47 protein-coding genes, 1 tRNA gene and 1 pseudogene (2 of these 49 cut by a window edge) are annotated in these 57,671 nt (G+C 35.1%); 24 read left to right on the top strand and 25 right to left on the bottom strand.

Annotated elements, in window-relative coordinates; translation table 11 throughout:
- From recQ to BN2628_RS06120, 12 genes and pseudogenes are all read left to right on the top strand, one after another.
- Window positions 1-1,186: pseudogene (gene recQ / locus BN2628_RS06175) on the top strand (DNA helicase RecQ) (it extends 954 nt beyond the left edge of the window).
- Window positions 1,187-1,438: 252 nt separating this feature from the next.
- A complete protein-coding gene (gene guaB / locus BN2628_RS06170; protein ID WP_021931343.1) occupies window positions 1,439-2,914 on the top strand; it encodes an IMP dehydrogenase in 1,476 nt (491 codons plus the stop codon).
- Window positions 2,915-3,129: 215 nt separating this feature from the next.
- Window positions 3,130-5,085 (top strand): peptidylprolyl isomerase, encoded by a 1,956-nt coding sequence (locus tag BN2628_RS06165; protein WP_055096531.1) that lies wholly within the window; start codon window positions 3,130-3,132, stop codon window positions 5,083-5,085.
- A gap of 62 nt (window positions 5,086-5,147) precedes the next feature.
- On the top strand, window positions 5,148-6,026 hold the full coding sequence (locus tag BN2628_RS06160; RefSeq protein WP_055096529.1) for a peptidylprolyl isomerase: 879 nt from the start codon (window positions 5,148-5,150) through the stop codon (window positions 6,024-6,026).
- A 41-nt stretch (window positions 6,027-6,067) separates the two neighbouring features.
- The gene (locus tag BN2628_RS06155) at window positions 6,068-7,429 is read left to right on the top strand and encodes a peptidylprolyl isomerase (RefSeq protein WP_055096527.1); all 1,362 of its coding nucleotides are present in this window, start codon (window positions 6,068-6,070) and stop codon (window positions 7,427-7,429) included.
- A gap of 27 nt (window positions 7,430-7,456) precedes the next feature.
- On the top strand, window positions 7,457-9,094 hold the full coding sequence (locus tag BN2628_RS06150; protein ID WP_055096525.1) for an OstA-like protein: 1,638 nt from the start codon (window positions 7,457-7,459) through the stop codon (window positions 9,092-9,094).
- Window positions 9,095-9,124: 30 nt separating this feature from the next.
- Window positions 9,125-10,996, top strand: a complete 1,872-nt coding sequence (mutL, locus tag BN2628_RS06145) for a DNA mismatch repair endonuclease MutL (protein WP_044230209.1) — start codon at window positions 9,125-9,127, stop codon at window positions 10,994-10,996.
- A gap of 5 nt (window positions 10,997-11,001) precedes the next feature.
- Window positions 11,002-11,787 (top strand): C40 family peptidase, encoded by a 786-nt coding sequence (locus tag BN2628_RS06140; RefSeq protein ID WP_044230210.1) that lies wholly within the window; start codon window positions 11,002-11,004, stop codon window positions 11,785-11,787.
- 93 nt (window positions 11,788-11,880) lie between these two features.
- Window positions 11,881-12,219 carry a carboxypeptidase-like regulatory domain-containing protein gene (locus BN2628_RS06135; protein WP_044230212.1) on the top strand — a complete coding sequence of 113 codons (339 nt, stop codon included), beginning with the start codon at window positions 11,881-11,883 and terminating at the stop codon, window positions 12,217-12,219.
- A gap of 245 nt (window positions 12,220-12,464) precedes the next feature.
- Entirely contained in the window at window positions 12,465-13,670 is a 1,206-nt protein-coding gene (locus tag BN2628_RS06130; protein ID WP_044230214.1) for a DUF418 domain-containing protein, read from the top strand.
- Between the two features lie 202 nt (window positions 13,671-13,872).
- Complete coding sequence (locus BN2628_RS06125; RefSeq protein WP_044230216.1) at window positions 13,873-14,694, top strand: Cof-type HAD-IIB family hydrolase; 822 nt, start codon at window positions 13,873-13,875, stop codon at window positions 14,692-14,694.
- A 23-nt stretch (window positions 14,695-14,717) separates the two neighbouring features.
- Window positions 14,718-15,095: a RidA family protein gene (locus BN2628_RS06120; protein ID WP_044230219.1), complete on the top strand. Its 378-nt coding sequence runs from the start codon at window positions 14,718-14,720 to the stop codon at window positions 15,093-15,095.
- Window positions 15,096-15,172: 77 nt separating this feature from the next.
- Here BN2628_RS06120 and BN2628_RS06115 read toward each other — a convergent pair whose 3' ends face one another.
- The 5 genes from BN2628_RS06115 to trxA form a co-directional block, all read right to left on the bottom strand.
- Window positions 15,173-16,468, bottom strand: a complete 1,296-nt coding sequence (locus tag BN2628_RS06115; protein ID WP_044230221.1) for a bifunctional folylpolyglutamate synthase/dihydrofolate synthase — start codon at window positions 16,466-16,468, stop codon at window positions 15,173-15,175.
- Window positions 16,469-16,482: 14 nt separating this feature from the next.
- Window positions 16,483-17,031 carry a chromate transporter gene (locus BN2628_RS06110; protein WP_044230222.1) on the bottom strand — a complete coding sequence of 183 codons (549 nt, stop codon included), beginning with the start codon at window positions 17,029-17,031 and terminating at the stop codon, window positions 16,483-16,485.
- 2 nt (window positions 17,032-17,033) lie between these two features.
- Entirely contained in the window at window positions 17,034-17,603 is a 570-nt protein-coding gene (locus BN2628_RS06105; protein ID WP_044230224.1) for a chromate transporter, read from the bottom strand.
- A gap of 143 nt (window positions 17,604-17,746) precedes the next feature.
- Window positions 17,747-18,193, bottom strand: a complete 447-nt coding sequence (locus BN2628_RS06100) for a thioredoxin family protein (protein ID WP_044230225.1) — start codon at window positions 18,191-18,193, stop codon at window positions 17,747-17,749.
- A 28-nt stretch (window positions 18,194-18,221) separates the two neighbouring features.
- Window positions 18,222-18,518 (bottom strand): thioredoxin, encoded by a 297-nt coding sequence (gene trxA, locus BN2628_RS06095; protein WP_044230227.1) that lies wholly within the window; start codon window positions 18,516-18,518, stop codon window positions 18,222-18,224.
- A gap of 295 nt (window positions 18,519-18,813) precedes the next feature.
- Here trxA and BN2628_RS06090 point away from each other — a divergent pair.
- Window positions 18,814-18,898, top strand: a tRNA-Ser gene (locus BN2628_RS06090).
- An 80-nt stretch (window positions 18,899-18,978) separates the two neighbouring features.
- Here the strand turns inward: BN2628_RS06090 and BN2628_RS06085 are convergent.
- On the bottom strand, window positions 18,979-20,274 hold the full coding sequence (locus BN2628_RS06085; protein ID WP_044230228.1) for an MATE family efflux transporter: 1,296 nt from the start codon (window positions 20,272-20,274) through the stop codon (window positions 18,979-18,981).
- 429 nt (window positions 20,275-20,703) lie between these two features.
- Entirely contained in the window at window positions 20,704-21,144 is a 441-nt protein-coding gene (locus tag BN2628_RS06080; RefSeq protein WP_055096522.1) for a PH domain-containing protein, read from the bottom strand.
- Window positions 21,145-21,416: 272 nt separating this feature from the next.
- Here BN2628_RS06080 and BN2628_RS06075 point away from each other — a divergent pair, with 272 nt between their 5' ends.
- Window positions 21,417-24,077, top strand: coding sequence for an alpha-L-rhamnosidase (locus BN2628_RS06075; RefSeq protein WP_044230233.1), 2,661 nt, complete (start codon window positions 21,417-21,419; stop codon window positions 24,075-24,077).
- A gap of 339 nt (window positions 24,078-24,416) precedes the next feature.
- Here BN2628_RS06075 and BN2628_RS06070 read toward each other — a convergent pair whose 3' ends face one another.
- The gene (locus BN2628_RS06070) at window positions 24,417-24,941 is read right to left on the bottom strand and encodes a GNAT family N-acetyltransferase (RefSeq protein ID WP_257606452.1); all 525 of its coding nucleotides are present in this window, start codon (window positions 24,939-24,941) and stop codon (window positions 24,417-24,419) included.
- An 84-nt stretch (window positions 24,942-25,025) separates the two neighbouring features.
- On the opposite strand from BN2628_RS06070, the gene BN2628_RS06065 reads away from it, so the two are divergent.
- The gene (locus BN2628_RS06065; protein WP_044230236.1) at window positions 25,026-25,625 is read left to right on the top strand and encodes a nitroreductase family protein; all 600 of its coding nucleotides are present in this window, start codon (window positions 25,026-25,028) and stop codon (window positions 25,623-25,625) included.
- 392 nt (window positions 25,626-26,017) lie between these two features.
- Window positions 26,018-27,001: an EVE domain-containing protein gene (locus tag BN2628_RS06060; protein ID WP_044230237.1), complete on the top strand. Its 984-nt coding sequence runs from the start codon at window positions 26,018-26,020 to the stop codon at window positions 26,999-27,001.
- Window positions 27,002-27,141: 140 nt separating this feature from the next.
- Here the strand turns inward: BN2628_RS06060 and BN2628_RS06055 are convergent, their stop codons facing one another.
- Both BN2628_RS06055 and BN2628_RS06050 read right to left on the bottom strand, forming a co-directional pair.
- A complete protein-coding gene (locus BN2628_RS06055) occupies window positions 27,142-28,185 on the bottom strand; it encodes a winged helix DNA-binding domain-containing protein (RefSeq protein ID WP_044230238.1) in 1,044 nt (347 codons plus the stop codon).
- A 122-nt stretch (window positions 28,186-28,307) separates the two neighbouring features.
- The gene (locus tag BN2628_RS06050) at window positions 28,308-28,751 is read right to left on the bottom strand and encodes a hypothetical protein (protein WP_044230240.1); all 444 of its coding nucleotides are present in this window, start codon (window positions 28,749-28,751) and stop codon (window positions 28,308-28,310) included.
- 283 nt (window positions 28,752-29,034) lie between these two features.
- Between BN2628_RS06050 and BN2628_RS06045 the strand changes: the two genes are divergently transcribed.
- Complete coding sequence (locus BN2628_RS06045; RefSeq protein WP_257606451.1) at window positions 29,035-29,862, top strand: DUF3078 domain-containing protein; 828 nt, start codon at window positions 29,035-29,037, stop codon at window positions 29,860-29,862.
- 99 nt (window positions 29,863-29,961) lie between these two features.
- Entirely contained in the window at window positions 29,962-30,732 is a 771-nt protein-coding gene (locus tag BN2628_RS06040) for a glycerophosphodiester phosphodiesterase family protein (protein ID WP_044230243.1), read from the top strand.
- 56 nt (window positions 30,733-30,788) lie between these two features.
- Here BN2628_RS06040 and BN2628_RS06035 read toward each other — a convergent pair whose 3' ends face one another.
- Genes BN2628_RS06035 through BN2628_RS06025 form a run of 3 tightly spaced genes read right to left on the bottom strand, consistent with a single transcriptional unit; the run spans window position 30,789 to window position 36,208 of the window.
- Window positions 30,789-32,090: a TolC family protein gene (locus tag BN2628_RS06035; RefSeq protein WP_044230244.1), complete on the bottom strand. Its 1,302-nt coding sequence runs from the start codon at window positions 32,088-32,090 to the stop codon at window positions 30,789-30,791.
- Between the two features lie 3 nt (window positions 32,091-32,093).
- Complete coding sequence (locus tag BN2628_RS06030) at window positions 32,094-35,183, bottom strand: efflux RND transporter permease subunit (protein ID WP_044230245.1); 3,090 nt, start codon at window positions 35,181-35,183, stop codon at window positions 32,094-32,096.
- Window positions 35,180-36,208 carry an efflux RND transporter periplasmic adaptor subunit gene (locus tag BN2628_RS06025; RefSeq protein ID WP_044230247.1) on the bottom strand — a complete coding sequence of 343 codons (1,029 nt, stop codon included), beginning with the start codon at window positions 36,206-36,208 and terminating at the stop codon, window positions 35,180-35,182. The genes BN2628_RS06030 and BN2628_RS06025 overlap by 4 nt, the downstream gene beginning before the upstream one ends.
- 173 nt (window positions 36,209-36,381) lie before the next feature.
- On the opposite strand from BN2628_RS06025, the gene BN2628_RS06020 reads away from it, so the two are divergent.
- Window positions 36,382-37,254 carry a helix-turn-helix domain-containing protein gene (locus BN2628_RS06020; RefSeq protein WP_044230249.1) on the top strand — a complete coding sequence of 291 codons (873 nt, stop codon included), beginning with the start codon at window positions 36,382-36,384 and terminating at the stop codon, window positions 37,252-37,254.
- Between the two features lie 81 nt (window positions 37,255-37,335).
- Here BN2628_RS06020 and ppdK read toward each other — a convergent pair whose 3' ends face one another.
- Window positions 37,336-40,053 (bottom strand): pyruvate, phosphate dikinase, encoded by a 2,718-nt coding sequence (gene ppdK, locus BN2628_RS06015; protein ID WP_044230250.1) that lies wholly within the window; start codon window positions 40,051-40,053, stop codon window positions 37,336-37,338.
- Between the two features lie 214 nt (window positions 40,054-40,267).
- Here ppdK and rlmD point away from each other — a divergent pair, with 214 nt between their 5' ends.
- Together rlmD and BN2628_RS06005 are read left to right on the top strand one after the other, a co-directional pair.
- Window positions 40,268-41,677 (top strand): 23S rRNA (uracil(1939)-C(5))-methyltransferase RlmD, encoded by a 1,410-nt coding sequence (gene rlmD / locus BN2628_RS06010; RefSeq protein ID WP_044230252.1) that lies wholly within the window; start codon window positions 40,268-40,270, stop codon window positions 41,675-41,677.
- Window positions 41,678-41,813: 136 nt separating this feature from the next.
- Window positions 41,814-43,202, top strand: a complete 1,389-nt coding sequence (locus tag BN2628_RS06005; protein ID WP_044230300.1) for an MFS transporter — start codon at window positions 41,814-41,816, stop codon at window positions 43,200-43,202.
- 81 nt (window positions 43,203-43,283) lie between these two features.
- Here BN2628_RS06005 and BN2628_RS06000 read toward each other — a convergent pair whose 3' ends face one another.
- Window positions 43,284-44,804 (bottom strand): DUF4301 family protein, encoded by a 1,521-nt coding sequence (locus BN2628_RS06000; protein ID WP_044230302.1) that lies wholly within the window; start codon window positions 44,802-44,804, stop codon window positions 43,284-43,286.
- Window positions 44,805-44,932: 128 nt separating this feature from the next.
- Between BN2628_RS06000 and BN2628_RS05995 the strand changes: the two genes are divergently transcribed.
- Window positions 44,933-47,140: a RelA/SpoT family protein gene (locus BN2628_RS05995; protein WP_044230254.1), complete on the top strand. Its 2,208-nt coding sequence runs from the start codon at window positions 44,933-44,935 to the stop codon at window positions 47,138-47,140.
- Window positions 47,141-47,362: 222 nt separating this feature from the next.
- On the opposite strand, the gene BN2628_RS05990 is transcribed toward BN2628_RS05995, so the two are convergent.
- The 8 genes from BN2628_RS05990 to BN2628_RS05955 all read right to left on the bottom strand — a co-directional run bounded on the left by BN2628_RS05990 (window position 47,363) and on the right by BN2628_RS05955 (window position 53,784).
- Complete coding sequence (locus tag BN2628_RS05990) at window positions 47,363-47,905, bottom strand: 2-oxoacid:acceptor oxidoreductase family protein (RefSeq protein ID WP_044230255.1); 543 nt, start codon at window positions 47,903-47,905, stop codon at window positions 47,363-47,365.
- Between the two features lie 20 nt (window positions 47,906-47,925).
- On the bottom strand, window positions 47,926-48,687 hold the full coding sequence (locus BN2628_RS05985) for a thiamine pyrophosphate-dependent enzyme (RefSeq protein WP_021931304.1): 762 nt from the start codon (window positions 48,685-48,687) through the stop codon (window positions 47,926-47,928).
- 11 nt (window positions 48,688-48,698) lie between these two features.
- A complete protein-coding gene (locus BN2628_RS05980; RefSeq protein WP_021931303.1) occupies window positions 48,699-49,778 on the bottom strand; it encodes a 3-methyl-2-oxobutanoate dehydrogenase subunit VorB in 1,080 nt (359 codons plus the stop codon).
- Between the two features lie 38 nt (window positions 49,779-49,816).
- Window positions 49,817-50,044, bottom strand: a complete 228-nt coding sequence (locus BN2628_RS05975) for a 4Fe-4S dicluster domain-containing protein (RefSeq protein ID WP_021931302.1) — start codon at window positions 50,042-50,044, stop codon at window positions 49,817-49,819.
- A 296-nt stretch (window positions 50,045-50,340) separates the two neighbouring features.
- The gene (locus tag BN2628_RS05970) at window positions 50,341-51,231 is read right to left on the bottom strand and encodes a carbon-nitrogen hydrolase (protein WP_021931301.1); all 891 of its coding nucleotides are present in this window, start codon (window positions 51,229-51,231) and stop codon (window positions 50,341-50,343) included.
- Window positions 51,228-52,277, bottom strand: a complete 1,050-nt coding sequence (locus BN2628_RS05965) for an agmatine deiminase family protein (protein ID WP_021931300.1) — start codon at window positions 52,275-52,277, stop codon at window positions 51,228-51,230. The genes BN2628_RS05970 and BN2628_RS05965 overlap by 4 nt, the downstream gene beginning before the upstream one ends.
- Window positions 52,274-52,816, bottom strand: a complete 543-nt coding sequence (locus tag BN2628_RS05960; RefSeq protein ID WP_021931299.1) for a ferredoxin domain-containing protein — start codon at window positions 52,814-52,816, stop codon at window positions 52,274-52,276. Before BN2628_RS05960 ends, BN2628_RS05965 begins: the two co-directional genes overlap by 4 nt.
- A gap of 401 nt (window positions 52,817-53,217) precedes the next feature.
- A complete protein-coding gene (locus tag BN2628_RS05955) occupies window positions 53,218-53,784 on the bottom strand; it encodes a DUF4136 domain-containing protein (RefSeq protein WP_257606412.1) in 567 nt (188 codons plus the stop codon).
- Between the two features lie 282 nt (window positions 53,785-54,066).
- Here BN2628_RS05955 and BN2628_RS05950 point away from each other — a divergent pair, with 282 nt between their 5' ends.
- On the top strand, window positions 54,067-54,330 hold the full coding sequence (locus tag BN2628_RS05950) for a hypothetical protein (protein WP_021931297.1): 264 nt from the start codon (window positions 54,067-54,069) through the stop codon (window positions 54,328-54,330).
- Window positions 54,331-54,458: 128 nt separating this feature from the next.
- Here BN2628_RS05950 and BN2628_RS17225 read toward each other — a convergent pair whose 3' ends face one another.
- The gene (locus BN2628_RS17225) at window positions 54,459-54,812 is read right to left on the bottom strand and encodes a hypothetical protein (protein ID WP_021931296.1); all 354 of its coding nucleotides are present in this window, start codon (window positions 54,810-54,812) and stop codon (window positions 54,459-54,461) included.
- 298 nt (window positions 54,813-55,110) lie between these two features.
- Here BN2628_RS17225 and BN2628_RS05940 point away from each other — a divergent pair, with 298 nt between their 5' ends.
- On the top strand, window positions 55,111-55,560 hold the full coding sequence (locus tag BN2628_RS05940; protein WP_055096516.1) for a hypothetical protein: 450 nt from the start codon (window positions 55,111-55,113) through the stop codon (window positions 55,558-55,560).
- Window positions 55,561-55,629: 69 nt separating this feature from the next.
- Here BN2628_RS05940 and BN2628_RS05935 read toward each other — a convergent pair whose 3' ends face one another.
- Window positions 55,630-57,671: the 3' portion of a response regulator gene (locus BN2628_RS05935; protein WP_257606411.1), read on the bottom strand. It continues 706 nt past the right edge of the window; 2,042 of the gene's 2,748 nt are visible here — the last part of the coding sequence; its start codon lies off the right edge, out of view; the stop codon is at window positions 55,630-55,632.

The following is a 57,671-nucleotide window of genomic DNA, read 5'->3' as shown; positions in this document are numbered from 1 at the left end:
TATCAGGAGACTGGGAGAGCCGGACGTGATGGAGGTGAAGGGCAGTGTATAACATTCTATATGAATAAGGACCTGCAAAAGCTTGAAAAGTTTATGCAGGGGAAACCCATAGCCGAGCAAGAAATCGGGAAACAGCTATTGCTTGAAACGGCAGCATATGCTGAGTCGTCAGTATGTCGTAGAAAATTGTTGTTGCATTATTTCGGTGAGGAATATAATGAGGAAAATTGTGGAAATTGTGACAATTGTTTAAACCCAAAGAAACAAGTGGAAGCTCAAGATTTACTTTGTGCAGTTATTGAAACTGTCGTAGCATTAAAGGAAAAGTTTAAAGCCGATCATGTGATCGATGTTTTGTTAGGAAAAGAAACAACAGAAGTGTTATCATATCATCAGGATGAACTCGAAGTATTCGGGTGCGGACAGGGTGAAGAAGAGAAAACGTGGAATGCCGTAATACGGCAAGCTCTTATTGCAGGTTATCTCGATAAAGATATTGAGAATTATGGTTTATTGAAAGTGACTAAAGCGGGATTGGCTTTCCTTAAAAAGCCTGTTTCATTTAAGATAGTGGAAGACAATGATTTTGAAGAGATAGAGGAAGAGGTTCCGATGAAAGGAGGGGCCTCATGTGCTGTCGATCCCACATTATATTCGATATTGAAGGATTTACGGAAAAAGATTGCAAAGAAACTAGAACTTCCTCCCTATGTCATATTTCAGGATCCTTCATTGGAAGCGATGGCAACGACTTATCCGGTAACGATAGAAGAGTTGCAGAATATTCCCGGAGTAGGGGCCGGTAAGGCAAAACGTTACGGAGAGGAATTTATTAAAGTAATCAAAATTCATTGTGATGAGAATGAAATAGAACGTCCTGAAGATTTGCGAGTTAGGACGGTTGCTAATAAATCTAAATTGAAAGTTTCTATAATACAAGGTATAGATCGTAAAATTGCTTTAGATGAATTGGCCGAATCGAAAGGATTAGAATTTTCTGATTTATTAGATGAGGTAGAAGCTATAGTATATTCNGGATGAGGACCATATTGAAGATATATTTGAGTATTTTAAAGAAGCTGATTCCGATAGTCTTGAAGATGCCATTAATGAATTAGGTAGAGATTATACAGAAGAAGAGATACGTTTGGTTCGTATCAAGTTTCTTTCGGAAATGGGTAATTAATAAAACTATAATAATTGAATGTGGGGGAGAAGGCACTGTTTTATAAGTGCCTTTTCTATTTGTACAATACTTTATTGTGAAGAATGAGCAATTTGAAAATAGATATTCTATTTTTGTAACTGTCGATTTTACTTTTTGAGGGTAATGTATGGGTGAAATCTTAAAAAAATGAGAAAAATTTTCCGGTCGTATAAATATTCATTAAAAAAATAATTATCTTTGTACGCAATAAATTTTTAACACCTACCTCATATGTCATTTATTGCAGATAAAGTTGTTATGGATGGGTTAACGTTTGATGATGTATTGTTAATCCCCGCTTATTCCGAAGTCTTACCGCGTGAAGTTAAACTTACTACCAAGTTTTCACGAAATATTCAGTTAAATATTCCGTTAGTTTCTGCTGCTATGGATACGGTTACAGAAGCTCAATTGGCTATAGCAATTGCCCGTGAAGGAGGAATTGGAGTTATACATAAAAATATGTCGATAGAAGCCCAAGCCAAGCAAGTACATTCTGTGAAACGTGCAGAAAACGGTATGATTTATGACCCGGTAACGATTAAAAGAGGTTCTACAGTAAAGGATGCCCTTGATCTGATGAGCGAATATCATATAGGAGGTATTCCTGTAGTTGATGACGAGCGACGATTAGTAGGTATTGTGACCAATAGAGATCTCCGTTTTGAGAAGAACTTGCGTCGTACTATAGATGAAGTGATGACTTCTAAAAATTTAGTTACAACGAATCAGTCGACTGATTTACAACAGGCCGCTGATATATTGCAAAATCATAAAATAGAAAAGTTGCCGGTTGTAGATAAGAATGGAAAATTGATAGGGTTGGTTACTTATAAAGATATAACAAAAGCAAAAGACAAGCCTTTTGCTTGTAAAGATAAGTTGGGACGTTTGCGTGTTGCTGCTGGAGTAGGAGTGACTGCTGATTCGATGGAGCGTGTTGCAGCCTTGGTAGATGCGGGAGTTGATGCAATAGTTATTGATACAGCACATGGCCATTCTAAAGGTGTAGTATCTGTTTTGAAACAAGTAAAGGTTGCCTATCCTCAGATTGATGTAGTTGTCGGTAATATTGCAACAGGTGAGGCTGCCCGTTATTTGGTGGATGCCGGAGCCGATGGTGTAAAAGTCGGTATTGGACCGGGTTCTATTTGTACGACACGTGTAATTGCAGGAGTGGGGGTTCCCCAATTATCTGCGGTTTATGATGTAGCAAAAGCCTTAGAGGGTACGGGTATACCGTTGATTGCTGATGGGGGTATCCGTTATTCAGGAGATATTGTTAAGGCTTTAGCCGCTGGAGGATATTCTGTTATGTTAGGTGGTCTGTTGGCCGGAGTAGAAGAGTCTCCTGGTGAAACGATTATTTATAACGGACGAAAATTTAAATCATATCGTGGAATGGGGTCGTTAGAAGCTATGGAAAAGGGCTCGAAGGACCGTTATTTCCAAGCAGGTGAAACTGATGTAAAGAAATTGGTTCCTGAGGGAATTGCTGCACGAGTTCCATATAAGGGTTCTTTATATGAAGTGATTTATCAGATGGTGGGAGGATTACGTGCAGGTATGGGTTATTGTGGTGCTGCTGATATAGAAGCTTTGCATCAGGCTAAATTTACCCGTATAACGAATGCCGGAGTAGCAGAGAGTCATCCTCATGATGTTACAATTACGAGTGAGTCTCCTAATTATAGTAGTAGGGCCTAATAACATAAGATGAGATTTTTGTGCGTATATAAAAAACACCAAAGTCTATACTATTAAAATAAGGACAGATAAATACACTAATTTATCAGAATAAATATAATTTTCTTATATTTGATTCGTTAAATTAGTGTATTCTTTTTGTAGAATACAAGATTGTATGAAACAAAATGAAATTGAAATATATCATTTATAATTGTAGAAAACGATAAAAAACGATGAAAAACAATTGGTTATTAGTATCGCTTTATGTTGGTTGTTCGTTGGCTTGGCCCGGTTATAGCCAGAACGATGATCCTGAATTAATGAAAATAAATGGAAAAAGTATTAAACGATCTGAGTTTGAGTATATTTATAACAAGAATAATCAACAGCAGATAGATAATAAGTCGTTAGACGAATATGTAACATTGTTTAAAAATTATAAGCTCAAAGTTGCTGAAGCTGAGGCTAATGGCATTGATACAACAAAAGCTTTTATAAATGAATTGGCGGGATATCGAACTCAGTTAGCTCAACCTTATTTGGTGGATAGTCGAGTTGACGACCGTTTAGCTCATGAGGCATATGACCGTTTGAAAGAAAATGTAGAAGTAAGCCATATTTTGTTTAAAGTAAGTCCGGGAGCTTCTTCTGAGGAGAGGGAAAAGGTCTATCAGAAAGCCTTTTCTGTATTAGAGCGTATTCGTAAAGGTGAGGATTTTACGAAATTAGCCAAGCAATATTCTGAAGACCCGTCGGTAGTAAATAATGGTGGGTATTTAGGTTATATTACCGGTTTTATGACTGTATATCCGTTTGAAACGGCTGCTTATAATACACCTGTAGGTTCTGTTTCAGAACCGGTTCTTACGTCCTTTGGATATCATTTGATTAAAGTTTCTAATCGTAGGCCAGATCGTGGGGAAGTGCTTACTTCTCATATTATGATTATGGTTCCGGCGAATTCTTCGAATGAGACGAAGAAAGAAAAAGAGTTAAAGGCGAAAGAGATATATCAGGAAGTAATACAAGGTGGCGACTTTGCTAAAATTGCTAAAGAAAAATCAGAAGATAAAGCTTCTGGGCAAAGAGGAGGAGAGTTACCTTGGTTTGGAACAGGGCGTATTGTAAAAGAATATGAAGACGCAGCTTTTGCATTAAAGAATAAGGGGGATATATCGGAACCCGTATTGTCACCTTACGGATGGCATATTATTAAATTGCTTGATCGTCGCTCTATAAAATCTTTTGAGGAAATGAAACCAAATATTATGCGGCGTATTTCTCAGGATGAGCGAGGAAATCAAGGTCAGAAAGCTCTTATCGAAAAGCTCAAAATTGATTATGGATATACTTTAAATACAGTTGAAAAAGTAAAACTTGAACAATTTGCAAAGACTATGTTTCCGGCTGATTCCCTATTTATAGCAACTGTTAAAAATAATCAAGCTTCTTTGTTTTCATTGGCAGGAAATGATTATCCAGTGTCTGGGTTTGCTGATTATATGAAAAAAATGCGTAGAGGAAATGCTTCTATTGATGCAATAACATATCTGAATGATAAGCTTAATGCTTATATAGATAGCCAGATATTGAAATATGAAGACTCTCAATTGGAAAATAAATATGCCGATTTTCGTAATTTAATGAATGAATATCGGGATGGAATGTTACTTTTTGAGATTAGCAATCGTGAAGTTTGGGATAAAGCAGCTAAAGATGAGGACGGTTTAGCAAAATATTTTAAAGAAAATAAAAAAGCTTATGCATGGGATAAGCCCCATTATAAAGGATATGCTGTTAGTTGTATAGATAAAGATGTGGCAAAGGCTGTAAAGAAAAGAATGAAGTCATTACCTGCTGATTCAGTAGTTTTTTATATTAATAAGGAATTTAATAACGATAGTGTTACTTCTGTTAAAATAGTGAAGGGACTTTATGTTCAAGGAGATAATAATATTGTGGATAAACTGATATTTAAAGATAAAAATGCTGCTATAGATGAGAAGTTGCCGGTTATATTTGTTTCAGGTAAGAAGTTGAAAAAGATGCCGGAGTGTTTTACCGATGTTCGGGGACAAGTTACCGCTGATTATCAAAATTATCTTGAGAAGTTATGGGTAGACAATTTAAATCGAAAATATCCGGTTGAAATACATGAAGATGTTCTAAAAACAGTTAATAAGCATTAGAATCAACAGATTTCGTTGTACATTTATACCCTGATATAAATGTACAAGATAAGACTCATTTTATGTATAGATTATTCTCATTGTCGATGGCTGGTTTGTTAGCAATACATTTCTTTATGGGATGTAGAGGGAAAAACACGGGTAGCGGCAGTGAGAATGATGTTTTAGTAAAGGTAGGAGACCATATTCTTACACGAGCCGAGTTGAATGAGGCTTTGCCGAGGGGATTATCAGTGGTAGATAGTGCAACATTTGCTGATAATTTTGTAAAACAATGGGCGGAAGATATTTTGTTGTATGATGTTGCAGCAGAAAATCTTCCTGATATGGTGCGTATAGAACGGATGATTGAGCAATACAGGAGAGATTTAGTTATTTTTGAGTATCAAAAGCAGCTTATGAATGAAAAGTTATCAAGAAAGATACCTGAATCAGAAATAAAAGCCTATTATGAGGCTAATCCTGGCCGTTTTAAATTGAAGTCGGGGATTATTAAAGGGCTTTTTCTAAAAGTTCCATATAATTCCCCTAGAATAAATCAGTTGAAAAAATGGTATAAATCGGGCAAGTCTGAAGCCGTAGAGAATATTGAGAAATATGGATTACAGAATGCTGTAATTTATGAATATTTTTATGATCGATGGATACCTTTTAAGGAAGTAATGAATAATATTCCTTATGAAATTTCAGATGAAACTGCTTTTTTGCGAACACATCATAATATAGAATATCAGGATAGCTCTTATTTATATTTGTTGAATATTAGCGATGTTCTTACAGAAGGTAGTGAAATGCCTTTTGATTTTGCGCGGAAACAAATAGAAGAGATATTGCTGAATCATCGTAAAAATGAATTTATACGTAATACTCAAAGGGAACTTTACGATGAGGCTTTTAAGAAAGGAGAAATAGAGTTTCCGGGTCTTCAAGGAGAAAAATGAAGATATGAAAGTTAGACAAATGTTATATAAAAAAAGATAAGATGCGAAAGTTAACGAGAGTTATAGGGCTGGTGTTCCTGATGGTAATACCTGTACTGTCGGTTGTTGCTCAGGATAATGTTGTAGATGAAGTCGTCTGGATCGTTGGAGACGATGCTATTTTGAGGTCAGAAGTAGAAGAGCAATATCGAAATTTGCAATACGAAGGACAGAAAATTGATGGTGATCCTTATTGTGTCATTCCGGAACAGATAGCAATACAAAAACTGTTTTTACATCAGGCGAAACTTGATAGTATTAGTATTCCGGAATCTCAGGTTATACAGCAAGTGGAGGCTCGTATGAACTATTTTATTGCGAATATAGGTTCTAAAGAGAAGCTGGAAGAATACTTTAATAAGCCATTGTCTCAGATACGGGAAGAGCTTACTGATATGGTTCGTGAACAGGGTACTGTACAGGAAATGCAGCGCCATTTGGTGAAAGATATAAAGATTACGCCATCTGAAGTTCGTCGATATTTTAGTGGTTTGCCTATAGACAGTATTCCTTATATTCCTACACAGGTAGAAGTGCAGATAATAACAATCAATCCGAAAATACCGCAACAGGAAATAGATAATATAAAAGCTCGATTGAGGGAGTATAGTGACCGGGTAATGAAAGGAGAAGCAGACTTTTCTACATTAGCGATTATGTATTCGCAAGATCCGGGCTCAGCTCGTATGGGAGGTGAGTTGGGTTTTATGGGAAGAGGAAGTCTTGTTCCTGAGTATGCCAATGTCGCTTTTAATTTGAATGACCCGAAGAAAGTTTCTAAGATAGTGGAAACTGAGTTTGGTTACCATATTATACAGCTCATTGAGAAACGAGGGGATCGTATTAATACACGTCATATTTTATTGAAGCCAGAGGTTGCACAGAAAGATATTGATGATGCTGTTTCTCGACTTGATTCTTTAAAGATGGATATTAATGCTAAAAAATTTACATTTGAAGAAGCTGCACAATATATTTCTCAGGATAAGGACACTCGGAATAACAGTGGCTTGATGGTAAATCAGGAGTCAGGTACAACAAAATTTGAAATGCGTAATTTACCGCAAGAAATAGCCAAAGTGGTAGATGGAATGGAAGTAGGGGATATATCCGCTCCATTTACAATGATCAACCAAAAGAGGGGAAAAGAGGTTGTTGCTATAGTTAAGTTGAAATCTCGGACAGAAGGGCATAAAGCTAATATTTCAGATGATTATCAAGCTTTGAAAAGTATTGTAGAGAATGCTAAGCAACATGAGCTTATTCAGGAATGGATCAAAAAGAAACAGAAAGAAACCTATATCCGTATTAAGGAAGGCTGGCGAAATTGTGAATTTAAATATGACGGTTGGGTAAGGCAATAAAGAGTGAAATAAGGTATCATAGATTCGATGCGTAGAAAAAATAGATTTTTATATTTGAACAGGCATAAGATATTGGTAGGTATCTTATGCCTGTTGGTTCTTTGTGTATGGGCACAACATAGACCGAACCCTCCTAAAATCAAACATTTAGCAAAGACATCAGTTAAAGATGATCCGCAGAAAAAAGTTTATTTGGAATTTGCTGAGACACTTGATTTTGATGAAAAATTGAATCCTGATTATCAGATATTGAGAGGAAATGTTCGTTTTCGTAAAGAAGGCATGTATATGTTTTGTGATAGTGCCTATTTTTATGAGGCAAGTAATTCTTTAGATGCTTTCGGTAATGTACGCATGGAGCAAGGAGACACATTGTTTGTTTATAGTGATGTCATGTTCTATGATGGGGTGACGCAAATTGCCCGTCTTCGTGAAAATGTGAGAATGGAAAATCAAGATATGGTACTTTTTACAGATAGCCTTAATTATGATTTGGTTCCTAATATCGGATATTTTTTTGAAGGAGGTAAATTAGTTGATAGTGAAAATGAATTGACCTCTATTTATGGTCAATATAGTCCGGATACTAAACGGGCGGTATTTAATTATGATGTGCAGTTGGTAAATCCAGAATACACATTGTATTCCGATACATTGGAGTATAGCACAGTAACAAAGATTGCAGATATTTTGGGCACGTCCGTAATAGTTTCGGATAGTAATATTATTTATTCGAGAAGGGGATGGTACGATACCCAGAATAACACATCCATGTTGCTTGACCGTTCTATCGTTGTCAGTAAAAGCCAGCAATTGACGGGTGATACTATTTATTATGATAGGGACAGAGGGTTTGGTGAGGTATTCGGAAATATGTTTATGAACGATACGTTACGGAAAGTTATTATGGAGGGTCAGTATGGTTTTTATAATGAAAAAACAGAATATTCGTTTGCAACCGATTCGGCTCGGGTGTTGGAATATTCGGGGATAGATACATTATATTTGCATGCTGATACTTTGAAAGGTTTTACATTACCCGATTCTACTCGTATGTTGCAGGCTTATTACGGAACGCGGTTTTTTCGTAATGATATGCAGGGTGTATGTGATTCGATGAATTATTTTACTCGGGATTCAGCAATATATATGTATAAGGATCCGATTGTATGGAGTGATAATTATCAAATATTTGGAGATACGATAAAGGTATTTATGAATGATAGTACAGTAGATTGGGCTCATATTCCTCATTTTGCATTTGCTGCGCAACAGAAGGATTCTTTGTTCTTTGATCAGTTGGCAGGGAAAGATCTGAAGGCTTATTTTAAAGGGGGACAGTTGGATAAAGTAGATGTTAGTGGAAACGTGCAGACAATATTTTATCCTCAGGAAAGAGATTCTTCATACACAGGTTTGAATCGTGCAGAGAGTAGTTTTCTCACAATGTTTTTGAAGGACCAGAAAATGGATAAACTTATAATGTGGCCTGAAGTGCAGGGAAGCCTGACTCCTGTTCCTATGATAAAGAGGGATCAGCTTTTTTTACCCGATTATCAATGGTTTGAAGACTATAGACCTAAAGACTCGGCAGATATATTTCGGAAAATTGTGAAACAAGTAACTGATATGCCGAAAAAGAAACGCCGTTTCAGCAATCAATAGATAAATGAATTAATACCATTTTGTAGCATCATGAGTGATATTATACAGTTATTACCTGACTCAGTAGCGAATCAGATAGCAGCAGGAGAAGTAATACAGCGTCCGGCTTCAGTTATAAAAGAATTGGTGGAAAATGCTGTCGATGCAAAAGCTAGTTCGATTCAGGTTATTTTGAAAGATGCAGGACGTACTTTGATACAAGTGATAGATAATGGAAAGGGAATGTCTGCTACAGATGCCCGGCTTGCTTTTGAAAGACATGCGACGTCAAAAATTAAAGTGGCAGATGATTTGTTTTCGTTGCATACTATGGGATTTAGAGGTGAGGCTCTTGCATCTATTGCTGCTATAGCTCAGGTAGAGTTGCGAACGAAGCGGAAAGAAGATGAGATGGGGACTTTGATTACGTTGGCTGCCTCTACGGTAGAATCACAGGAATGTGTGTCGTGTCCTACGGGTTCAAATTTTTGTGTTAAAAATATTTTTTACAATGTTCCTGCTCGACGTAAGTTTTTAAAATCCAATCAAGTTGAGTTAAGTAATATTATTAATGAATTTGAACGTATTGCTTTGATAAATCCTGAAGTATCATTTATTCTGAAACATAATGATAATGAATTGTTCAATCTTCAGCCGGGTAATTTCAGGCAACGTATTGTTTCCATTTATGGAAAAGGCATGAATCAACAGTTACTGCCTTTGGAAATAGAAACTTCATTGATAAAGATATCTGGTTATATTGGTAAGCCGGAAGCTGCTCGTAAGCGTAATGCTTTGCAGTATTTTTTTGTAAATGGGAGATATATGAGACATCCTTATTTCCATAAGGCTGTGATGCAGAGCTATGAACAGTTGATTCCTGTAGGTGAGATGCCGAATTATTTTATTAATTTTACAGTAGAGCCTTCTCAAATAGACGTTAACATACATCCGACGAAAACCGAAATAAAATTTGAGAATGAGCAAGCCATATGGCAGATTATTTCAGCGACAGTAAAAGAAGCATTAGGAAAATTCAGTGCTGTGCCTTCTATAGACTTTGATATGACCGATGCTCCTGATATTCCAATCTTTCAAAAAAATAATCCAGTTGCACCTCCTAAGTCTAACTTTAATCCTTCGTATAATCCTTTTAAGATGTCTACAGGAGGAAACAGCCGTCGTCCCGATTTTGATTGGAATAAATTATACGCAGGGTTTACGTCAGGACAAGTTCCTGTGGCGGGCAAAGAGGAAGAATCCGAAATATTTGCTTCTGCAATTGATAGGGAAGATGATGAGCTCTCTGAAGAGAGTTTGATAGTACAATCGGTAATATCTACAGATAATATGGGAGATACTGGTGGAAGTTTTATGCAAATAAGAGGTCGATATATATTGACAAATGTAAAATCGGGTTTGATGATAGTAGACCAATACAGGGCTCATGTCCGTATCTTATTTGACCGTTATATGTCATGTATTCAGGCAAAACAAGGTGTTTCTCAACGAACACTATTTCCTGAAATTATACAATTGACAACAGCACAGGTGGCCATACTACAAAATATAATGGCTGATTTACAATTTTTAGGTTTTGATTTGTCTGACATGGGGAATAATGCTTATTCTGTAAATGGTATTCCTTCAGGTATAGAGGGAGTGAATATTGAGACTTTAATCTGGAATATGCTGGAAACTGCCACAGAAAAGGGGCGAGATGTAAAAGCCGATATTCATGAGCGATTAGCTTTATCATTAGCTGAAGCAGCGGCTATTCCTTATGGACAGGTTCTTTCGAGTCTTGAAATGGAACAATTAGTTGGTGATTTGCTGGCTTCGGTTATGCCCAATTATACTCCGGACGGTAAAACAGTCATATCTATTCTTTCAAATGATGAAATTACAAAACGCTTTAAGTAAGTAATATGCAAAGAGCAATAGCGAAATATCCGGTCATTCCGATGAGGAAAGAGAGGTCCGAAACCAGTGAAATGGTTAATCAACTCATATACGGGGAAGCTTTTACAGTTCTTCAGGATGAAGGTCGTTGGTATTATATAGAATCTTCAATTGATGGATACAAAGGCTGGATAGATTGGAAAATGGCCAGTTTTGTTGATGAAAAGATATGGCAGTCTATACAGGAGTCATACTTTATTGTAAGCTCCCCTTTTGCTGAAATATATGATAATATTACGAGCTCCACAGTAATTCTTTCTTCAGGAAGTCGTTTACCTTTTTATGATGATGCATTGCAAACTTTCTCATTAGGACCACTTTCTGGACGTCTGATAAGTGGATCAGTGATTGACCCACAATGGAGAGGAGCTGGAGCTTTGATAAATGACGCTCGTAAATGGTTGAATGCTCCTTATCTATGGGGTGGTAGGCATATATTAGGAACAGACTGTTCCGGATTTATACAAACGGTATTTGCTATTCAGGGAATTCGGTTGCCTCGTGATGCTCGGGAGCAAGCGTTATGTGGCCGTCGCTTGGAACAACATGAAATATCAGCTCCTGGAGATTTAGCGTTTTTTTCTAATTCTGAAGGAAAGGTAATACATGTAGGAATTATTCTGACACCAAATACAATAATACATGCATCGGGTAGTGTGCGGATAGATACTATTGATAACCAAGGTATTTTTAGGAAAGATATGGATAGGTATACGCATATGCTACATTCTCGTTGCCGTTTGATAGAATGAAATATATTTTTCATTTTTCTGTATACGTTTTGTCATTTTATCGTAATAAGTACATGTTTTATTTGCACTAAATAATAATAAAAAATAGATAAAATGAAAAAAGTATTTTGGATAATGATAATGGTATGTATAACATTGAGTAGTTATGCATCTGATAAGAATACAAATGAAAATGCTACAGCGTCATCTGGAAAAATGGTTGAAGTATATACGGTAAAAGGAATGGTGACTGATGAGGCGGGAGAGTCTTTACCGGGAGTAACAGTAATGGTAAATGGGAAAAAAGTCTTTACTGATTTAGATGGTCAGTTTAAAGTATCGGGAGTGTGTAAGGACTGTAATATCCAGATAAGCATGATATCTTATCAACCTCAAACTATTTCTTTTGATGCTACAAGCCAGAAAGAATTGAAAATCTTGTTGAAACAATAGAGATAAAATTATATTTCTTTTTGTAAAAAAGACAGGCTGATATGAAGCCTGTTTTTTTTATGTACTATCGAATTTTACGGAATAATTTAGGCGTTACATCATGTATCAAGTCATTTGTTTATTGTCATAAATAAAGTTTTTTTTGTATATATTTTTTATACTCTACATACTTTATACTATTTTTGTTCCCGTTCATAAAGATTTCATCCAAATAAGAATATAGAATAATACGTAAATTTGATATCATGGAGTTAGATATGGCTAAGCCAAATGCCAGAGTTGATGTGGCAGACGTACTTAGAGGGTTGGCGGTAATGGGCATTATTATCTTGCATAGTATAGAGCATTTTAATTTTTATCAGTTTCCTGATAGCTCTCCGTTTAAATGGATGCAATTTACCGATAAGGCGATATGGAACGGATTGTTTTTTGCTTTTAGTGGCAAAGCTTATGCAGTTTTTGCATTATTGTTTGGATTTAGCTTTTATATTCAAGATGATAATCAAAGACGTCGTGGAGAGGATTTTCGTTTACGGTTTTTATGGCGGTTATTTATACTTTTTGTAATTGGGCAATTCAATGCGATGTTCTTCACGGGTGAGATATTGACAATGTACGCTATCATAGGCATAGTCCTGGTATTGTTTTGTAGAGTAAGTAATAAGACGCTTCTTGTATTGTCAACGATATTGTTGTTACAGCCTTTAGATTGGGGTAAAATAATATATGCATTATGTAATACAGATTACGAAATAGGGGAGAGCTTGGCGCGTTATTATTTTGGTGTAGCGTATGAAGTACAATCCAATGGCTCTTTGGGTGATACAATAAAAATGAATTTGTGGGAAGGACAATTGGCAAATATGACGTGGGCTCTTGAACATGGCCGTATTCTACAAACTGCCGGGTTATTTTTGTTGGGGTTGTTAGTTGGTCGGAAAAAACTTTTTATACACACACCGGAGAACGAGTGGTTTTGGATAAAGGCTTTAATTTTAGGCCTTATTTGCTTTTTCCCTCTATACGGTATTAATAATATGTTGCCGGATTATATTTCTCGTGGAGCTATTCTTGTTCCATTACAATTAATTATAAGTTCACTGGCAAATCTGAGTTTTATGGTGATATTGGTAACGGGATTATTGTTAGTATTTTATCATGTAAAAGATAAGTCATTTTTTATGCGTTTTGCTCCCTATGGAAAAATGAGTATGACAAATTATATAGGACAATCTATAGTAGGTTCGTTATTCTTTTATCATTGGGGATTTTATTTGGGACAATATATGGGGATAACATATAGTTTTTTGTTTGGTATAGTATTATTCCTTTCTCAGTGGATATTTTGTATTTGGTGGATGAAAGGCCATAAACATGGAATTTTTGAAGGTATTTGGAAAAGGCTTACATGGATAGGCTCATCTCGTGTACCTGAAAGTATTTGGAAGTAGGTTCGTTTTAGAATATATATATCTTTAAATAATTTATCTATAGCGATGTGCATATAAGCCTTATGTTTTAGGTGAAAATTTTTAATATATAATTTATTATTTAAGTTATTTATTTGTAGAATAGATAATCTCTTTTTATTTTAATCTCGGACATATAAATTGTTCTCTTTATTGTACCTTTGTTCCAAATTTATAATGATAGATAATGTATAAGCTAATTGTTTTAGATTTGGACGGAACATTAACAAATGCAAAAAAAGAAATTACTTTACGTACAAAACAAGTTTTACTCAGGGTACAACAAAAAGGAATGAAGATTGTGCTGGCTTCGGGTAGGCCGACATGTGGTATCATACCTTTGGCAGAAGAGTTGGAACTATCAAAATACGGAGGATTTATTTTATCTTACAATGGAGGGAAAATCGTTGATTATAAGACAAAAAAAGTTTTGTTTGAGATGATATTGCCCTCAGATGTGATACCTCATCTTTATCGAGCGTCAAAAGAATATGGCACTGCGATATTATCATATAAAGATAAATCTATTCTTACTGAACATCCAGAGGATAAATATGTTTTGATAGAAGCTAATCTGAATAAGATGAATATTGAGAGAGTCGATTCTTTTACTCATGCTTTAAATTTTCCTGTAACAAAATGTTTAATGGTTGGAGAAAGTGGAAAGATAGCCAAGGCTGAAAAGCAATTACAGGAAAAATTAGGAAATATAATGAGTGTTTATCGCTCGGAACCATTCTTTTTAGAGCTGGTTCCTCAAAGTATTGATAAGGCTAAGTCTTTGGAATATCTTCTTAATTATCTAAAAATCTCACAGGACGAAATAATAGCTTGTGGTGATGGATACAATGATGTATCAATGATTCGTTTTGCAGGTTTAGGAGTCGCGATGGCTAATGCTTGTGATGATGTAAAAGCTTGTGCTGATTATGTAACATGTTCTAATGAAGAAGATGGTGTGGCACATGTTGTTGAAAAATTTGTTTTAAAGGAAATTATAGCTTAGTATTTAAATAAAATTGAAGTCCTATGAAAAAAGTAATTTCAACATCAAATGCTCCGGCAGCTATCGGTCCGTATAGTCAGGCTATAGAAGCTGGAAATTTGGTTTTTCTTTCAGGAATGTTACCAATTGATCCTTTCTCGGGTAATATGGTGACTGGAAATATTGCTATACAAACAGAGCAAATTTTAAAGAATATAGAGGCTCTTCTTAAACAAGCGGGATGTTCTATGGGACAGGTTGTTAAGACGACTGTTTTTTTAACAGACATGGCCCTGTTTTCGGAAATGAATGAGGTATATGCTCGATATTTTACAAATGACTATCCTGCTCGTTCAGCAGTGGCAGTGAAAGAATTACCAAAAAATAGTCAGATTGAAATAGAAGTAATAGCAATGAAATAGTTGCAAAATTTATATTCAAGGTATTTTCTACTTTCTCTTTAAGAGAAAGTAGAAAAATTTATGTATATGTTGTTTTTTTAACTGTTTCTATTCAAGTACTTTAATAAATCAGCTACAATAAAAGTACTGCCTCCTATAAATATAAAATCATTCGGTTGGCTTTCTTCCAAAGCATGTATATAAGCATCTTCGACAGTATTGTAAGTTTTTCCGGATAGGCCGAAATGTAGAGCAGCTGTTTTCATTTCATGAGCGGGTAGAGCCCTGGGAATAGAGGCTTGAGTGAAATAGTAAGTTGCATTTTGGGGTAACAAGGCAAGAACACCGTTGATGTCTTTATCATTTACCATACCGATAACGATTCTTAATGTATCATAAGTTTGAGATGATATTTGTCGAGCGATATATTGCATCCCTCCTGTATTATGGCCTGTATCGCAGATAACTGTAGGATTATTTTGTATTTTTTGCCATCGGCCTTGTAATCCGGTAAGGGTAGTGACATGAGCAAACCCCTCATATATGGCACTTTGGGATAAAGTATAACCTATTTTAGAAAGAACTTTTATGGCAGTTAATACAGTTGCTGCATTTTTTTCTTGACAAAAGCCTCCTAATTCTCCTATAAGGTGAGGATATGATTTTGATTCGAATACCCATTTACCTTCAGGAGTAAAGTGTGCATCCTGTATCGGATGTTCTTCTTCGGCAAATAAAATAGGTGCACCGATTTCTTTTGCTTTATCTATAAATACTTTTCTCACCTCTCCATCAGCCTCCCCAATAATAACAGGAATGCCTTCTTTTATGATACCTGCTTTTTCTCGGGCAATTTCTGGTAATGTGTGTCCTAAAAATTGCATATGGTCATAACTGATATTTGTGATAATAGCCAAGTCCGGAGAAATAATATTTGTGCTATCCAATCGACCTCCTAATCCTGTTTCGATAATTGCAACATCAACTTGACAATAAGCAAAATAGTCGAAAGCCATCATCATAGTAAGTTCAAAAAACGAAGGATGGATATTTTTAGTTTTCGGTATGTGTTTTTCTGTGAAATTGATAATATATGATTGGGAGATCATTTCTCCATTTACCCGGATTCTTTCTCTGAAATCTATTAAGTGAGGTGAAGTATATAGTCCTGTTTTATATCCACTTTTTTGGAGAATTGCAGCCAATAGATGTGATGTAGAACCTTTGCCGTTAGTTCCGGCTATATGAATAGTCTTGAACTTTCGGTGCGGATACCCGAAATATCTGTCTAAAGCTTCGCTGTTTTGTAATCCTGGCTTATATGCTTTTGCTCCGATTTGCTGGAATACAGGTAATTGGTTGTATAGATAATCTAAAGTTTGTTCGTATGTCATATGTTTTATGCATTTTAATAGATAAAAAATCCAGCAGTACCGGCAAGCACAATTACCCAAATCGGGTGAATTTTAGTGTATCGTACGAGAATAAAGGCTCCGATAGCGATCAATATGCTGGAAGTATAATCTGGAAAATTTTCTTTGTTCATCAATATAAGAGCAGCCGAGGCAATCAATCCTACTACAACAGGGCGTAATCCGGAAAAGACACTCTTTATATATGTGTTGTCTTTGTGCCGTAAAAGGATGTGACTGATAAGTAACACTAAAATAAAAGATGGTAAACATACGGCTGTAGTTGCTAATACTGATCCCCAAATATTTCCATTTGTAGCTACATATCCGATGTATGTGGCACTATTAATACCTATGGGTCCAGGTGTCATTTGCGAGATAGCTACAATATCGGTAAATTCTTTGGACGTAAGCCAGGGAGAAGATTCTCCCATATGAATTACTTCGACAGCTTCGTGTTGTATTAAAGACAACATTGCGTATCCGCCACCGAAGCCGAATAACCCTATTTTTAGATAGGCTATTAACAAATTAAGATAAACCATTATTATTCCCCTCTTTTCTTTATATTGCCTTTTCGTTTTCTATCGATATATTTATAATATACTATTCCTCCAAATCCACCAGCCAGTACAAAATATATAGGGGAGATACCAGCTAACCAAATGAGTAAAGCTACAGTTATTGGTATCCATATATTCTTTATATTTATTTTTGCTGATTTGGCAGTAGTAAGTACTGGTGCGATTATCAAAGCAACAACTGCAGGACGAATCCCTTTGAAAATACGTTCTACTATTGGATTATCATATGATTTAGAGAAAAATATAGCAATAAGTAGTATAAGGATAAAAGATGGAAGGACTGTCCCTAAAGTAGAAATAATACAGCCTTTGAGCCCTCTAACTTTGTTCCCTACCATGATTGAAATATTAACAGCTAAAATCCCAGGTAAAGATTGGGAAATAGCGAGTGCATCAAGAAATTCATCTTTATCAAGCCATTTATGATTATCGACCACCTCACGTTCGATAATTGAAATCATGGCCCAACCACCACCGAAAGTAAAAGCTCCAATTTTGAAAAAGGTAAAGAACAATTTTAAATATAAGTTCATAATAAAAAATACTTTTTCAACCAGCACAAAGGTAGATAAAAGCAATACGAACACCAAGATATTTGTTATATTCTCTTGATGTTCGTGATGTTTGTTTACACAATTTTAATTTTAAAAGGATTTATTTGTGTTCTAACAGATTACTATTTTTTAGTATTAAACAGTACGGAATTTATGATTTTTTCGATTTGATCTTTAGGACGTAATCCTTTTACCAAAGTAGGTTTTTCGTCTTTGGGTATGAATACCATTAGAGGGATGCTACTGGCATTGAATAGTTGAGCAAGCTCAGGTTCATTATCTACATTAATTTTGAAAACATCTATTTTTCCTGCATATTCTTGTGCAATTTCAGCCAGAATGGGTGCTAATTTACGACAAGGTGGGCACCAATCTGCATATAAATCTATAATAGCGGGTTTGTTTCCTAAGAATTTCCACTCTTTATTAGAACTGTAATTCCATATTTGAGTTTTAAACTGATTTGTCGTCATCTGTTTTACAAGACTATTTTTTTCCTTTTGGGCTATTGCCGGCATACACATACATACTATGAGTATGAGAACAAATGCAAATTTGCTTTTTTTCATTTGTTGATTTGTTAATAGGTTGATGTAATTATTTGTAGTTTTTAAGTAAGTCTTTTAGAATTGGGGCTTGCATGACACCTGATTGGCGCCAGACTATTTCTCCTTTTTTAAAAATTATAAGAGTTGGAACTGATTGAATTCCATATTTTGAAGCAATAGCCTGATTCTTGTCAACATCAATTTTTAGGATAGTTGCAGAGTCACCAATCATATTTTTTAATTCTTCCAATATGGGTTTCATCATTTTGCAAGGGCCGCACCATTCGGCAAAGAAGTCTACTAACACTGGCTTGTTTCCAGATATAATTTCGTTGAAATTGTTCATAAGTAGTTCTGAATAAAATTGAATAAGGGACTATTCCCATTTTTTACAAATATAACAAGAAGACGGGTAATTATGTTGTAATTGTGAGAAATAAAATGAAAAGTTAAAAAATGATTTTGTATTGGGCCAGGAAGGAAGATAAGTTTGGAAAATAAATATTTTAACTAAAGTCTTAAAAATGAAGATATAAAATAGATAATCAAAAATTTTCTCAAAAAATAATCTTATAAAATTTGGAGGACAAAAAAAACTTACTACCTTTGCATCGCTTTCGAAAAGGAAAGCTCGTTCTTTAGGAGAGGTGGCAGAGTGGTCGATTGCGGCGGTCTTGAAAACCGTTGTACTGCAAGGTACCGGGGGTTCGAATCCCTCTCTCTCCGCAATAAACATTGAAAATCAGTGTGTAGGAAAGTTAACGCCCGATTTTACATTTAATAATGTAAAATCGGGCGTTTTGGTGTTATTTAATTCTGAATTTGTGTTTGAGATAAATAATGGATTGCATACCGAGCAATATTACAAATAAATATTCTACTGACCAATAAGCAGCCAACGGAACAGTCCAACAGCTTAGTTCCCATAAACAGAACAAATAAGCAATAGTGGTTGATACCTGGAATAGGAAGACTGTTCGTGTTGCTCCCGCCCCGGTTACGGCATTCATATAGACATAGCCAGGCAACGCAAAGAAATAATTTAACACCATGACCGTAAACGGTAACTGTGCGGTTTGTACGATTATCAAATTTTCAGTATAGGCTCTGATAATGGGTTGGCGGAAAAGTAAGGCAAGGGCTACCAACGGGATACCTATTATGTACCCTAAGCGAATAATTCGGTGGCAAAGCGGAAAGACATTCTTTCTTTCTCTTGCTCCAATCAAGTTACTCACTAAAGAACTGGTAACACTTGCCAGTGCATTGACAATGACGGCAAATAGGGCTGAAACACTCCGTACAATATTAGATGCGGCAAGTTTCGTTTCTCCCAAACGCTCGATTGCTAAGAAAAACAGAAACCAAATGGCTACACTCATAAAGAATTGCAGCATACTCCATACTGAGATAGAAAAGACCTCTTTCAGTATTGTTATATCTATGCTCCAATGCAGACCGTACAGTCGTCTATTGATATGTCGGAATATATAAGTTGTCAAGACTATTAGCGAACATAGTTCTGCAAAGGCCGATGCAATAGCTGCTCCCGATATGCCCATGCCGAATCCGAATATCAGCAGCCAGTTCATCGGAATATTTACCAATACAGCAGTAAAAGCCGCTACGTTCAAGGCTTTTGTCTGTGTAATGCCTACCAAGAACGAACGTAAGGCAAGGGAGGGAAAAGTGAAAAATAATCCCCAAATGCGACTGTCCAAATAGCGGACAACTGCGTTGTAGACATCATTTGAAATAATCAGATGCTTCAGGAGGATAGGGGAAAGCGTTTTGGATAACAGACAAAGAACAGCCGCTAGTGAAAACAAGAAAGATAAACCTTGAAAGAAAGTTTTTCCCGTTTCCGAATACCGCTGTTCCCCATTGCAGTGTGCAATCATCACTTGTAGTCCCAAACTAAAACCGAAACCAAGCATGTAAATAGCTAAGAACCATATTCCGGCAAGAGTAGATGCTCCCAATTCTATATTGCCCACATGTCCCAAGAACAAGGTATCGGTAATGTTTATCAGCTGTTCGATCAGAATACTCATCATTATAGGAAAAGTGATGAACCATATATTTTTGTAGGTATAAATCATTTGTTCAAACCAATATGATACAATAAGTTATACCGCTTTTGGGCAGCATAACATCTTTGTAAATTTATAATAGGAATTATGGCAAAATAATAACATGCAAACTTAAATTATAAGCCTGTTTATTGCTGAATAGCGTAGATTGGAAATGCTATTCGTTGGATGTGGCTATATGCATAACTGCCATTTCATATTGTCGGACAACTATATATTTTTTCTGTTAGTTCTACAAAAATAGTGTTTTTTTTCTAAAATGAAATGCCCCCCAAAAGTTAGACATAAAACTTTTGGGGGGCATTTCATTTTGAGACAGTTTTTTATATCTTGCAGATGTGAAAGTGTTCAATTTTAATTAATATTTGTTTAATGAAAAATATGGAATATATTTGAGTAAATGGATTTTTCTCTGATAGATTAAACACTTTCCAGAAGTCAAATTTGTCGATTTATTTCGTTTCTGAATTTTATTGGATTAGCAACAAATCTGAAAGTGTTGGTTACACCGCCTGTAGTAACGAGAATTGACCCAAATCCAAAGATACGTCCAATGAAACTTTGATTTATTCGTAAACCCTCACATTTGTTCACCATGAGTTCAAGAGCATCTCTGCTTAATATTCCCGATTTTAATATAACTCTTTTGTTTGTGATAACATATTCTGTACTTATTTTAAAAAGTAGTCGTTTTAGCAATTGGAAACTACTTAGGATTAATATTATTAATCCTGTATAATGTGTGAGACTGGTTTTTGTTGAATAAAATATGTATCCAAATGCCAACCCTATAATCGGCATAACAAAGATGAACCAATGTATATTTGCTTTGTATTCTATGGTTTCATTTGTTTGTAAATTCTTATGTATGTAACTCATCTTATAATTTTGTGTACAGTATTTTATGCGAATTTTTCAACTGTAATCAATTCATAATTTATTGAATAAATTGAATTTTTAATTTTCAAATTTAATGATAAAAAAGAACCTGACAAATATTTGAAAGAGTGTTTTTTAACATATTTTGGTAGGAATTTTTTATGTTTTCTAATGTTTAATTTTATCATGTTTAATATAATGAGAAGAGATTGATGGATGTTGTAAGACTTATAATTTATCATTACTTTTAAAGCGGAAAAATAAATAATACAATGAAAAGCCATTTTTTATATATTGCTTTGTGGTTGATGGGGGCATGTATTCAAGCCCGTCAAAGTGATGTATGTATACCGGTAGATTTGACTTGTGAATATTTGGTCAATCCAATAGGTCTTGATGCATCTAATCCTCGTTTAGCATGGAAATTGCAAGATTCTCGTTCGGGAGCTTTACAAACGGCATGTCGTATTTGCGTAGATACGGACTCGCTGAGTGTAGTGGAAGAAAAAGTTTCTGTGTGGGATACGGGAAAAAGAGAATCGGATAGAACTTTGTGGACTTATGCAGGCTCAGATCTTCAACCGTTTACGAAATATTATTGGAAGGTTACTGTTTGGGATAAAGATGGTAAAAGCACGTCGTCTTTTGTACAGAGTTTTGAAACTGGAATGATGGATATTTCTCAGTGGCAGGGTGCTTGGATCAGTGATAATCATGATATTTATTATAAATCTGCACCATATTTTAGGAGAGTGTTCGAAATAGGAAAATCGGTCAAATCGGCTAGAGCGTATATTACCGTAGCCGGTTTATATGAGCTTTATGTTAATGGGTGCCGGGTGGGTAATCATATTCTTGACCCTATGTATACTCGTTATGACCGACGCAATCTATATGTTACATATGATGTAACTTCTCAGTTACAGAGAGGAAAGAATGTAATGGGGGTGTTATTAGGAAATGGTTGGTATAATCATCAGTCATTGGCTGTATGGAATTTCCATAATGCTCCTTGGCGTAATCGTCCTACGTTTTGTTTAGATTTGAAGATAGTATATGAAGATGGGAGTACAGAAGTTGTGTCTTCTGATAAAGATTGGAAGACTTCTACAGGGCCGTTGATATCCAATAGTATTTATACGGGAGTACATTATGATGCTCGCCAGGAGCAAAAAGGGTGGAGTACAATAGAGTTTAATGATTCTGGGTGGGAGGATGTTATTTATCGATCAGCACCTTCTCAGAAAATTGTTGCACAACAGATGCATCCTATTCGGGTAGTTGATACTGTCAATACTGTAAAATTGAACAGGGTAAATGATACGACTTATGTTTTTGATTTTGGCAGAAATATAGCTGGAATTACTTCATTGAAGGTTAGAGGAGAATCGGGAACGATTATCCGTTTGAAACATGGAGAACGTATTTATCCAAATGGCCTTGTCGATGTATCGAATATTGATGTTTATTGTCAACCGGTGGTCCTTTCAGATCCTTTTCAGACAGATATTATAACATTAAGAGGTGGAGAAGAAGAAAAATTTGTAACTAAGTTCAATTATAAGGGTTTCAGATATGTGGAAGTGACGTCGAATAATCCGGTTGAGTTAGAGAAAGAAAGTCTGACGGCATATTTTATACATAGTGATGTACCGCAAGTGGGATTTATTCATAGTTCAGATTCTTTAATTAATCGTTTGTGGAGGGCGACTAACAATTCTTATCTTTCTAATTTTGTAGGATATCCTACAGATTGTCCGCAGAGAGAAAAAAATGGATGGACGGGTGATGCCCATTTAGCGATTGAGACCGCATTATATAATTTTGACGGTATTACGGTGTATGAAAAATGGTTGGCTGACCATCGAGATGAACAACAACCTAATGGTGTCTTACCGGATATTATTCCGACGGGAGGATGGGGATATGGTTCTAAGAACGGTTTGGATTGGACTAGTACCATAGCAATTATTCCTTGGAATATTTATTTGTTTTATGGAGACAGTAAGCTTTTGTTTGATTGTTATGAGAATATTAAACGTTATGTCGATTATGTTGACCGCAATAGTCCGGGAGGTTTGACTTCATGGGGTAGAGGAGATTGGGTTCCAGTTAAGTCTCATGCTTCAATAGAACTCACATCGTCTGTATATTTTTATGTAGATGCTACAATTCTTGCTCGAGCTGCAAAACTTTTTGGTAAATGTGAAGATTATGCTCGCTATTCTGCATTAGCAAAGAAAATAAAGGATGCTATCAACGAAAAATATTTAAATAAGAAAACGGGTATATATGCAAATGGTGTGCAGACAGAATTAGCAGTACCGTTGATGTGGGGGATTGTACCGGAGGATATGAAGGAGATGGTTGCATATAATTTAGCTCAGGAAGTGGTGAATAGAGGGTATCATCTTGATGTTGGTGTATTGGGGGCGAAAGCTATATTGAATGCTCTAAGTGAGAATGGTCAGAGTGAAGTTGCTTATAAATTGGCATGTCAGGATACCTATCCTTCATGGGGACATTGGATTGTCAATGGAGCAACGACATTATTGGAGAACTGGGATTTACAGGCTACTCGTGATATCTCGGACAATCATATGATGTTTGGCGAAATTGGAGGATGGTTTTTTAAAGGCTTGGGTGGCATTTACCCTGATTGGGAAAATCCGGGTTTTAAACATATTATTTTGCGTCCATATTTCCCTGAAGGTTTAAATAGTTTTGAAGCTAGGCACAATTCTCCTTATGGCGAAATTTGTTCTAAATGGGAATTGAAACGTAACAAAATAATTTATACTGTAGTTGTTCCGGCTAATAGTTGTGCTACACTCTATTTTCCAGACAGAACAGGACAGAATATACCCGTGAAATTGACTGCAGGAGAGCATGTTTTTACTCTAAAAAGGGGAGCTTTTAAATATGGCAAATAGGCGATTTATAGGGTTATAGTGTATAAGCGTCTAATTAAATTAGATTTTATTACGGTGATTGGTAGTAAATCACCAAAAATACAAAGTCAGGGATTGAATATCAATTGGATAAAGATTTTCAGAGAAATATTCTTTTAGAAGTTTTTATTTAATTAAAGATGAATTGAATAAATATCTTGAAAACTTTAATGACTGATAATAAAGTTATTAAGGTTGTATTTGTAACAAGTATCCGGAATAATGTTGTGCGTGATTATTTATCTGAAATATCGTAAAATGGATTTGAAGTTATAATTCATTTTATTTTGATTTAGATAAAATAAAAAGAGTACTATGTAATTATTGTTTATTGTTGACACAGAAAAGGAAATGGAGCATATCAACATTCCGGTAGTGTTTTACGAAAGATGCAATTTTATTCATACCGTTTCGTAGAGCTACTTTCTGAGATGCGATGTTGGTATCTCGGATAATGGAATATATTTCGTTGATTTTCAGATTATTGAAGGCGTAATCACGACAAGCTGTCGCAGCTTCAGTTGCGTAACCCCGATGCCAAAATTCTTTTCTGAATAAATACCCTATTTCTGGTATTTTTTTGTCTTTATAATATTGGTAGGTGATACCACATTGTCCGATAAGTTCATTATTGCATTTTTCAATTACTCCCCATAATCCAACTCCTTCATTCTGGTATCTTTTAAATTGTTTGTCTAACCATTCTTGAACTTCTTTTTTGTTAAAGGGCCCTTCATAGGCATACATTACAATGGGGTCTTGCAGTAATTTGCATGTTTCGTTAAAATCGTTCTGTTCTAGTTCTCTTAAAATTAATCGTTTTGTTTCTAATATTATCATTTTTATATTCTTTATTGCTTACAAAGTTAAATCAAAACTTGTGAAAATTTTCGATTTTTTTATCTTTGTAGAAACAAATAAAGAAGTCGTATGAAAAAGAAATTAGAAGTTGTAGTATTGATGTCGATAATTATTGTGTCAGTATCATGCACTTCAACGTCACAGAAGATAGATAATGATATGGATATACCCCCTGCGATTGAGAATATATTTTCCCGCAAGAGTGTACGTAGTTATGAAGATAAGGATATAGAAAAAGAAAAGATAGCATTATTGTTGCAGGCTGCAATGGCAGCACCTTCAGGACGAGATTTGCGTCCTTGGGAATTTATAGTCCTTAATGATCGTAGGATACTCGATTCTTTGTCTGTGAAACTGCCTTATGCAAAGATGTTGAATCACGCTCGTTGTGCCATTGTCGTTTGTGGAGATTCTGTTCGTTCTTCTTATTGGTATCTCGATTGTTCTTTGGCAGCAGGCAATATTCTTTTGGCAGCAGAGTCATTGGGTTTAGGAGCGGTATGGACAGCAGCATATCCTTATCGTGACCGTATACAGTCTATCCGGACTTTTGTGTCCATGCCGGGAAGAGTGCTGCCACTTTGTATTATACCGGTAGGCTATCCTTCTACAGAAGTAAAACCGAAACAAAAATTTGATGAAAAGAAAATACATTATAATGGTTGGTGAGTAAGTAATTTTGTATAAGGCGATGCAATAAATATGTCTACATTTTTATTGCAGTTTTTACCTTGCTTTATTTCGGATGTTATATTGAAAAATTGAATATTTAAGTTAGTCAGATTTATATCGAGTAAATGTTTATAATGTGAAGTTTGAGCCGAATATAGAAATTTAAGGTGTAAAACAATTCATTTTTGTTGTGACGGGTTTTATTTTTATTATCATAAACAACATGAACATCCAAAAGGAAGGTTGCCTGAAAATAATTTTTCCAGATGAAATTTAACCTGATATTTGGGAAAATATAGTTTTTTGAAAGATTATATCGATAAACAAACAATTGGTTTATCTTTGTATTCTATATCTAATATCTTATGTGAGTGTAAAAAGAGAGATTCATGGCTGTACATATATTTGTTGTAGATGAGAGTAATTATGAGATTTGTATTCGCAGAGGTTTAGCTGCAATTCCGGATAGTGATAACCCTAATACAATGGACGGTTTGATATCTCGGATGACAATGGTCAGAAAAGGAGATTATGTATTGTTCTATATAACTTTGAAAAAGGAATTAAGAGGTATTTTCAGAGTGCTTGATGCTCCTTTTTATGATAAGGCGGAGGTTTGGCCGGTTGTAAATAATCAATATTATCCATTGAGAGTCAGAATAGAAAATTCACGATATGTTTTTCCCAACCCTATACGGTTGAGTGATATATATGATTTAAGAGATCGGGGAAAAGTCTGGACATTTGCATTAAAAAGACCAGGCTTTGGAAGTCGTAATGTAATGTTTTCGATCTCGAGTAATGAATTTGAAGAATTATTTAATCTTTATTTAAAATTGAATCCTATTTATGGTGAACCTCACCAAATTGAAGAGCCTTATCGATATTGTCCTCCCAATTTGTTGAATTATTTATCTATAGATAGGTATACTTACATCCCGAAATATGAATATACATTAATGAGTCTTTTATCGGACGGGTTAGCTAAAGGAAGGTATAAGAACATATTTGGTGATTATAGTGACTATTTATGTTATGTACCTACCAGTTTTGATAAGGAAATTGATGTTTTATTAGCATTTGCACATCCTGAGAATTGTAAACAAATAATAGCGTATAACATAATAGAGCTCAAAAAGGACCGTTTTGATGAAATGGCTTTGGGACAGCTTTTGCAATACGAAGATTGGTTTTTGCGGAAAAAGGTAAATGGCGATTCTTGTACTTTACGTACAACAGCAATAGCTAAGAGATTTGATATAAAGGTCATAACTTATTTGCGGACAAGAAAATTACTGGAAAATAAGTATGTAACGTTGCTTGAATATAGGAATACTCAGGATGGGTTGGAATTTAAACCAATTGAATATTAGAAATTATTTTTTTATGCAAAAGAATACGGTCCTTTTCTACCGTTTATAGTTGCTATTTATAGAAAGTTTGTTTTTGGGTTTAAAGGTAAATTTAGATTATAATCTGTAGAAAATGATTGTTCTTTTGCTATATATTTATTTTATCTGATAAAATTCATTACAGTAAGATATCTTTTTTGGGCAGTTTCTATCAATGTTCTATTAATGGAAATATTAGGATCGAAAAAAGAGGTTTTTATGCTTGTTTTTCCTTTAGGAGGTTTATTCCAGTTTCCTATGATTTTACCATTATATAGTATGACAGGATAGAAGGTTCCGAATGTATTGAATGCTTTTGAATGATGTTGGGTTTCGATAACGCTTGTTCTGTCTTTATAGCTGATCAGATACTCATCGAATGGAGGTAATAGATGTAAAATATTTTTTGATTTTATTGTTGGGGTTATAGTATATGTATTATGTATATATAGTTTTTTGTCTTGTATGAGATTGTGTTCTATATTACTTATTGCTTTTCGAGCCTCTGTGACTGTTAATCCCGACCACCAGACAAAGTCTTGCAGACTTGCTGGTGAGTGACTTCGGAAATAGGCGGTTGCTAATTTACTTAAAGCCTCATCATGATGTAATGCTTTTGTTGGAGGAATACGTTTATTGAGTAAAGCATAAGTAGGTTTCCCATTTTTGTCTATACCGCTACAGATAATTCCCTCTGTCTCTGCTCGAGTTAAATATCTGGATAATAGATGTATGTCTGTAGGAATACCATAATTTTTTAGCACTGTTCCGATTTCTTGTTTTGTCATATTTTGATATTCTTCAAGAGCTTTTTCGATTAGTCTATTACAGCGACTGTATGTTTTTTCTGTAATATTCCATTGCTTACCAAATGATTCGTTTGCAGACCTGATACGTTTTGACGAAAGTTGTAACATCCATCGTACATCTTCTGCAGCAACAAAGTGCCATGTGGGACGCATTATATGCATCCGGATGATTTTACCTTGCAGCAAAGCTTCATCTATTGAATTTAAATTGCAGCTTTTTAACCGTATACCGATGGCCCATTTAGACATTTCATAGTTTTGTGCTTGTAGGGCTCCCATCCATTTTACAAGTTCGGCTGGAGAATTGTATGTCGGGTTGACGAGTTGTTGACTCAATAAACGAATGTCGGTTATCATATCAATATTTTTTGTCAAAAATAATAAAGATATAATTAAACCGGCATTTGTATTGTTTTTTTATTTATATAATTATTTGATGAATAGTAATTCTGAAGAAAAATTAGATTTTATTGTTTATTTTATATTTCTTCGGATTTCCATTTTTTATATTGCTCAGTAGTTAGGATCTTTTTTATTTTTTTCTCTCTTTTGGTTCTCTCTTTTTGAATATTTCTAAAATTATCATTTATTGGTGGTGGGGGAGGAGGAAAATTTGGTTGTATTTTTGGCGGAGGCATCATATTATTTCTATTTTCAAATTCTCTATTAGGTGGAATAGGTGGCCTATTATCTTTTTGGTTTAATTTTTTTTGCTCCTCTTTGAGGAATAATTTATACATTTTTTTGTATTGTTTATCACTTAGTTGTAATGTTTCTTTCATTTCATCGGTTTTCTTTTTAGCGATGATTTCAGGTGAAACAAATTTAGACAAAGGCTTTCTGTCTGGTTCTTGTGCATTTGTTTTAGAGTACATTATCCCTCCAACGAACAAGAGAATGTAGAATAAAGATTTGTATTTCATAATTATTGATTTTGATGATGAAGGTACGTTTATATTTAATTGATTAAAAATAAAATCGACAGGAATGGGAATTTTATCGATTGTTTTTATTCTTTATATGAATTGTTTTAAAATAGTGATGTCCTGCAAAGTTTCTAAAGTATTTGATTTATTGTTTGTTTCTTTTTAAGTCAGTTTACAAACATAATTTACAGTAAATTGTTACTGATATAGATTATATTACATAAATTGACTAAAAATGAATTATCGTAGATTGTTTACAATGCTATTATCGGTGATAACTATGGCTGTATGTGCTGAGACTAAGAAAGATTCTGTGTGGATTACAAATGGTTATGCTGGGCTTAAATTGACACAAGTAAGTTTTACGAACTGGGCGACTGGGGGAGATAATGCCTTTGCATTTGACTTACAGGGTACTTATCAGGCAGATTATAAGCATAATAAGCATATTTGGCAAAATCGTATAGAACTTTCTTATGGTCTGAATAAAACGAAATCTGAAATTTCGAAGAAGACCAGTGATAAAATATATTTAAATTCAAATTATGGATATGAAATATATAAAAACCTGTATCTTAGTGCATTGTTTAATTTTCAATCACAGTTCACAAGAGGATATGATTATGGAGTCAATCCAGACGTTTATGTATCGCAGTTTATGGCTCCGGGGTATCTGATGACAGGGATAGGTTTCACATGGATACCAAATAAATTTTTTACTGCAGTTCTGTCTCCTGCTGCTTGGAGAGGGACATTTGTTTTAAATGATCGTTTGTCTGACGAAGGTGCTTATGGAGTAAAACCAGGGAAAAAATTGTTATCAGAGTTTGGTGCCAATCTAAAACTTGAGGGTAGATATGAGTTTTTAAAGAATATGACATTATATTCTCGATTGGACCTTTATTCTGATTATTTGAGAAAACCTCAAAATGTTGATATAAATTGGGAAGTGCAGATAAATATGGTAATAAATAAGTGGTTCTCTACGACTCTTACAACGAATATGGTATATGATGATGATGTGAAAATTACGTTGAGTGATGGGCGAAAGGTAAAACGTGTCCAGTTTAAGGAATTGTTAGGGGTGGGATTACAGTTTAATTTTTAGAGTATAGATATTTCTATAAAAATTTAAACATTTTGAAAATGAAAGTACAACCTATATTTTATATCTTTATGTCCAGATAATTTAAAGGGATATTTAGGTATGAGAACAAGAAGAGGACTTCTGTATATTGTATCGGTATTTGTATTGTTTGCATCTACATCTTTTGCTGAGACGAAGGTAATTTCACACAGGGGATTTTGGAAAACAGAGAATTCGGCGCAAAATTCGTTAGCAGCTCTTCAAAAGGCTGCGGATATAGGTGCATATGGTTCAGAATTTGACGTTTTGATGACCAAAGATAATGTTATGATTATTAATCATGATGGGCGTATTAAGGATATGGTGATAGAGGAAACTTTTTATGAAGAACTCAGTAGTATTACATTATCAAATGGAGAGAGATTGCCTACTTTAGAGGAATATTTGCTTTTAGGAAAGAACAATAAAAAAATCAAGTTAATACTGGAAATAAAGTCTCTATCTACTCCGGAGAAAGAGACTCAAGCTGTTCTTAATGTCATTAACATGGTAAAAAAGATGGGAATGGAAAAGCAAGTAGAATATATTGCTTTTAGCTTACATGTTGTGAAAGAACTTATACGTTTGTCACCGAAGGCTACTGTTGCTTATCTCAATGGAGACTTGTCACCTCAAGAATTGAAAAATATAGGATGTTCAGGTCTAGACTATCATATTAATGTGTATAAAAAGCATAAAAATTGGATAAAAGAGGCCCATAAGTTAGGGCTGACAACAAATGTATGGACGGTGAATGAACAAAAGGATATGGAATATTTTATAAATGAGGGTATTGATTATATAACTACAGATGAGCCTCTTTTGCTTCAACAAATATTATTTAAAAACTAGAATAGATATTATAATGAGAACTGCCCTATATACAAGGACAGTTCTTATTATAATAATTAGTTAGTTTGTCCCTCTCGTGAGTTTTGTCCTGTAGCTTGTAGGTATTGAGTACGTTTTATTAAATAAAGAGTGTAGTCTTCAGTATATTGGTCTCGGCTTTGTTGTAATAAAGATTGAGCTTCAAGCATATCACTTAATGATATTGTACCAGCTTTATAGTATTCTTTATTAAGTCTAAAGTTTTCATTTGCAACACTTATTGATTCTTTTGATATATTCATTTGTTTGTATGATTCTTCTAACTCATTCCAGCATTTTTGCATTTGTATCAAAAGCATTTCTCGTGTATTCTGACGCGTTAGTTCTGCATTTTTAACTTGTATTTTCTGTTTTTTTATAGCGTGAGTTCCTCCCCACCAATTTGAGATAGGTACGGTGACAGAGGCAAATATCATTCCGAAAGAATGGTCTTGATTTAGTAAATCATGATAGAAATATCCGGCTCCAATACCTAATGTTGGCATATTTTGACCAATCTTCATTTTTTGTTGGAGTTTAGATGCTTCTACATTTTTATTGACTAATTGATATGCATTGAGGCTTGGAAGTGCATCGATATGATTTATTCGATATGTAATGGGAGAAGGAAGAGAGTCCTGTTGAGGAGATATGATGTCGAAATTTGATTCAAAGTCGCCTATATATTGCCCTAATACCATTTTTGACAGTCGTATCCCGTTTTCAAGTTGTAGACGGGAGCTGGCAATATTATTTTTTTTCAATTGTATTTGCAGTAAATCGTTCTGATTTGTTATTCCAGCATCTACGGCATTTTTCACATCATTTTGAATATTGTTTATTAGAGATTCCATAATTTCGATTGTTTTTATTTTTTCTTGTAGAGAGACGAGTTGCCAATAATATTGATTTACTGTTAATATGATTTCGTCTTCAGTTTGTTTCAGTTGGTATTTACTGATTTCTGTACCTATTTCTGTCAATTTGTTTCCCAAATAAATCTGACCTCCGGTGAATATAGGTTGTATGGCTGATATTCCGGCTACAATCCCATCCTTCATCATAGACATTTCCATTCCTAGGACAAGTGGGGCGAGGCTAATTTCGGCCATCCCATTATTCGTTTTATAAGTACCTCCAACTGCAGAGATATTGGGAAAATATTTAGTGAATGCTTCTTTTTTATCTTGCTCTGAACTTTTTATGTTGTTTTGGGCTTTTTTTAGTTTATAATTATTTTCAAGGGCCATTTGGAGACATTGTTCTAACGTGTAACTTTGTCCGAAACTATAATCCTGATATAGTAATAGAATAATGATATATATAATTATTTTTTTCATACTTTATTCAATGTTATTCGATAAGTGATATTTTTTGTCAGACTTTTTGAAAATCATATAATATGCTACAGGTAATACAGTTATAATTAATATCATGGAAATCATTGTCCCAAAACATACGACTGTACCTAATGGAGACCATAGAGCACTCTTTCCTAATATCATAGGAATAACGCCCATAGATGCGGCGGCAGAGGTTAGGAATATAGGTCTCATTCTTCGTCGGGCAGAGTGGTAGGCAGCATCAAATACCGATTCTTTGTTTTTTATTCTTAATTCCTCTGCGTAGTCGAGCATAATGATACCATTTCTGACTAATATACCCATTAGACTGACTATGCCCAATATTGCTGTAATGCTTACCTCTAATCCCATTACCCATATTCCGATAGCAGCTCCTAATATACATAGAGTCATGGATGATAGGATAAGGAGCGCCAAATTGATTTTTTTGAAGTGAAATAGAAGGATAAAGAATATAATAATAACAGCAATAATTAAAGCCCCGGTAATTTGAGGAATGGCCTCTCTGTCAGATTCATCGGCTCCGCCAAAACTTATTGTTATACCTTCAGGGGAGTTAAAGTCAGAGATTTTTTCTTTTATTTGGGAGGTTATTTCTGTAACATTTACATGCCGTTTTACGTCAGCTAAGACTGATATTGTAGGTATACCGTTTCTCCGTACGATTTGTCCTTCGTTCCAGTCTCCCTTTATTGTTGCTATCTGGCGCATGGGAACAGAAAACATTCCACCCCATGCTGGTTGATATTCATTGTTAATATCGTCGAGTTGAGGTTCTTCTGACCTTTCTGTTTTTAGAACAACACCAATTGGATAGTCTTTTTCCCAGAGGGTTGTAACTGGCACTCCTGGTCCAAATCGCATAGCCATATTTAATGAAACTAAGGATTTGCTTATACCTAAACGATTGGCTTCGTCGTTGTCTAAAATAATAGATACTCCAGGCAATTGTTCTTCGAAGTTTGTGCGTACTAGAGTTAGCTCAGGTACCTTTCTTAATATTTGCATCAATGAGTCTGCCGAATTTTTCAAATCGGAAATATTTTCTCCACTTAGTCGTATTTCTATGGGAGAGGAAGCGTCAGAATATTCTAATTGTTTGAAACGTATAAGTGCATTAGGAAAGTAGTTTGTATATTTTCCTGAATATTCATCGAGTATTTCTACAGTAGCTTTATTGCTTTTTGTGTTTACAATAAATTGAGCAAAATTGCTACCAGGCATTTGGGGAGCATAACTTGTGTGGAAACGAGGAGAACTAGCCCCGATAAAAGAGGTGACAGAAACTATTCTGTCATCTTTGCGTAGGATATTTTCCATACTATCGGCAATAGCTGCAGTTTGTTCTATTGCGGTGCCTTTGGGTAAGAAAAACTCTACTGCAAATTGGTTCCTTTCAGCAATAGGCATCAATCTTTGAGGTAAATTTATAAACATAATACAGCCTAAAATTACAGTAGCTAAGCCTATACATAAAGTGATTTTGGGATAAATAAAACATTTGTTTAATAACCATTCATATTTTTCTTGCATAATGTCAAGAAAATTACGTTTTTTTCTTTTTCCATTACTCTTTAATCCCTTGTGTATAAAGAAGTATTGCATATATGGTACTAAGAGTACAGCTACCAATAAAGAAATTCCTAATATAATAGTAATTGCCCACGGGAATGATTGTAGGAAGTCATTGTACATTCCTTTTGTGGTGATGAGAAAAGGAAAAAATGTAATACTAATGGCCAAAGTTGCAGATAAAATAGATTTGAAAAATTCTTTAGCGCTGGTTATGGCAGAATACCATCGCGAAAATCCTTGGTCTAATTTTTCCATATAGCAGTCTATAATAACGATAGAATTGTCCACAATCATCCCTAATGTAACGATTAGAGCTGCTAAGGTTACAGTATTCAGTTCTATGCCACAGATGAAGAATATACCCAAAGATATGAAAATAGTAATCGGTATTGTAGATGCAGCAACAGAAGCAACCCGTAAAGGCATGAGAAGTATGACAATTAAAATGACAGCGAATATAGCGATTAATAACTCTTTCAAGAATGTTGTAACCGAGTCACTGACGACTTGAGGCTGGTCGGTAATACGATAAATTCTTACATCTTTGGGCAGCTCTTGTTGGTATTCTTTCAAAACTTTATTTACTTCATCGCCCATTGATACAATATTATTTCCTTCACGCATTTCGAGGGAGAGCAGGATGCATTTTTTCCCATTATTTTTTATATAAGAATCGGGGTCTGGATATTCTCTGACTATACGTGCAATATCTTTTAATCGAATAACGTTGCCATTAGCATCAGAATAAACAATTTGTTCGCTAATTTCTTTTTCACTGTTATAAGTTTCTGATATATGGATAGGTGCGACAAATTCAGAGTTGTCTATCGAACCGCTCAATGCTGTAAATCCTTGAGTTAGTAAAATGGAAGTTAGGGTGTTATTTCCTATACCATAAGCTGATAATTTTTTTTGATCCAAGTAAACGCTTATTTGTTCTTTTTGTAAACCATATCGGCGAAGATTTGCGACAGATTCTATTTTGCGGATTCGGCTTTCCAATTTGTCCAAATAATTTTCCAGTTCCCTGTAAGTTTTGTCCTCAGACTCCAGTGTTATGAGTAATGCAGATGTATCTCCGAAGTCATCGTTTGCTTGTAATGCTAATACTCCTGAGGGTAATTGGTTTTTAAAAGACGCAAGCCCATGTTTAAATTTTGACCAGAATTCGTCTTTATTTGTAACATCGTCATTTAGTTCTACATTAATAAAAACAATACCGTCACGACTTTGAGAAAATGTTTTCTTTTTCTTGACTTCTTTATAACTGAATATGAAATTTTCAAGGGGTTTGGTCAATTGTTCTTCAACTTGAGCAGATGTTGCTCCGGGATAAACTCCGACGACAAGTCCCTGACGGATGGTAAATGTAGGAAATTCCTGTTTGGGCATTTTATATAAAGCATAACAGCCAAACAATACTAAAATGGTTGTAATAAGAATTATAATTTGGCGGTATCTCATCGCCCCTTCTATAATATCAGTCTTTTTCATTTGATTATGATTTTCGAACCATTACTTACTTTTTGATTACCTTCGATAATGAGTTTGTCTCCTTCTTTCAGTCCTTCTGTTACAACTATACCTTTAGCTGCAAGTCTTCCAGTAGTTATAATTTGTAATTGAGCTGTCTCCTTATTGGCTAACCAGACAAATGATTTTCCCGAGTTATCTATCTGTATAGCATGATTAGGTATAATGATTTCAGGCATCATATTATTTTTAGGTATATTTACTTTGCATACCATTCCAGGTATGAGGTCAAGAGTAGGATTGTCAAGTAGAATTTTTACGTCATATGTATGAGATATGGGATTAGCTATAATACCTTTTTCTGAAATTTTACCTTCAAATATGCGATTATTCAATGCCGCGACTTTTATTAGGGCTATATCTCCTTTTTTTATATTTGATATTTCATTTTCAGGAACCGGAATTTTTATATTTACTTTCTCAATTTTTACCAAATTAAAAATGGGGATGCCGGGCGTCACATTCATTCCTATTTCTACATTTTTTTTAGAAATGATGCCGTCAAATGGAGCATAGAGATTGGCATCCTGTAGATTTTTTTTAGCGATTTCTTCCATACTTATTGCTTTTTGTAAAGAGTTTTGTACCTCTATCCATTTAATTTCAGGTAAACTTTTGTTGTCATAAAGTTTAGACATTCGTTCGTATGCATCTTTTGCTTGAAGAAGCGATGAATAAGTTGCATCATAAGTGCTTTGGAGTGAGGTTTTATCTAAGACGGCCAGTAATTGGCCTTTTTTTACAGGTTCACCTTCTTGAATAAGAACTTTTTCGACATTTCCTATTATAGGAAAACTGAGAGAAGAGCCATATAATTCTTCTATTGTTCCCACATAGTTTTGTTCTTCAGAACTTATATCTTTTTTTACATCATAGACTTTTACTGGAATATAGCCTATTGTTCTATTTTCTCCTTTTTCTTGAGTACAGCCTATACTTCCCCATAAGAAAATAAAAATACATAAGTAATAGTTTATAGTTCTCATATTGTTTTATTTTTAGTGTGATATATATTGTTTAAAACTTTGCAAATATGTTATGTTTCGTGGTTTGTAGAAAGCTCTGCATTCCTTTATAAATGTTCTATTTTCCCTTTTTGTAATTTATATAGATTTATTAATGTTTCTAATATTTATTTTTGTTTCGTAAAGAATGAAGTATGAAACAAATCTATATTCCGAAAATTGATTTACAATCGGTGTATTGTAACTCAACAATAGATTCTATTGATAATGATTTCGCTATATTTAATAGCATCAAAGAGGTTCCGGTAAGTGAATATCCTAGTCGCATAGATTTAGCTGTTGTTGCAGTTTGTCGTACAGGCTTTTGCCGGATAGGAATTAATTTGAAAGAGTATAACGTTGAATCTAATTCCTTAGTCATTACATTGCTAAGTCAAATAATACAATTATTTGAGGTAAGTCCAGATTTTTCAGGGGCATTTATTGCTGTTTCAAAAAATTTTGTCGATAATATGTTTCCGAATTTTAAAGAATTATTGCCCATTTTTCTTTATTTGCAAAACAATCCTTTTGCACGAATAAATGAATGTGACATGAATTGTATATTGGAATATCATGCGTTTTTATGGAAAAAAGTGAAAATGAGTGACAATATATATCGTAAGGGTGTGGCTCGAGGTATTTTGCAGGCGATGTTTTATGATGTTTGTAATATTTTCCGGATGCATATGGATGTCGTGAAGAAATCTAGAAAAGAAGAACTTTTTGAGCTATTTATCAAAAGCGTATATGAACATTATAAAAAAGAAAGGAGTGTTTCCTTTTATGCAGGAAAGCTTTATGTAACTCCTAAATATTTGTCGAGCCTTGTAAAGGCTGTTAGTGGGAAAACTGCAGGAGAATGGATTGCTGAAATAGTTGTTTTGGAGTCTAAAGTTTTATTAAAATCTTCATCTAAAAGCATTCAGGAAATATCGGTAGAATTAAATTTTGCAAACCAATCATTTTTTGGGAAATATTTTAAGCAACATACTGGTATGTCACCTTATGCATATAAGAAGATATAGAGATTTTTAGAGATGGTTATATCAAATGACAAACGGGCAGATAAAAATACCTGCCCGTTTGTTATTTGATAATTATTTTTCTTATTCAATTGCAGCCTGCGCCGCAGCTACACGTGCAATGGGTACACGATAAGGGCTACAACTTACATAATTCATGCCTAAAGAAGCACAAAACTTGACAGATGATGGTTCACCTCCGTGCTCGCCACAGATACCAACTTTTAGCCCTGGTTTGGTAGAACGTCCTTTTTCAGTGCCCATGCGTACCAATTGTCCTACACCTTGCTGGTCGAGGATTGCAAATGGGTCATTTTTCAAAATTCCTTTTTCTTGATAAATTTTCAAGAATTTTCCTGCATCATCGCGTGAATAACCAAAAGTCATTTGAGTAAGATCATTGGTGCCAAAAGAGAAAAAGTCCGCTACTTCAGCAATACGATCAGCGGTGAGCGCTGCTCGAGGCACTTCTATCATGGTACCTACTTTGTAATCAACCCAGTCATTACGCTCGGCGAATACTTGTTTGGCTGTATTATGAATAATTTCAGCTTGCATTTTTAGCTCTTCTACTACACCGACTAACGGAACCATGATTTCGGGGTGTACATCGGCCCCTTTGGCTTTTGCGTCAAGAGCTGCTTCCAGAATGGCACGAGCCTGCATTTCTGTAATCTCAGGATAGGTACAGCCTAAACGACAACCGCGATGACCTAACATCGGATTGAATTCTTCTAAGGAGTCACAAGCCAATTTTACTTCTTCAATAGTGAGCCCCATTTCTGCAGCCAATTCTTTTTGTGTGGCTAATTGATGAGGAACAAATTCATGAAGAGGTGGATCAAGTAAACGAATCGTTACTCCGAGCCCATCCATTGCCAAGAAGATGCCTTCGAAGTCTTGACGTTGTATTGGCAGTAATTTTTTTAATGCTTCACGACGTCCTTCTTCGTCTTTGGCCAGAATCATTTCACGCATAGCTTTGATTCGGTCACCTTCGAAGAACATGTGTTCAGTACGGCATAGTCCGATACCTTTGGCTCCGAATTTACGGGCTACAGTGGCGTCTTTGGGGGTATCAGCATTAGTGCGAACATCCATTTTGGTGTATTTTTCAGCCAGTTCCATTACTTTGGCAAAATCTCCACTTAAATCGGCATCGACAGTGTTTACTTGTCCTTCATACACTTCTCCGGTGGAGCCATTTAATGAAATCCAATCACCTTCTTTGTAGACTTTGCCGCTCATTTCTATAGTCCGAGTTTTATAATCTATTTTGATTTCACCGGCACCTGAAACGCAACATTTGCCCATACCACGAGCAACTACTGCAGCATGTGAAGTCATACCTCCCCGGGCAGTAAGGATACCCTGAGCGACATTCATACCTCGGAGGTCTTCGGGAGATGTTTCGATACGAACAAGAATTACTTTTTTACGTTTTTCAGCCCATTCTTCAGCATCGTCAGCAAAGAATACGATTTGTCCTGTAGCAGCACCTGGAGAGGCGGGTAATCCTTTTGCTATTACTTTTGCCGATTTTAGTGCAGCTTTGTCAAACACAGGATGTAAAAGTTCATCCAGTTTTTGGGGTTCCATTCTTTTTAAAGCTGTTTTTTCATCGATAATGTTTTCTCGCAGCATATCCATGGCGATTTTTACCATAGCAGCTCCTGTGCGTTTTCCATTACGAGTTTGCAATAACCAAAGTTTACCATCTTGGATAGTAAATTCGAGGTCTTGCATGTCTTTAAAGTAATCTTCAAGCTTTTGTTGAGTTTCGATAAGAGTTTTTGCACATTCGGGCATAGCTTCTTCCAAGGATGGATATTTGGATGCTCGTACACTTTCGTCGATACCTTGTAAGGCTGCCCAACGGCGAGAACCTTCTATCGTTATCTGTTGAGGTGTACGAATGCCAGCTACAACATCTTCTCCCTGGGCATTAATTAAATATTCACCATTAAATATATCTTCTCCGGTAGCTGCATCACGAGTAAAAGCGACTCCGGTTGCAGAAGTGTTGCCCATGTTTCCGAATACCATAGCTTGGACGTTGACAGCTGTGCCCCATTCTTCAGGTATCTGGTTCATGCGGCGGTAATAAATAGCCCGTTCGTTCATCCAACTGTCGAATACGGCACAGATTGCACCCCAAAGTTGTTCCCATGGAGACTCGGGAAAATCTTTTCCTGTACGTTCTTTTACTGCTGCTTTGAATTTTTTGACGAGTAGTTTCAGGTCTTCTACTTCGAGTTCAGTATCCAGTTTTACACCTTTTTGCTTTTTTACTTCATCCATTACTTCTTCAAATGGATCGATATCTTCTTTACTTTTAGGTTTCATGCCTAATACGACGTCTCCGTACATTTGTACAAATCGACGATATGAGTCCCAGGCAAAACGTGGATTACCGGATTTTTTTGCAATGCCTTCGACTGCGGAATCTGTCAATCCTAAGTTCAACACAGTATCCATCATACCTGGCATAGAAACTCGAGCTCCCGAACGTACAGAAACCAATAAAGGATTTTCTGCATCACCAAACTTGGTTCCCATCAGGTCTTCTACATGTTTAATAGCCTTCTCAACGTCATTTTTTAGTAATTTCGTTACAGCTTCTTTTCCCTGTTGGTTATATTCGGTACAAACGTCGGTTGTGATTGTAAATCCAGGAGGGACAGGTACTCCGATAAGATTCATTTCTGCAAGGTTGGCACCTTTACCTCCGAGGAGGTTTTTCATGTCGGAACGGCCTTCTGCTTGACCGTTTCCAAAAGTATACACTCTTTTCATATTTATAAAATAATAATGTTTTCATGGACTTTTGCTTTCTGCGAAATTGTAATGTTGAGATAGCAAAAATTTCAATTCACAAAAATATGGGTTATGATGAAACCGCCAAACATTATCATAATAATTTTTGAAATTAAGCGAATTTTCTTTTTTGAGTAAAGAAAGTTAAAGAAATATGTTTAACTTTGAACGAATTTGTTTTTATTCTAAAAGTTAAGTTTTGGCACGAAAAAAGAAAGAGCTACCTGTAATAGAGCAAGTTGAAATTGTTGATGTTGCTGCTGAAGGTAAAGCTATTGCTCGGGTAAATGATTTAGTCGTATTTGTACCATTTGTTGTACCAGGAGATATTGTAGATTTGCAATTGTATCGTAGAAAGCATAAATATGCTGAAGGCCGGGTGTTGAAAATTCACAAGTATTCGGATGTACGTACCAAACCTTTTTGTAGCCATTTCGGTATTTGTGGCGGGTGTAAATGGCAGCATCTTCCTTATGAGCAGCAATTATTTTACAAGCAGAAGCAGGTAGAGGACAATCTAATTCGTATAGGAAAAATTTCTTGTCCAGAAGTATCTCCAATAAAAGGTTCTTCGAAAATCCGATTTTATCGTAATAAGTTGGAATTCACTTTTTCGAATAAATCTTGGTTGACGCAAGAAGAATTAAATTCTGAACAAACATTTGACTGTCGTAATGCATTGGGTTTCCATATACCGGGAATGTTTGATAAGGTTCTGGATATAAAGAAATGTTGGTTACAAGACGATATTTCTAATTTGATACGTTTGGAGATTCGAAAATATACAATTGAACATGATTACCCTTTTTTCGATTTGAGAGAACAATCGGGGCTGATGCGCAATATTATTGTTCGTACAGCGTCTACGGGAGAGATTATGTTGATTGTAGTCTTTTTCAGGAAAGATACAGAGAAGATACAGGCCCTTATGAGTCATATTGCGGAAGTGTTTCCTCAAATAACATCTTTATTGTATATTATCAATCAGAAGGCAAATGATACTATTACCGACCAGAAAGTGCATGTGTTTCGGGGACGGGATTATATTATAGAGTCGATGGAAGGTTTGCAGTTTAAAGTAGGGCCGAAATCATTCTATCAGACGAATTCAGAACAAGCTTATGAGTTGTATAAGATAGTCCGGGATTTTGCTGGGTTGAATGGGACTGAATTGGTGTATGACTTGTATACGGGGACAGGAACTATAGCCAATTTTATTGCTTCGCAAGCTCATAAGGTAATAGGTATAGAGTATGTTCCTGAGGCGATAGAAGATGCTAAGGTAAATTCTGCGTTGAATGGAATCGGGAATATACTTTTTTATGCAGGAGATATGAAGGATATCCTTACTCAAGATTTTATTAATGAACATGGCCGTCCTGATGTAATTATTACAGATCCGCCTCGTGCAGGAATGCATGATGATGTGATAAAAACTATTTTGTTTGCTGAGCCGGGGACGATTGTCTATGTTAGTTGTAATCCGGCTACACAGGCTCGGGATTTGGGATTACTGGATGAAAAATATAAAGTGACACGAGTGCAGCCGGTTGATATGTTCCCACATACACATCATGTAGAAAATGTAGTATTATTAAAGAAAAAGTAGTTTGGAGACAGACGTTGACTCTTGTCCTGAGATTTTAGGATAAGAGAAGCGGATAGCCTCAAGAGAAAAATGACTCTTTAGCTTTCCGCTTCTTTTGTAAAATAAAGTGCTGAATTTATTTAAAATAAAATATATCATGACAGAAAAATTAGAAAAGATGATGAATGACTCCAAGGCGATGCGTTGGGGTGTGCTTACTCTTGTTGCTTTTACTATGTTGTGCGGGTATTTCCTGACAGATGTAATGGCCCCTTTAAAACCAATGCTTGAGGCACAGTTACTTTGGGATAGTATGGATTATGGTATCTTTACCAGTGCTTATGGTTGGTTTAATGTATTTCTGTTGATGCTTATTTTTGGAGGAATTATCCTTGATAAAATGGGTGTCCGGTTTACAGGAATGAGTGCTTGTATATTGATGGTGATTGGTTGTGCTCTAAAATATTGTGCTATTGCCGGTCATATAACGATAGATGGTACAATATTGGGTATGAAATCTCAGGTAGTACTTGCTGCTGTAGGATATGCTATTTTCGGTGTGGGAGTAGAAATTGCCGGTATTACAGTATCAAAGATTATTGTAAAGTGGTTTAAAGGTAAAGAATTAGCATTGGCGATGGGACTTGAAATGGCTACAGCCCGTTTGGGTACAATGTTGGCAATGTCGGTAACTATACCTTTTGCTAAATTATTTGGAACAACTATGCCTGATGGTTCCATTCAGCCTGATATTCCAGCTCCACTTTTACTTTGTTTGGTTATGCTGTGTATCGGAGCAGTAGGTTTCTTTATTTATACTTTTATTGACCGTAAGTTTGACGAGCAGCAAAATGAAGAGAATATGGAACAGGAGGAACCTTTTAGAGCAAAAGATGTATTTTTGGTAATCGCAAATAAAGGTTTCTGGTTGATAGCTCTTTTATGTGTTTTGTTCTATTCGGCTGTATTCCCATTTTTGAAATATGCAACAGACTTAATGGTTAACAAATATGAAGTAGATGCTTCTTTGGCTGGAATGATACCTGCTTTATTGCCTTTGGGGACGTTATTTTTAACTCCGTTTTTCGGTAATTTGTATGATCGTAAGGGAAAAGGTGCAACGATTATGATTATTGGAGCAATGATGCTGATTGCAGTGCATTTTTTGTTTGCATTGCCATTATTGAATGAATGGTGGTTCGCTACTTTTTTGATGATAGTGTTAGGGGTAGCTTTTTCTTTAGTTCCTTCGGCTATGTGGCCTTCTGTTCCGAAGGTTATCCCTGAAAAGCAATTGGGTACTGCTTATGCTTTGATATTTTGGGTGCAAAACTGGGGGCTGATGGGTGTTCCTGCTTTGATAGGATGGGTATTGAATACTTATTGTCGATTGGACGGAGAGGTGGGAACATCTGCTTATGATTATACGTTACCGATGTATATATTTACAGGTTTTGGAGTTGCCGCCTTGTTTGTTGCTCTTTTATTGAAACGAGAAGATAAAAAATGTGGATATGGATTGGAAGAACCTAATATTCAGAAGTAGGTCAAGTGTTCAGAAAAGTTTCACAAAAAATGACAAAGCCGGGATTAAAAAATCCCGGCTTTGTCATTTTTTGTGAATATATTACTGATGTTGTTCTCGTAGCAAATCATTGACTGTCTTTACTGGGTTGAATGTTGCAATAGGTACTTCCACAAATAAAGTATTCCAATCAGACATGGCACCATTCCACAGTCCAGGTAATTCAAGAGCTTTCAACTCTTTACCATTTTTTGATTTTAAAGAAATGAAGCCAGTATTATTATCTACATATTGGGGTAAATTATATTTTTCACCTTTCCTGTTTTTTACGGCACATACTAAATCGACCGGATTGAAGTGAGTAGACGACTTAAATAGTGCAACTGATTCAGGGTTATTCATGTCTATTTGGGAGCTTTCAAGAATTTGTAAAGAATAAGTTCCATCTTGGTTGTATGCGAGGAAAGGACCACCTCCTGGTTCTCCAACGTTTTTAACCATGCCACATACTCGGATAGGACGTTTTAGTTTTCTGAGCAGATAAATGGCTAAGTCGCTATCTTCAAGATGTTTGGTTTCTGGATTTTTGATAAATAAGGAACTTTGTAAAAATGCAATTATCTCCCTGAGATTTTCGATTGAGTATTTACCACTTTCCAATAATTCAGTATATCTATCTATTTTTTCTTGTAACGAGATAAGTACTCCACCTATAATTTTTTTATATTTAATAGTAGTCTCTTTTAGACGGTCAGGAACCACATTGTCTATATTTTTTATGAATATAATGTCTGCGTCTATGTCGTTTAGATTTTCGATAAGAGCTCCATGTCCACCCGGACGAAATACCAGATTACCATTATCGTCTCTAAATGGTTTGTTATCCATATCAGCGGCGATAGTATCAGTCGAAGGCTTTTGCTCTGAGAAACTGATATGATATTTTACACCATATTCCTTTTCATATTCAGGCTGTTTTTCGATAACTAATTTTTGAAAGTAGGGTAAATGTTCATGAGAGACCGTGAAATGGACATTTACATTGCCTGCTTTGTTTCGAGCATATAGGGCACCTTCGGCAAGATGTTCTTCCATAGCTGTGCGGTCCGTTTGTGGGTAATGATGGAATTTTAGCATACCTTTTGGCAAGGCTCCATAATTCATTCCATTCTCTGATAATAAGTTTTCAATGATAGTTTTATATTTGCCTTCAACGAGTAACTTATCAATATCTTTTCCTTCATTTTTCAAACAGGTCTCATTCAGATCGGAATAAAAGGCAAAGGATTTTATTTGCTTAAAAAAACTTTTTTCAAAATTATTAGTCGGAGTATCATATGATGCGCCTAAAAACTCAAAAAGATTTTTAAACATACGACTGGCAGCGCCAGATGCTGGAACGAATTTTACTATTTTGTGGTTCTTTTCCAAATAATTGTTCCATATGTTCAGATATTTTTCAGCTTCATTTTCATCTATAGAGAGAATCCCATTACCAATAGTGGCAGCAGATTGTATGTTGAGAAAAGGGAATCCTTTCTTAAAACATTCGAGTTGAGCCTCTATTTGAGATTCAGAGATTCCTTTTTGGCCTAGGAGTTTTAAATCTTGTTGTGTAAGCATAGTATAATGTTTTAGAAATAAAATTTGTAGCTTCAAGAACATCCAAATTTACAAAAACATCATTAAAAAATAACATTGTACATCTAAAAAATATATATTTGAGATGTATTTCGCAAAAATAAGTGATTATGGTAGAAAATACATATTTTACAAAAGCTGAGAAAGAAGAGTTTATCGTTGCATATAGAACATTGATTAGAACCTCTCGGACTTTAGTTGGTGCAACAGATTTTTTACGTATACGTAAGTGGATTGCAGGAGCAATAGAGTCGGGTAATTATTTACGGGATAAATATGGAATAAATATATTATTGAGGAATATCAATACAGCATTGATTTTATCGAAAGAAGTCGGCCTGGAAAGGAGTACATTGATTGCAGTATTGATGTATAATGTAGCTCTCAGTGAATTCTTGTCAATGGCTCAGATAGAGAAGGAGTTTGGTAGTGATATAACAAAAATTATCAAAGGTCTTATCAAAGCCAATAGCTTGTATGCAAAGCAGGCTACGGTAGAGAGTGAAAATTTCAGAAAGTTATTGCTGACATTTGCCGAAGATGTAAGGGTAATTATTATTATGATTGCTGATAGACTTTGTTTGATGAGAATGATTAATCATCATCCCAATCAAAAATTCCGTGAAGACATTGCTTGTGAAGCTTCTTACTTATATGCCCCATTGGCTCATCGATTAGGTCTCTATTCGATAAAATCTGAATTAGAAGATTTGTCTTTGAAATATACCAATCGGGAGATATTTGATCAAATAGCACATAAACTGAAAGAAACTAAACGGGCTCGAGACCAATATATATACAAGTTTATAGAACCCGTGAAAAAAAAGCTTGAAGAAGCCGGACTTAAATTTGAAATAAAAGGACGAACTAAGTCGATATATTCTATTTGGAATAAAATGAAGAAGCAAAAGGCTGATATAGAAGATATATATGACCTGTTTGCTATTCGAGTTGTATTAGATACTCCGGAGAGTCAGGAAAAAGCTGACTGTTGGAAAGTTTATTCTATTGTTACAGATATGTACCAGCCTAATCCAAAACGGTTGAAAGATTGGTTATCTATACCAAAGAGCAATGGATATGAGTCTTTACATATAACCGTATTTGGCCCGCAAAATCGTTGGGTAGAGGTGCAGATACGAAGTCGTAGAATGGATGATATAGCTGAAAGGGGATTGGCGGCACATTGGAAATATAAAGGAATTAAAAGTGAAAATGGACTAGATGATTGGCTGAATAATGTCCGGGATATTTTAGAAAATGCAGAGAGTGGTCCTATGGAACTTATGAAAGAGTTTAAAATGGATCTCTACGATAAGGAGGTATTTGTATTTACACCAAAAGGTGATTTGTATAAATTACCTAAGGGCGCTACAATACTCGATTTTGCTTTTCTTATTCACACTGGATTGGGCAGTAAATGTGTTGGCGCAATTGTTAATGGAAAGAACCAGACCATTCGATATGAATTGAAGAGTGGCGATACAATAGAGATTTTGACATCTCCGGCACAATCTCCTAAACAAGATTGGTTGAATATTGTTTCAACGTCAAAAGCTCGAGTGAAAATAAAGCAAGCTCTAAAGGAATCTCAGTTTAAGGAAGCCGAATTTGGAAAAGAACTCTTGCAACGTCGGTTTAAAAATCGTAAGATAGAAATGGATGAGGCTTTGATGATGAGACTCATCAAAAAGTTAGGTTTTAAAACTGTCACCGATTTTTATTATGCTCTGGCATCTGAGCATTTAGATGTAAACGTTGTATTTGATAGTTATTTAGAGTTGGAACGTAAAGAAAATGAAGAATCGACAGAACAGCGGACGGCCGAAAATTATGTACAGCCATATAGAGAAGAGGATGCAACGAAAGAAGATGTTTTAGTTATAGATCAGAATTTGAAGGGTATTGAGTATAAGTTATCGAAATGTTGTAATCCAATATATGGAGATGAAATTTTTGGATTTGTTTCTACTCAAGGTACTATAAAAATACATCGAGTTGATTGCCCTAATGCAACAGAGATGCGGACACGTTTTGGTTATAGAGTGGTAAAAGCTCGCTGGTCGGGAAAACAAGGTTCCCAATATGTAACTGTATTACGGGTAGTCGGTCATGATGATATAGGGATTGTGACTAATATAACATCGATTATATCGAAAGAGAAAAATATATCGATGAGAAATATATCGATTGATTCGAATGATGGGCTGTTTCAAGGCCATATAGCAGTGATGGTTGATGATATTACTGCTCTTAATTCATTGATTAAAAAACTGAAGACTGTAAAGGGTGTGAAAAACGTAGAGAGAATGCAATAATTAAGAGAAAAAAGGGAATAATACTGTTTCATAAACATCATTTGAATACGGTATTTTTATTAATTCATATTATTGTTATAATTAAGGATTTCTTCTCTGAATATTTGATTCATGTAGTTTTAAGTAGAAGCTATCCTTCAAAAGAACGAACTCTAAAAGCTAAAAAACTTTTAGAGTTCGTTCTTTTGAAGGCATTCCTTTTCTTATGAATAAAGTTTTTTATTAAACTCTCTTTATGATTTCCATACCTTTTTTTATTGCTTGTTCATTCATGGGAATAAGCTTATGATGTCTCTCCGGAAGAGACTTCTTGAGTCCGAGCAATACATTCTCAAGAGTAACCATTGGTCTTATTTTTAATAAACCACCGAGAACAATCATATTAAAGGCCTTGGAATTATTCATCTCAATGGCGGTATTCATTGCGTCTATACTATATATTTCTATATCTTTACGAGTAGGAGCATGGTGGATACCATATCCGTCGTATATAAGTATCCCCCCTGGCTTGACCTTGCTTTCGAATTTGTCGAGAGAAGGTTGATTCAGTATTATTGCTATATCAAATGTGTTTAGTACAGGAGAACTGATTCGTTCATCACTGAGTATAACTGTTACATTAGCTGTGCCGCCACGTTGTTCGGGTCCATAAGATGGCATCCAACTTACTTCTTTATTTTCCATCAACCCCGAATAGGCAAGAATCTTTCCCATCGAAAGTACGCCTTGTCCGCCGAATCCGGCTATGATAATTTCTTCTTTCATACACTTGCTGATTTTACAGATTATTCATTTTTCAGGTCCCCTAACGGATATTTTTCAAACATGTGTTGTTCCATCCATTTGTTGGCCTGGTCTGGAGTCATTTTCCAGCCGGAGTTACAAGTAGATACAATTTCGACCAAAGATGCACCTTTATGGTTCATTGAGTTTTCAAATGCTTGGCGAAGCGCTTTTTTCGCTTTTCTTACAGCAGCAGGAGTGTGTACACTTTGACGAGTCACGTAACAAGCCCCGTCAAGTTGGGCTACTAAGTCAGAAATTTTTAATGGATATCCATTGAGTTCGACATTTCGTCCGTAAGGGCATGTGGAAGTTACCATACCTTCTAAAGTTGTAGGAGCCATTTGACCTCCTGTCATGCCATAAATACCATTATTGATAAAAATTATTACAATATTTTCTCCTCGGTTACAAGCATGAATGGTTTCTGCTGTTCCGATAGCAGCCAAATCTCCATCTCCCTGATATGTAAATACCATTTTCGATGGATTGAGTCTTTTTACAGCTGTAGCAATGGCAGGAGCACGTCCATGGGCTGCTTCGAGCCAGTCTATGTCAATGTAATTATAGGCAAATACGGCACAGCCTACAGGAGCTATGCCTATGGCATTTTCTTCCATCCCCATGTCTTCTATTACTTCTGCTACCAGTTTGTGTACAACACCGTGGCTGCAACCTGGGCAGTAATGCATTGCATTATCATTCATCAGTCTCGGTTTGCCGTAGACCAGATTTTCGGGTTTTATAATTTCGTTTACATCCATAACATTCGACATTACATTAATTTTTCTTTAATTGCAGATAGCACTTCGTCAGGAGTGGGAACAATACCTCCTAAACGTCCGAAATGTTCTACTTTAACTTTCCCGTTTACTGCGAGTCTTACGTCTTCTACCATTTGTCCGGCATTCAGTTCTACAGAAATTATCCCTTTAATTTTATCTGTATATGCGGCAATTGCTTGGCTTGGGAAAGGCCATAAGGTAATGGGGCGGAGTAATCCTATTTTTATGCCTTGTTCTTGAGCCATTTCTATTGTTTTTTGACAAATACGAGCCATAGAACCAAAAGCAACGATTAGATAATCTGCATCTTCACAATTGATTTCTTCGTAGCGGACTTCTTCTTTTTCTATAATCTTATATTTTTTTTGAAAACGGATGTTGTTTTCCTCCATAACCGCAGGGTCAAGCTCAAGTGAAGTTATGACGTTTCTTTTACGATCGGCAGTTTTCCCTAATGCTGCCCATGGGCAATTTTTCCGAATTTCTTCTTCGGTACGACGTTTTTGGAAAGGGGGAAGGACAACTTTCTCCATCATTTGGCCGATAACTCCATCGGCTAAGATAATAGCTGGGTTGTTATATTTGAATGCTAATTCAAATCCTAATCCTACAAAATCGGCCATTTCTTGTACTGATGCAGGAGCTAAAGTAATTAGACGATAGTCCCCATGACCCCCACCTTTTACAGTCTGGAAATAATCAGCTTGGCTTGGCTGTATAGTCCCTAATCCGGGCCCTCCGCGCATTACATTTATTATGAGACAAGGAAGTTCGGCTCCAGCCAAATAAGAGATGCCTTCTTGTTTTAAACTGACACCGGGGCTGGATGACGATGTCATTACAGCCTTGCCACATCCTGCACCACCATATACCATATTAATGGCTGCAATTTCGCTTTCAGCTTGCAATACTACCATTCCGGTGGTTTCCCAGGGTTTCAATTCCATTAATGTCTCCAAAATTTCAGATTGAGGAGTAATAGGATAGCCAAAATAACCATCTGCACCACAACGAATTGCTGCATGGGCTATAGCTTCATTCCCTTTCATTAATCTAACTTCTTCTGCCATATATTTAATTCTTTTTTATTATCTGAAAAGGTTGTTTGTTATAATTTTACTTTGTAAATGGTTATACATCCGTCTGGACATACAAGTCCACAACTGGCGCAACCGATACAATTATCGGGATTTTTCATATACGCATAATGATAACCTTTGTCATTTACTTCCTTTGGTTGTAATGCCAAGACATCTGCAGGGCACGCTACAACGCAAAGTTCACAACCTTTGCAGCGATCGTTGTTAACTACAACAGCACCTTTAATTTTAGCCATAATCAAAATTAGTTTTATCTATCGCAAATTTAGTGCTTTATTTTTAAACTTGATTCTCAAAGAACTAATTAATCATAAAAGGGGTTCTCTCTAGGATGTAACATTTTTGTAAATAGAGAGTTGTGTAGATTTTTTATTATGTAAAATATGTAATAAACAGAGATTTTTTCATATAAAGGTATTGCTAAATATAAGTTATCACTCTGATTACAGTAAAATAATATCTTTATATGGCAAGATTACTATTGTAGCTGGAATAACAAAAATCTATACTATGTAATTATGCAAATTTATGGTTAATCGATAAACCTTTTACTTATATTCTGGTATTCATCGATACGGCGGTCACGTAAAAATGGCCACCATCGGCGGACATTTTCTGAACGTTTCATATCTATATCTATGATTAAATTTATTTCTTCATCGTTTGGGCCTGAAATAAGTATTTCTCCTTGTGGCCCTGCAGCAAAACTATTTCCCCAAAATTGTATTCCATTAGTTTGTTTTGACGGGTCGGGTTCATGTCCTACGCGGTTTACTGATATGACAGGTAACCCATTGGCAACAGCGTGTCCTCGTTGGGAAATAATCCAAGCATTTAGTTGGCGTTGTTGTTCTTCAAGAGTATCGCTACTTTCCCAACCGATAGCTGTAGGATATATCAATATTTCTGCACCTTTAAGCGCCATGAGTCGGGCTGCTTCGGGGTACCATTGGTCCCAACATACTAAAATTCCTAATTTTCCGATAGATGTTTCGATGGGATTAAATCCTAAATCTCCTGGAGTAAAATAAAATTTTTCATAATAAGCCGGGTCATCTGGAATGTGCATTTTCCGATATTTCCCGGCGATAGATCCATCAGAGTCGAAAACTACAGCTGTATTGTGATATAGTCCAGGAGCTCTTTTTTCAAAAAGGGAAGTTACCAAAACCACATTGTTTTCACGTGCTATATTACTGTAGAAATGGGTTGAATCCCCAGGAATAGTTTCTGCCAGATTAAATAATTCAGTATTTTCAGTTTGGCAGAAATAAAGACTATTATGTAATTCTTGCAAAACGACTAATTGCGCTCCTTTTTGTGCACAGTCGCATATGTTGTTTGCGAGCTTCTTTTTATTAGCTTCGATGTCGGCTGTATTGCTTTGTTGTATAAGTCCAGCTTTGATTATTTTATTATTCATTTTTGACAAGGCTTATCGTGTTTAATTACTTTTTCTGGATATTGCATAGTAACACAATGTAAAGAACCGTGCTGCTTTATAAGAGCTTGGCAGTCTATTCCTGTAATTTTATATTCAGGAAAGGCTTCTTGTAATACACTTGCGGCTTTTATATCGTTTTTGGGTTGGTTATAGGTTGGATATAAAATGACATTATTTAGTATGAGGAAATTAGCATAAGTTGCTGGTAATCTTTCACTGTCGAACCAATAGGTATCGGCCATAGGTAGAGGTATCAGTCGGTAAGGATGACCTTCTGGAGTGCGGAAAGACTTTAGTTGTTCTTCCATTTTACAAAGTTCTTTGTAATGTTCATCGTTTTCATCTGTACATTTTACATATAGGATAGTATCATTTGGACACATGCGAGCAAGAGTATCTATGTGGCTGTCTGTATCATCTCCTGCTAAATAGCCATAATCTAACCATAAAATCTGTTGGAGACCGAAACTCTTTTTTAAATAACTTTCTATTTGTTGTTTTCTCCATTCCCCGTTACGGTTTGGAGATAGGAGACATCTTGATGTAGTAAGTAGAGTCCCTTTGCCGTCTGATTCGATAGATCCTCCCTCTAAGACGAAATTTAGACGGTTTTCATAATCAGCTTCAAATACATTTTGTTTATAACATTCGGTTGTAATCAGATTATCATAATTCGAGGCAAATTTAAGTCCCCAACCGTTGAATTTGAAATCCAATAATTTAGGAACACCGTTTTCAATGATGGTGATGGCTCCATGGTCTCGTGCCCAGGTATCGTTTGTTTCGCATTCAATAAAACGTACATTATTCATGTTTACTTTTTGTCCTATTTGACTTTTCACCTCGTCAATGTTGGGAGCAACAATCAGTAGTAATTCTTGTTTCGCTATTTCATAAGCAATCTCGATAAAACATGCTTGTACTTCTTTTAACATATGTGCCCAATCTGTTCCGCTATGGGGCCAAGTTAACTGTATCCCAGATTGTTTTTCCCATTCGGCTGGCAAATATAGTGAAGATTTCATTTCATTACCTCCTCTTTGGGTTTTCTGTCAAAAAATGGGTTTTTAGATGATACACTGAGTGGTATTGCGATTACTTGGTGACAGTCTTCCAATAAACCTAATTGCTGAGCTGACCATCCAGCAGAAAACATGACACGTGTATCAAGGCGTAAATCAGATGCTTTTGCGCATGCTGACCCTATGGCTATACCGACATCTATAGAATTGATAGTGCACGGTACTGTATCGGGCTTTTCTATGCAGGTCGGGAATCCACAATATGCACAATTTAATCCTTGTTTCTGCTTCTTGGTTCCGATTAGAATCATTGCTTCAGCTTGTAAAATATTTTCAGCATCACGAAGCAGGAATTTCATTCCTGTTTCTTTTGACATTACTTTTAGATGTTCAGAGATTTGTTTAATGTCTTCGTCTGTTACGGTAATTATCTCGATTATATCGATTCCTTTTCCTTTAGGTGCTGTACGGGCTGCTACCATTATTTGGTGTGCGGCTTCTAAAACAGATTGGTTGCGGATATCCCTTTCATTGATAATCATAGCTTACTTTCGATTTAAATATCTGGTACAAAGATATGGATAAAAAATGAGAAATAGGAGAGCGATATGTTTATAAGACTAATGGGGCTTCAATAATAGTGAAAGAATATTTTGGTTATAGCAATTATAACGTTGGTCCGGTTAAAATATAGGGTTATCAGATTTTGAATTGTTTGGTAAATTCGTGGTATTTCTTAGTTATGACAACTAGTTTATGAGTGCAATGGTTGAATAATATTTATTATTGGTTGTAGTAGTAAGTTATTGGTCGATAGAATTTAATCTTAAGTAGAGGTTAAAATGTAATAGTAGTTTGAATATAATAATAAAAAGAAATATGGGCAATATATTGTTTTGCCTATATTTCTTTTTATTGGGTCTTAATATTAGGATGTTATGGCTTATTTTTTTGAATAAGCAACTAGTGGTTTTACTGGAAATTTAGAGAATAGTATCTGTACTGCTTGATCTATTTCTGAAACATTACGTAGCGCTCCTTGACCGTTATCTAAAATAGTTGAGACAGAAGAGGAGTATAGGAATTGTTTTTCTTTCATATTGATCATGTCCATAGTCAATACACCTTCTTTATATATGTCAGTAATTAATTTAGCATTGGCGTAATAACTTTGCCAATATAAGGAACGGGGGTAGATGAAATATGGATAAAAACCATTATAGGGATAATATCCAGGTGGCAATGCTGGTTCGGTGTCGATTTTGGTCTGTACTGTAAGACCTATATTTATCAAGAGGTTGGAAGTTGAAGATTCTTGAAAACCGCGCTCTACCATTTGAGTACGGATAGCGTTAGCTATATTGTAGTAATCTACCATTGTCATGAGAGGTGGCAGTTTCCCTTCGTCGGGAGTCACAATACGGAAAGTCTTATAAGCTGACAAATCAGCATTGTTGTATACTTCGCTGTTGATTAGTTGGTAAGCACTACAACCTGATAATAGAATCACATTAAGTAAAAAAATAATTTTTTTCATGTTACATTGTTTTGCAATTAATTATATCAATATATGCATTAAACAATTGATAAGACTTTTTGTTTATATTATGAATAACGATTAAATGGTAAAGTAATATAGAGAATTATATTAAGGATGCACTTAGAATTGGTTTTTAAAGAAAGAATCATGATAAAAAAACATTTATGTAATATTTTTTATAATAAAAATGTTGTATATTTGAAAAAATCATGTAGCCAAATATGTGCATGCGGCATATAAAATTTTGGAACTATGGACAGAGATATAACAGAAGTATTTGAAAATTTTATTAAAGAATACAGGTCTTTAGAGGATTCTAGTGATGCCTTTTTTGAAGCATTAGATGCCGATGAAATTTTGCAAGATGAGTATCGGGAATGGTGTGATGCTATGGGCTATTCTGAAAAAAAAGGTTTTGCAGGCTATTATCATGAGTATATCGAAAGTCAAGATTCTATATGGGACAGTATGTTTCCCAATAAAGAAGAATATAATGATGAGTTTGATAAAGAATAGTTGAATAATGAAATAAGAAAATATTTATTTGTAAAAAGGAGAATATTTGTCACACTTATAGTCTGACGGATATTCTCCTTTTTTATTATTTGAAGTTTAATTACAAGATTTTGTCAGTACAAAGACTTCTATGATTCAGTTATATCATTAATGAGGGAAATTATTGAATCTACTAATTCATTTTTTTGTAGAAAAAATTCTTGAGCTAGAGATATTTTTACGGCAGCGTCATTCAGTAAAAGTTGTATGATATATGATGATTTACCTATTTCGTCAATAGCCGTGTTTAGCCGGTGAACTACCTCTGAATTAGGAAGTCCGTAAAAAGCCGCATTTAATAATCCTCCTATTGTAACGATATTATTTATTAGATTATTGAATAAAATGTTTTCTACCATATTGTTACTGCCATTTTTAGCCAATTCTATTGCTATTCGGGAGAACTCTTTAAGCTGATTTTGTAATTTATTTTTTATTACCATAATTTTTATTGTTTTGGAATGAGTATTGTTTTTACTATATATACAAATCGGTACAAAAAATATACAATAAATAAAATATATTTTATTATGTGTTTTTATGTATGAGTTATTTATTTGATAATTAAGTGTATATATGATGTATAAGAAGTTTATGAGTAAAAATTTGGATATAAAGATATGGCGATTGCACAGATTAGAGCTTTTCAAAATGAAAAAGTGTATGCTAAAATGAAAAATATATATTGATATAATAAGAAATGAGAGAGATGAATTTAAAAAAACNAATGTAAAAAAGACAATGTCTATTGTTTCTAAGGAAAATCTTGTTACTTTGAAAATAACTTCGGATTATTCATTACCTTCTTATTGTTTTTTATCAGAGACGATGGCGATTTTATCTCATTATAAGATAAAAATAGAGTTTGTTGAAGTATCTGCATTTTCCGTATTGATATTAATAGAAAGAAAAGATTGTATCGAACAAATGATAATTGAGCTATCTCGGTTTTCTATGGCAGAATTTTCTACAGGATGGGTTTCATTTCGTTTTACTGATTACTTGTGCCATAAAGAAGGAAAAACAGTTTCACCAGTAGCTTTAGCTTTGGGAGAAAAGATTCCACTGAGAGTAATATCTTTTACAGAAAATAATCAAGTTCTAATTGTTGTCCGAAAAGAAGATAAATTTATGGCAAGAAATGTAATAGAGGAAAATCTTTTGATGCCAGAAAGTCCTTGTGTCAATTGAAAATAAATCATACTTCTCCCCTTTATACCGATTTTAGGTATAAAGGGATACTGAAAGCTATATTTATAATTATATATTAAGTACAGATTTTATCTTCTCTTTTAATAGATTAGCATGAATAGGTTTGGCAAGATAATCATTGAATCCACTTTTTAATATCCGCCGTTCATCTTCGGCAAAAGCGAAAGCAGTTACAGCAATAATAGGAATATTCATAGATAATGTTCTAATATTGGCTGTTGCTTCATATCCATCCATCTCAGGCATTTTGATATCCATTAAAATAAGGTCGGGATGATGCTCTTTAAATAATTCGATAGCTTCTCTACCATTCCAAGCGTGTATTAAAGAGTATTCCTTTTTAAGTATTGATTCGAATAACTTGTAATTGCTGATATTATCTTCGGCAATAAGTAATGTTATTTTATTTTTTGTTGATTTTATTCTTGTGTCTATAATTTCTTTTGTTTTTGACTCTAATGATTTCTTCTGTGCCGGGGTATAAGGTAGAGTAAACCAGAATTTAGACCCTTTGCCTTCGATTGACTCGACTCCAATTTTTCCCCCCAGTTTGTTGACGATAGTTTCGCTGATAGCGAGTCCTAGACCTGTCCCTTGTTCAAAGTTATTCAATTTTATAAAGCGTCCAAAAACATGTTCTATTTTATTAGCAGCAATACCGCATCCTGTGTCTGAGACATAAAAGTATAATGTCTCGGGGTTGAGTAAGCGATATCCGAGTTTTATTTGGCCTTTTTCTGTAAATTTTATAGCATTTGAGATAAAATTATTAATGACTTGGAGCAGCCTGTTTCTTTCAGTATGAATAATACATTCAGATAGACGTTCTACAAAAGAAAAGGATACTCGCGAAGAGTCTATTTTGAGTTGGGTAATCTGTTCTACTTCGTCTAATAAAAGATTGATATCTACGTCATTATAAATAAACTCTAAAGTTCCTGCTTCTATTTTTGCTAAATCGAGAATATCGCTGATGAGTTGTAACAATAAAGCATTATTGTTTTCAATAATATTGACATATTCTCGTTTTTCTTCTTCGGTTTCAGTATTAGCTAGTACTCCGGAGAATCCGACAATAGCATTTAATGGAGTCCGTATTTCATGACTCATATTGGCAAGGAATGCTGATTTTAAACGGTTACTTTCTTCAGCTTGTTCTTTAGCGAGCAAGAGATTTTGCTCTAACTGTTTTCTTTGGGTAATGACGATGGATGAGCCAATGATAGTTTTAGGATTTCCATTTTCATCATATTCAAAAATGGCACCTTGCTTATCTATCCATTCGTATTCTCTATCATTATACCAATGTATTTGATACGTTTCATGGAAATTATTTCGTTTGCCGGATATCAGCTCATCGAAAACTGTTTTTATATGTTCTTTAAAATCTGGATGTATAGAGTTTATGTAAGTTTCTAATTTGCAATAATATTTCCCATTTATTGGTTCAGACTGTTTTTCGTGGTGGTAGATATTATAATTACAAGAGAAGGTCTGGGTTATAATGTCGTAGTCCCACGGAAGTACATGAGATAAACTTAAGACGGAATTTAATATAGAATTTGTTTTTTCAATTTCGTTCTTGGTTTCTATTAGAGACTCCTCCAATGTTTTGTATTTATCGATAGAATTAGATGTTCCTATTAGTCGGAGAGGCATACCATCGTTATTTGTTTTTTCAATGGAAATATGTATTTCTATCCAAGAGTATTCTTTGAGCTTTCTGAAATTGGCCCTGAATATTCGTTGTGCTTGGCTTATTTTTCCATTTGTGAAATCATCAAATACCATTTTTATATTTGGTAAATCATCAGGGTGAATGTAGTTGTAAAATTGAGATAAAGATATTTCTGTATCCCATTTGATTTCATCTTTATATTTTCCAGACAGTTGTTGACGATCTATTATGAAAACTTGTTTGGGAATATCGAAAATCCAAAGAATAAGATTTGTGATATTTAAGGCTAATGCCAGTTTTTGGGTAATAAGTTTTGTCTTTTCTTCTTGTTTTTGTAAGTCAGTAATATCAATACTACTGCATATCAGCCATTTGGACGAATCGTGTGAAAATATATTTTTGGTAACCATAA

This window comes from Gabonia massiliensis, assembly GCF_001403595.1.
GTDB classification, from domain to species: Bacteria; Bacteroidota; Bacteroidia; order Bacteroidales; family Coprobacteraceae; genus Coprobacter; species Coprobacter secundus.
The sequence above is the reverse complement of the archived record's forward strand: the minus strand, read 5'-3'. Positions and strand labels throughout refer to the sequence as shown.

What these genes read in the sequence shown, in the direction of transcription:
- BN2628_RS06020 (WP_044230249.1), top strand. Translation starts at nt 36,382, where the DNA reads ATGAAACAAATCTATATTCCGAAAATTGATTTACAATCGGTGTATTGT.
- BN2628_RS06025 (WP_044230247.1), bottom strand. Translation starts at nt 36,208, where the DNA reads ATGAGAACTATAAACTATTACTTATGTATTTTTATTTTCTTATGGGGA.
- trxA (WP_044230227.1), bottom strand. Translation starts at nt 18,518, where the DNA reads ATGAACAATTTCAACGAAATTATATCTGGAAACAAGCCAGTGTTAGTA.
- BN2628_RS06005 (WP_044230300.1), top strand. Translation starts at nt 41,814, where the DNA reads ATGACAGAAAAATTAGAAAAGATGATGAATGACTCCAAGGCGATGCGT.
- BN2628_RS05970 (WP_021931301.1), bottom strand. Translation starts at nt 51,231, where the DNA reads ATGAATAATAAAATAATCAAAGCTGGACTTATACAACAAAGCAATACA.
- BN2628_RS06050 (WP_044230240.1), bottom strand. Translation starts at nt 28,751, where the DNA reads ATGAAATACAAATCTTTATTCTACATTCTCTTGTTCGTTGGAGGGATA.
- BN2628_RS05995 (WP_044230254.1), top strand. Translation starts at nt 44,933, where the DNA reads ATGGTAGAAAATACATATTTTACAAAAGCTGAGAAAGAAGAGTTTATC.
- BN2628_RS06165 (WP_055096531.1), top strand. Translation starts at nt 3,130, where the DNA reads ATGAAAAACAATTGGTTATTAGTATCGCTTTATGTTGGTTGTTCGTTG.
- BN2628_RS06045 (WP_257606451.1), top strand. Translation starts at nt 29,035, where the DNA reads ATGGCTGTATGTGCTGAGACTAAGAAAGATTCTGTGTGGATTACAAAT.
- BN2628_RS06120 (WP_044230219.1), top strand. Translation starts at nt 14,718, where the DNA reads ATGAAAAAAGTAATTTCAACATCAAATGCTCCGGCAGCTATCGGTCCG.
- BN2628_RS06130 (WP_044230214.1), top strand. Translation starts at nt 12,465, where the DNA reads ATGGAGTTAGATATGGCTAAGCCAAATGCCAGAGTTGATGTGGCAGAC.
- BN2628_RS05980 (WP_021931303.1), bottom strand. Translation starts at nt 49,778, where the DNA reads ATGGCAGAAGAAGTTAGATTAATGAAAGGGAATGAAGCTATAGCCCAT.
- BN2628_RS05985 (WP_021931304.1), bottom strand. Translation starts at nt 48,687, where the DNA reads ATGGATGTAAACGAAATTATAAAACCCGAAAATCTGGTCTACGGCAAA.
- BN2628_RS06040 (WP_044230243.1), top strand. Translation starts at nt 29,962, where the DNA reads ATGAGAACAAGAAGAGGACTTCTGTATATTGTATCGGTATTTGTATTG.
- guaB (WP_021931343.1), top strand. Translation starts at nt 1,439, where the DNA reads ATGTCATTTATTGCAGATAAAGTTGTTATGGATGGGTTAACGTTTGAT.
- BN2628_RS05940 (WP_055096516.1), top strand. Translation starts at nt 55,111, where the DNA reads ATGTCTATTGTTTCTAAGGAAAATCTTGTTACTTTGAAAATAACTTCG.
- BN2628_RS06100 (WP_044230225.1), bottom strand. Translation starts at nt 18,193, where the DNA reads ATGAAAAAAAGCAAATTTGCATTTGTTCTCATACTCATAGTATGTATG.
- BN2628_RS06085 (WP_044230228.1), bottom strand. Translation starts at nt 20,274, where the DNA reads ATGATTTATACCTACAAAAATATATGGTTCATCACTTTTCCTATAATG.
- BN2628_RS05965 (WP_021931300.1), bottom strand. Translation starts at nt 52,277, where the DNA reads ATGAAATCTTCACTATATTTGCCAGCCGAATGGGAAAAACAATCTGGG.
- BN2628_RS05960 (WP_021931299.1), bottom strand. Translation starts at nt 52,816, where the DNA reads ATGATTATCAATGAAAGGGATATCCGCAACCAATCTGTTTTAGAAGCC.
- BN2628_RS06160 (WP_055096529.1), top strand. Translation starts at nt 5,148, where the DNA reads ATGTATAGATTATTCTCATTGTCGATGGCTGGTTTGTTAGCAATACAT.
- BN2628_RS17225 (WP_021931296.1), bottom strand. Translation starts at nt 54,812, where the DNA reads ATGGTAATAAAAAATAAATTACAAAATCAGCTTAAAGAGTTCTCCCGA.
- BN2628_RS06065 (WP_044230236.1), top strand. Translation starts at nt 25,026, where the DNA reads ATGAAAAAGAAATTAGAAGTTGTAGTATTGATGTCGATAATTATTGTG.
- BN2628_RS06105 (WP_044230224.1), bottom strand. Translation starts at nt 17,603, where the DNA reads ATGAACTTATATTTAAAATTGTTCTTTACCTTTTTCAAAATTGGAGCT.
- BN2628_RS06075 (WP_044230233.1), top strand. Translation starts at nt 21,417, where the DNA reads ATGAAAAGCCATTTTTTATATATTGCTTTGTGGTTGATGGGGGCATGT.
- BN2628_RS05950 (WP_021931297.1), top strand. Translation starts at nt 54,067, where the DNA reads ATGGACAGAGATATAACAGAAGTATTTGAAAATTTTATTAAAGAATAC.
- BN2628_RS06055 (WP_044230238.1), bottom strand. Translation starts at nt 28,185, where the DNA reads ATGATAACCGACATTCGTTTATTGAGTCAACAACTCGTCAACCCGACA.
- BN2628_RS05975 (WP_021931302.1), bottom strand. Translation starts at nt 50,044, where the DNA reads ATGGCTAAAATTAAAGGTGCTGTTGTAGTTAACAACGATCGCTGCAAA.
- BN2628_RS06030 (WP_044230245.1), bottom strand. Translation starts at nt 35,183, where the DNA reads ATGAAAAAGACTGATATTATAGAAGGGGCGATGAGATACCGCCAAATT.
- BN2628_RS06060 (WP_044230237.1), top strand. Translation starts at nt 26,018, where the DNA reads ATGGCTGTACATATATTTGTTGTAGATGAGAGTAATTATGAGATTTGT.
- BN2628_RS06135 (WP_044230212.1), top strand. Translation starts at nt 11,881, where the DNA reads ATGAAAAAAGTATTTTGGATAATGATAATGGTATGTATAACATTGAGT.
- BN2628_RS05990 (WP_044230255.1), bottom strand. Translation starts at nt 47,905, where the DNA reads ATGAAAGAAGAAATTATCATAGCCGGATTCGGCGGACAAGGCGTACTT.
- BN2628_RS06115 (WP_044230221.1), bottom strand. Translation starts at nt 16,468, where the DNA reads ATGACATACGAACAAACTTTAGATTATCTATACAACCAATTACCTGTA.
- BN2628_RS06150 (WP_055096525.1), top strand. Translation starts at nt 7,457, where the DNA reads ATGCGTAGAAAAAATAGATTTTTATATTTGAACAGGCATAAGATATTG.
- BN2628_RS06140 (WP_044230210.1), top strand. Translation starts at nt 11,002, where the DNA reads ATGCAAAGAGCAATAGCGAAATATCCGGTCATTCCGATGAGGAAAGAG.
- BN2628_RS06035 (WP_044230244.1), bottom strand. Translation starts at nt 32,090, where the DNA reads ATGAAAAAAATAATTATATATATCATTATTCTATTACTATATCAGGAT.
- BN2628_RS06080 (WP_055096522.1), bottom strand. Translation starts at nt 21,144, where the DNA reads ATGAGTTACATACATAAGAATTTACAAACAAATGAAACCATAGAATAC.
- mutL (WP_044230209.1), top strand. Translation starts at nt 9,125, where the DNA reads ATGAGTGATATTATACAGTTATTACCTGACTCAGTAGCGAATCAGATA.
- BN2628_RS06155 (WP_055096527.1), top strand. Translation starts at nt 6,068, where the DNA reads ATGCGAAAGTTAACGAGAGTTATAGGGCTGGTGTTCCTGATGGTAATA.
- BN2628_RS06000 (WP_044230302.1), bottom strand. Translation starts at nt 44,804, where the DNA reads ATGCTTACACAACAAGATTTAAAACTCCTAGGCCAAAAAGGAATCTCT.
- BN2628_RS06110 (WP_044230222.1), bottom strand. Translation starts at nt 17,031, where the DNA reads ATGGTTTATCTTAATTTGTTAATAGCCTATCTAAAAATAGGGTTATTC.